We start from the raw sequence: 56,918 nt of genomic DNA on the forward strand, positions 1-56,918 counted from the left end.
AGCCTCACCCTCAGCGGCGTACCGGCGAATCCAGGTGTGCACACACTTGCGGGAGATCCCCATCGCCTCGGCGATCTGGGCCTGCTTCCACCCGTCTCGGTAGCGCTGCACGATCAGCCATCGACCGTGAAACGTCGTGCGGGCATTACGGTGGGACACGAGAACCTCCGGAGTAGGTATGGGCCTTCGACAAGCCACACCCCACCCGGGGGTTCTCCTCACATCAAGCCGACACGCCTGCTACCAACGTCATGGCCGGGTACATCTAGTCCTTGAGCATCAGCTCGAGAAAACGTTCCCGCTGCGCGATCTTCTGCGCCTGCTGGGCCGAGCCGGCCAGGTGCAGCAGCCCGATGCCGGCGGCGAAGGTCAGCTCGGCGCGCAGCTTGGCGTCGTCGGGGCTGAAGCCATAGTCGGTGTAGGCCTTTGCGACGGAGCGCAGCAGGCGCCGGTCGGCCGCGCGGATGCTGGCCGCGGCGGTCGGGTCGGTGCGGGCCCATTCGCGCATCGCGCGTTCGAGCGTCCAATGCCCCGGGCTGGTCAGCGCGGTCATCATTGCCGACAGGCGTTCTCGCGGGGGCAGCGCGTCGAGTTCGGCCAGCGACTGCCGGTCCTTTTCCAGGAAGGTGTTCCACGACTCGACCAGCGCGGCCCGGTAGCTGTCCATGTCGGCGAAGTGCCAGTAGAAGCTGCCCCGGGTGACGCCCGCCTGCTGGCAGAGGCGCTCGACCTTCAGCGCGCGCACCCCCTGTTCGGCGAGCAGCGTGTAGCCCGCTTGCAGCCAGTCCTCGACCGTCAGACGAGGGGGCGAGGGCTTGCGTGCGGCCACATCGTGCAAGGTTACGGGTGAACGCGGCCCAGCCGGGCGAGGTCACCCCGACGTTGCTCCACCGGCCCGGTGAATTCCTCCCGAACACGGGGCTAACCCGGGTATGCGGCTACGCCAGGGGTGTAATGTCCGGGTTTGCTAGCCGACAAATTCCTGTTAACTCCTGGCACGCTTGCTGTGATGCCGAAGGATCAGGGGGTGCCGTGACCGAGGTGTTCGACGTGGCGGCGACGATCGATAACGACGATGTCGTGGTGTCGTTCCAGGACGAATCCCTGCTGCTGGGCGGTGACCCTGCCGCCGTCGAGTCCTATCTGACGAAGCTGCGCGCGACCGCCGGCCACGCCATGCGCGTCGCCGGCATCGACAGCGCCTCGTTCGCGAACGCGGCGATCGCGGGGCTGGCTTCCTTGCTGGCTGAGTCCGGCAAGTACGTGCAGTTGCATCGCGACGCCGTGGACGCGTTGAGGGAAGGCAATCTCGTTCCCGTCAGCGACGGCTTCTTCCGGCTGACCACGGGCGCCGACACCGGCCTGGCCCAACTGCAATGGCGACCGGAACTGCTCGGCCCGGAGGTGATGCTGTCGGCGCAGATGATCGCGGTGCAGATGGCGTTGAGGTCCGCGGTGGCCGAGGTGGAAGACGCCGTCCGCCGCGTGGAGGACAAGGTCGAATCGGTGCTCGAAGTGGCCCGCGCGCAGCGCGCCGGTGACGTCCTGGGCACCAGCCTGACGATCTCGCGGATGGTCGACTCGCTGGACAGGTACGGGTCGCTGCCCGATGCGTACTGGGATTCGGTGGCCATGCTGGGGCCGGCGCTCAACGTCACGGTCGAGCAGCTGCGCAACCACGTGAGCCGCATCCTGGCGTCGTTCGATCACACCCTGGGTGTGCAGCAGCGCGCCTCGAAGCTGCGAAATGCCATCAGCGAGAACCGGCTTGGCGACACCTTGAGCCTGCTGGTGATCGCCGAGGAGGCGCTGCACAAATGGCAGCGGCTGAACCTCGCCCGCATCGAGTCCACCCAACCCGACCAGCTGCTGCGGGCTATCGACGAGGCGCGCGAGCTGGTCGACCACCATTTGCGCGAAGACCTCGACATCTACCGGAATGCGAAGGAGATCCTCGACCGGTTCGGCAAGACGGCGGCCGTCGACGGCTTCCGATTCTGGGCGGTGCGAGAGCTGGCCAAGCAGTGCGGTGCCCTGCGCGACGAGCTCGACCACTTCGCCAAGGCCCGCCAGCACCAGGTCGAGACGTGGGCGGACTTCCACATCCCGAGCGTGCTCGACGCCGCCTTGGCCACCCTCGAAGCCGTCGGAAGCGTGACGGGCCGTGCGCTTGTGGCCGCCGGGCGGGGGGTCGTCTGCTTGGGCGGGCAGCTGGCCGGGCCGTTCCGGGGCGGACACAGCGAAGATGTGAAGCACGGCAAGGACATTGAATGTCAGGCCGCCGACGCTCGAGTCGAGGAACGCCAATCGGCATGCTGACTCAGCGTTGAGTCGTAATTGACGATTCACACGCCCGGATGGAAGCCGTGGTCAGCCAACCGGCGCCTGGCAGCTGCCATTTCGTCTTCGCTGAAGAGCGACCGGAACTCTGGCTGCAATACGACGTTCTCGACGGTGAGGTCAAGGCGGTTCTTGCGCCAAAGGGCTGTGAAACCATCGGAGACGTTGCGGCTGGCGAGGAGATGGTGCGCCGTCGCAAGTGCCCCGTCGCGATACAGCATCTCCAGGTAGTAGTTCGCCGGATAACCCGCTTCTTGCTTGGCGCGGACATAGACGTTGACCATTGCCTTCGTGAAGGCGCGGAGAAGGCCTTCTGCTGCCACGGTGGGCTGGTCCGCGTCCCCCTCGGAGGTCGCTAGGTGTTCTCTCAAAGTTCCTGTGGGCGCGTGCGTCTCGACGGCAGGGACCTCACTGGACCCCTCCACCACATCCGCTTGCTCACCGAGTGCATTCGGGTGTATGGCCGGGCCCGGCCATACTGCGCAAATTGCATCCGCGATGCGCTTGGAACGGGCGATGATGTCGCCCTCGTTCCAAGACTGGACGTGGTTTTTGACCACCTCTTTGTTCAGCACGAGCAAGCTGAACTCGTCGAGCAGGCTTCGCTTGCCCAGACCGGGCCGCCCTCCCTCCGTAAGGCCTACTGCGTCGGAGTCGGCCCATGGGCGGTTGGAGAGCGAGGCGTTGAGAGATTTGGTGACCAGGGTGAGGTTGCCAATCGTGTTCACGGTTTTGTCGCGGGTCGCGGCCTCCTCCGGCGACATCGGAGGATTGGTATTCCAGTGGGTACGCCAACCGCGCGGCATTACGTGTTCCACTTCCAGCCCAGCGGGTAGCTGCACAGCTTCGTACATAGTGCTCTGGCTCCGCAGGTGCTCCTCCACAGCACCGAGCACCACCCGCAGGCGCCCCTGCCGAATGTTGCCGTAGAGCTTAGCCGTGGGCAGAACCGTAATCAGGTCCGCGTCGGTGGGCCACACCCGCGTTTCGGCTGTCTGTTCAGAGAGGTAATCACGGATCTTGTCGCCGGCCTCTTCTGCGCTGACCCGGTCGAGAGCCTTGAGGATCGCGACCATGAACTTATTGACATCCTTAGTGGTGGCGCGCAGCAAGGTACGACGAATGACCCAACTCTCAATCGCTTCAAGGCCAATGCGGACCTGGCTTTCAGGCACGGCGTGGTTCTCTGACAGCAGCCACAGGAATACCGGCGTGACAGCGGCGAGCTCCATCGTCTCGACGACGCGTGAATAAAAGCGGCCTTCGATGGTGCTCTCGTCTAGCTGAGCGAAATCCCGGTATGTGTTGGCGTCGTTGTGGAGTTCACCCAGCAGAGCGTGGGCGGTCGCGACGGACGTCATGGCGGGTGCCGCATACTCGGTGAAAACACGAAAAGCGTGCTCGGCCTTGACTTCGTCCTGTGACCGCATGGTCAGCCAGTACTGGAGGAAGATGTCCACCCGCGGCCGAACCTGGCGGCCCTGCTTGATCTCCTCCCGCCACCAAACGTTGTCGAAATCAGCCCAATACACGAGCGACCACTTTTCGACGTCGGCGCCAATGGTTTCACCCCTGCGGAAGACCCAGTTTTTGATCAGGTCCGCCTTCAGCAACGGCGTGCCGCGATCGTTCAGCGTCTCGAAAATGAGCTGGGCATCGTCATGGCCCGACAGGTCGATGGCCACCAGGGTCAGCCGGTCCTGCAATGTGGAGCTGAGCGCCTCGGCTCGCAGCTGCTCAGTCCCGGGCGGGGCCGACCCATCGTCATCCTGCTTTCCCGTCAGCCACCGCTCCACTTCTTGGAGGAAGAAGGTGTGAGCCTCAATGATGCGGTGCTCACCAACCCAGGTTCCTTCTCGGTCCATCGCGTGGGCGAAAGCCAGCCGGTCGGCTTGGGAGGGCCAGAGCTTGAACCGCTTGCGCGTGCCGGCGAATGCCTTTGACTTGTTTCGAATGAGGTCCTCCAAGGCCTCGGCGAGCAGCTCATAACCGCGCTCCTCGACCACCTGACGGGCTGCTTCCAGGAGTAATTGCAAGGTCGTCATTCGCTGTTGCCCGTCGATGACCTCGTGATGCGTCACGTCACCGGCGACGGGAGGCCTCGTCTCGTAAACCACGGCACCCAAGAAGTGCTGCTCAAACTTCGGTTCGGTATCCGCTTCCTTGGCCACGACGTAGCTTTGGGCCACGCGAACAACGTCGTCCCACAGGGGCGCCCACTGATCTTCCTCACTCCAGACGTAAGGGCGCTGGAAAGCAGGAATCTCGTAATGTTCCTTACCTTCGAACAACTCGCGTGGACTGCGCGGATGTGCTTCCATTTTTTTTCCTCCCCTGGCCCGGCCCCTGACACTCATTTCTGCGTCGAAAGCCGAGCACGCTGGGGTTGAATAGCACTTTTCGACCCGGAGGAAACCTCGCCTCTACGCCCGCGCCGGGCCCGTGGCCTGTCTCAACCATCCGGCGGGGCCACCCGTCCCGACCGTGGCGGGCGGCGGCGGAACGAGAACCTGTCTCGGATCTGAGCGCCGTCTGCGGGGAGATCACCGCCGGATTGTCCGATGTCCATCGGCGCCAGGCCGACGGCAACGACGTTTCTTGTAGTGGCGTAGCGGCTATCCGACGACGCGGAGGGGACCCGATGAGTTACTCGCAGTTGCCTGACCTGGAGTGTTGCGGCGGTGATGAAGACTGCCTGCTTCATCGGCTCCGAGCCATCCTGGAGAAGGCGGCCGGCATCTCTGGCCACTTCTCTCCCGGCGCGCAAATATTTCCCTCGGGGAAGATATTGGCTCCCGGCATCGGTGTCAGGTTTCCAAGCCAACAGATCATCGCGGTGGAGCGCGTCGGCATGTGGGTAGGGGGTGGAAATGTCTGCCTGGCGATGTGGCCCGGCGAGCTTCGACCCCAGTACGCGTGTCTCTACTCCGATCCGAACAAGGTCGAGGCCCTTATCGCACTCGCGGAAAATGTTGGCTGGGCTCTCCACCCCAATTTCCACCTGGCCTACCGGTTCGCCCGTGTACAACAACGCTGGTATCCCGCGAGAAAACTGCCTGGCCCCACATACCTGCGCCAATGGATCGACGATTTCCATGATGGACGGGCCGGAGCGCGATACCGCGACCACTTAGTGGATCCGGACTTCCGCCGGTGGCTCGTGGTGCGCGGCTACGCACAAGACGATGACCTGCCGAGCCTCGACGTCTGGATTCACGAGCAGTCGCCGAAACGCCAGTTCCACATCCGTCCGGGCGTTGAGGTTGCGAAGACTTGGCAATTCGAGGATGCAGTCGCGCTGGACCGCGAGGGCGCATTCATCGCGGAAGTGCGGGCCACGATCGACCAGATCTTCGGTGCGCTCGGGGAACCTCAGTTATCGACCATCCATTCTCAGTCAACCCGCGGCTCTGACACGGTCATGTTCGAATAGGTGGCACAAAGGCCACCGACCGGTTCATCACCGACAAGGCGCCGTTTCGGAAGTTGCTGCACACCGAACGTGGGTTCCGGCGTACCGCGTCGTCATTGACTGTGGGCGAGGCCGCCTCGATACTCCACCAGTACCGCCGTCGACCATCGACGGCTCGCGGCTGAAGTGCTTGGCGCGCAGAGGAGGTCGGCGTGATCGATCTGGGGCTATCGGGCAAGCGTGCGGTGGTGTCGGGTGCGGGCTACATCCCGGAGCGCGCGGGCCACGGCTGGTTCACGTCGTTGGCCCTTGCCGAGGCGGGCGCCTCGGTGGCCTGCATCGATATCGACGAGCAGCGCGCGGAGCAGATTGCCGGCGAGATCGTTGGGCGGGGAGGCACCGCCATCCCGATTGTCGCCGATATGACCGACCCCGTGCAGGTCGGTCGGGTGATCGATGACGCCGTCGCGGCGCTGGGCGGCGTCGACGTGTGCGTCGATATCATCGGTGGTGCGACCTGGTCGAAGGTCGAGGACTTCACCACCGAATTGTGGGACGCGGCAATCCACTACAACCTGACCCAGGTCTTCTATCTGTTTCAAGCCGCGGCACGGTACATGATCGGCCAGGGCAGCGGTGGATCGTTGGTGGCGATCGCGTCGGTCGACGGCATTGCGGCGGCGACCTACCACGCCGCCTACGGTGCCGCGAAGGCCGGTGTCATCTCGCTGGTCAAGACCTTCGCGGATGAGTTGGGCCGGTATGGCATTCGTGCCAACGCGGTCGCGCCGGGCAATGTGGGCTCCGGCAACGAGGATCAGCCGCCGAACGAGTACGCCGTCAACGGAATCAATCCGCTGGCGGCGCCGCGCGCGCACGACATCGCCAACGCCGCGTTGTTCCTGTCCTCCGAGCTGGCCGCCCGCATCACCGGTCAGACACTCGTTGTCGACGGCGGCGCCACCATTCGGCAGCTGTGGGGACTGGGCGAGTCGATGATCCCGCCCAATGCCGATGACGCGATGCCGGACTTCATGCGGCCCGGTGCGTCGGGTCCGTCGGGCGGCTAACGCTGGTGCACCAGAGGCAGGCCGGGCACCGAGCTTCTGCCCTTGAGCACATACGGCGTCATGATCGAGCCGATGTAGATGTCGCGCATGTCCTGCCCGCCCCAGGCGACGCTGGTCGGGCCTTCTACTAACGCGCCCTCAGGATCTTCGAGCACCACCGTCACCATGCCGTCCGGGCGGATCGCCACGATCCTGTTGGCCAAAACGAGTGTGACCCAGAGGTTTCCCTCGGCGTCGAACGCGCATCCGTCGGCCATCCCCCACCGGCGACCGACGTGGGGGTCGGCCAGGAACCGGCCGGCATCGGGGCCGTACTCGTCGGGGCGCCGGTCCCCCAGCGGTGGCCCGTATTGCTCTTGAGGGCCGAGTGTTTCGCCGTCGATAGGAAACCGCACGACGTCGGCGGCCAGCGTGCGGACCACATATAGAAAGCCCTCGTTGCGATCCAGCGCCATGCAGTTCGGGAAGCTCACCGCCTCGGCGACCACTCGCGCCGATTGGCGATCCGGTGAGACCCGAAAGATGAAGCCGTCGGCGGTGCCGCGCGCGATGGTGTCCAAAAGGTCGTCTGCCATCGTGCTCACCGAACACCACAGCGCCCCAACGGAATCCACCAGAACAAAGTTCAACCACCGCAACGGGCGTCCATCGAGTTGGCCGCTTAGTACCGCCGTGACCGCACCGGTCCGCTGGTCGAGATCCTGCAGCGCGCCCAGGCCGAAATTGGCGATCAGAAAGTGGCCGTCGCGGTCGAGCGCGATCCCGTTCGGCTCGCCGCCCGCCTGCCCGATGTGCCGAACGGTGCGCTCATCGATGAGTTCTGCGACAGCAGAGGCCTTGTCGGAGGCGAACGCTCGCCCATCACCAGCCAACAGGACGTGTTCGGGACGGTCCACGCCGCGCCCGACGGGGTGTAAGTCGGTGACGATGGGGGTCTCACCCATGCCGGGCATTATCCGCGAGCGGAATGACGAGTCCCAGTCGCGGGCCATTTTGACGACGGCCCAGGCGTTCGGTCGGAGCGTCTGCGAGTCGGAGCCGGACGCGCGCGCCGCAGACTAGCTCGTAGGGCCCTCGAGGCGTATGGGCGCGCCCCCGGGGCGAGAGCCATGCCTCGGATCTGATTCCCCTGATTTTCACGATCGGTGGCGGAATCGGGCTAACCTCGCGGTGATATGAGCATCGACGACGTACTCAACGAAGAGTTAGGCCGCTACGGCTACAAGCTCGAGACGTCTGCCCTGCAGGGCGGCGCCTATCAGGTCACTCGCCTCGACGGCTACGCCGGTTACACGGCGACGTTCGGCGACGTCCAGGAGTTGCGGACATTCCTCCAGCGACTCGCCGAGAGTGACAACCTCTGGTGCATTCATCTCGATCACGGCAACGTCGATGTGAATAGGGCGACGGGGGAAGTCACGCCTCGCGACGGGGGGCCGCTGTTCAACTTGCATGACTTGCATCCCGACGAATGGTCAGGCGCTTCGGATGAAGCCCCCGGGGCTATCAGCCAGGCCGCTCTGATGACCGCCCATCAAATCTGTATCAAGTCCAATTCTCGACCGCCCTACGGCGGACTGTGGTTCAAGCGGGCCTAGCGGCGACCGCAGTTCATCTTTCTTGCGGTTGATCCCATCGCCGGCGTGCGCGCCGTGGCGCTCGAAAGCTCACGCTCCGGGCAAAGGATCCGGTTCCTTGTCGTCGCCTTTCATTAATCAGATGTCGCATAAGACGAGTCAGCCGGCAGCGCCCTTTTGTCCAGACCAGCGCTGGCATTGAGCCTTTATCGCATAAATCCAACTCGTCCCGGGCAAACTGCTCCGTAACGGGAGTCAATTGGACGGACACTGTTCGCAGCGAAGAGAAGGAAGTGTGCTGTGACGTCACTCCTCGGCGGGACGTTTGGGCGGTACGAGATCCGGCGGCTGCTCGGCCAGGGCGGTATGGGTGAGGTGTACGAGGCATACGACACCAAGAAAGACAGAACTGTCGCGCTCAAGTTACTCACGGGCCGGTACGCCGAGGACGAAACGTATCGAGCGCGGTTCCTGCGGGAGTCGCACGCCGCGGCGGTTCTGCAGGAGCCGCATGTCATCCCGATCCACGATTGGGGAGAGATCGACGGCGTCCTGTACATCGACATGCGGCTGGTTCGGGGACAGACGTTGCACGACATGCTCGAGAAGGGCCCACTCGAACCGGAGCGAGCGACCGACATCGTCCGCCAGATCGGGGCGGCGCTGGACGCTGCCCACGGCGAGGGACTCATCCATCGCGACGTCAAGCCGCAGAACATTATCGTCACGCGCGACGATTTCGCGTACTTGGTCGACTTCGGGATCGCCGAAGCCAAGGGTGATACGCACCTGACGATGGCGGGGTACCAGGTCGGCACCTTCGATTACATGGCCCCGGAACGATTCGGCGACGAGGAAGTGACGGCGTCGGTGGACATCTATTCATTGGCGTGCGTCCTCTACGAGGCGCTAACTGGCGACAAGCCGTTCCCAGCGCACAGCGCCCAGCAGGTCATTGGGGCGCATATCTCGTCGCCACCTCCACGACCGAGTGCCGGAAATCGACGGGTCCTCGTGGCCTTCGACGAGGTCATCGCGCGCGGCATGGCAAAGCACCCCGATGACCGCTACGGCAGTGCCGGCGCCCTGGGGCGCGCCGCCAAGCGCGCGCTGTCCGGAGAGTCATCGGGGCCGCCCCTCGCCGACACCCTACTTGCGCCCCAATACGTCAACGGGCCTCCCAGCTATCCGCCGTTCAACGCCCAATACGCCTATCCTGCAACCGGTCCGACGCCGATCCCTGGCACCGGTCAAGGACGGTCACGACAGTTCATCGTGGGGGTCTCTATCGGGATCGCGCTGGCATTGGTGGGCGGCGTCGGTGTGGTGATCGGCCTCCTCGCTCACCACGACTCCAACAGCTCCGAGCCCTCGACGGCGCCGCTCGTCCCATATACCAATCCGGTACCCACCGCTCCTCCGACGGAGTCAGCATCGACGTCACCGTCGACTCAAGTTCGCACCACGACGACCTCTGCACCGCAAGATCCTGCGCAGGAGCTTCGGCAGATCGCGGCTGACGACCGGCCTTGGGTCAGCGCGCAACTGGCTGACCGCTGGGTGCCGCAACTCAGTTCCAAACGTCCTGGGGTCGTCGACAACGGCCAGGTGTGGGACAACGCGATGACGCTCCAAGAGCACCTTCAGTTGCGGCAGCGCTTTTCGAACGTGAGGCTGCTCTGGTCCGGTGATTGGTCGACGTTCTCATCACCGGACTTCTGGGTCACGGTTGCCGGCATCACGTTCACCGACTCCGCGGGTGCGTTGGCGTGGTGCAGGGCGCAGGGATTCGACCGGGACCACTGCGCCGCCAAAATCGTAAGCACGACGCATCCGGTGGAGGGCAGTACGGCCTATAACCGATGAGGGACGGAGACTCCCCGTCAGACGCCTACCTGGCGCTTAAAGATTGTCCTTTTCGGCAACACTCGGATCATGACGGGCTAGTCCCGTCGAGTCGCTGCACGCTCTTGGACTTGAGGCCTGGGCTGCGTGGGATTACGGGGGTGAGTTTTGGGCGCGGACGAAACATCGAAGCTGCCGGCGGAGGCGGACAGCGATGAAGTCGTTGTTTCCTACCACGACGAAGGTCTTTTGGTTGGCGGTAACCCTGCTGCTGTCGAGTCTTACCTCACGCGGCTGAAGGCTACAGCCGGCCAAGCCATGCAGGTCGCCGGGATAGATGCCGCCTCACTCACCAATGCGACAGGGCTAACCGCCGGAGCGACCTCGATCTTCCTTAACTCCGGAAAGTACGTTCAGCTGCACCCCGATAGCCTCAACGCGCTGAAGAACGGCGACTTAATCCCAGGGACCGACGGGTTCTACAGGATGATGACTCGCTCGGACGATGGGCGATTTCTTGAACAACTCCAGTGGCGACCGACCGCGCTGGGACCTGATGTGATGCTTTCAGCGCAGATGATCGCGGTGCAGTTAGCGTTGAAGTCAGCGATCGCCGAGGTACAAGAGGCCGTTCGACGCGTGGAGGACAAAGTGGAATCCCTCCTCGAACTGGCCAAAGCCGACCGCGCCGGCGATATCCTGGGCAATCACCTGACAATCTCTCGGATGGTTGAGTCGCTGGAAAGATACGGCTCGCTTCCCGACACATACTGGAACTCAGTTTCGGGCCTCGGGCCGGCACTTAACGTGACAGTCGAGCAATTACGCGATCACGTCAGGCGCACCGTCGCGTCTTTCGAACGCAAAATACCCGTGCAGGAACGGGCCGAGAAGCTACGAGATGCGATTAGCGACAACCGACTTGGCGAAACCTTGAGCCTTCTCGTGGTCGCAGAAGAATCGCTCTACAAATGGCAGCGCCTGAATCTCGCGCGCGTCGAGTCGACTGAACCCGAACATCTTCTACGAGCAATCGACGAGGCTCGCGAACTGGTTGCCCATCAACTTGGCGAGGACGCCGACATCTACCGGAGCGCGAAGGAAGTACTTGATCGTTTCGCGAAACCAGAAGCGATCGAGGGCTTTCGGTTCTTTTCGGTACGCCAGCTGGCAAAACAGCGCACAGCCCTCCGAGAGGAACTGGACCACTTTGCCAGGGCCCGCCGCCACCAAGTCGAATCGTGGGAGGAGTTCCACATTCCAACTTTCCTCGAAGCTGCCAGCGCCACGATAGATGCCGCCAAGACATCGACGGGCCGCGCACTGGCGGTTGCCGGCCAGGAGATTGCCCGTTTCGGTGCTCAACTAGCGGAGCCAACAGCGCCCAAGGAAGCTGAGGAAGAACGGATTCGTGCGGCCAAGAAGAAGGAATGACTCCGCGCGACCCATACGGCTGGCTCCTAGCAATATCCTTCGCGAAGTCGCAGATTCGCGCCCTCCACCACCTCGTCGAGCAGCTCCGTGCAGCGCGGCTATATTTGTGCAATTCGTTTTCACTCTCGGGTAGCGCGCTGATTTGCCTCAGTCGTCTGAGCCGTGTGCACCGTCTACCAGATTCCGATCGAAGTCGGGGTCAACGAGAAGCCGTAACCGGTAATAGGCGCTGTAAGTTTCGGCCCGCAGCTGGTACACCTCCAGGCGGACTTCTTCGCGAGCCGCTGATTCGAGGCCGCTTATCCGTCCCTTCGCACGGTTGAATTCGACGCGTTGCTGGGCACTAGCCTTCGAAGCGAAGCTAGTGACCGCTTCCAATACCTCTAGCCGCCGATTTTCCCAACGCGCGTTATCGTCAGCGTCTTTGGCGGTTTCCCCTGTAGGCGGTAGGTCAGGTACGGACCTAGGAGGGTGCCGGCGACTGCGACGATGCTTGCTAGAACCGCTTGCATCCGTCAATCCGATCACAGCCTCGGCACGGTGTGCCGGCTCATCGACCAGGGCTCGGCCGCCGAGCCTGGTCAGAGTGCCAATGATTGCGTTGGTCCGTGGTCCGGCTTTCAGGCAAGGTGTTAGCCAGATGTTGCCAAGCGTCTGCATCTCCTCCATCGGAAAGGACAGTGCCGGCATCGGCTGTAGAGGCGCCACGGTTGCCGATCCTGCCACCGACTCCTCCCCTCTAGCGCCGGGGCGACGCCGAGACGAACATCGCTTCTATGGGGCGGACATGGGCCAATACTGCCTTACCAGGCATTTTCGGCGGGTGGACGGCTGTCGAAAGCCGCGATCAACGATTTCGGGTACTCCGCCAGCTCAGGCAAGCTAAGCGAGGTTGCGGGCCTCCACCGCACTGAACGAACTACGGCCTTGGCGGCAACGCCGCCAACCACCCATCTGAAAGCAGCTCCAACAGCTGCCCGTCCGGATCCCGGATCATGGCCATCGCCTCCGTCACCGTCCCGCCAACGACCGCTCCCCCGAACTCCTCCACCTTCTTCAACACGCCAGCAAGATCGGACACCGAAAACGAGATGTGCGTCAGCCCAATCTGATCCATGACGCGTTCCGGCCCGGCGTGAACCTGACGCTTCGAGTAGTCCATGAGTTCGAGCACAAACCCGTCACGTACCAAGTAGGTCGCGTGCACCCCGAGCGGCTCGGGCAGCTGCACAAGCTTGGCGGTGGGGCCGTCGGGCGGATCAAGCTCCCACCAGAACTGAAACCCAAGCACGTTCTCGTAGAACCGCCGCGACCGCTCGCGGTCGGAGACACACAATCCGACGTGGTTGAAGGTCGTCCGGTGACTACTCATCGCGGCCTTTCTCGCCAGAACCGAAGCGCGTAATAATGCAAAGATAGTGTAGAAAGCCGAGCTCACGCCGCGGTGGAGGACTTCAGATGGCAACCCGACCTGACGTCGCCGAAAACGCGATCGTCGACTTCGACCATCACTCCGACGCGTTCAACCTCAACGAGCTGGCCATCAACGCCGAGCTCAGACACCAATGCCCCGTTGCCTGGAATGAGAACTACGGCGGCTTCTGGTACCTCAGCAGCTACGACGCGGTGAGCCGAACGGCCAGAGACGGCGACACGTTCGCCCACAAATACGAGCCCAACGCCGAAGACGGGGTCGACTACCAGGGCGAGATGGGCGTCCCGCGCCCCGAAGGCCAGCCGGCCCTCGGCATCGGCGAGGTCGACGGCCCCTACCACCTAGCCCTACGGCACGCGTTAGCCCCGTTCCTCTCCCCCGGCGCGGTCCAGAAGCTCAAGCCGTTCATGGAACAAAAAGCCCATGAGTTCCTCGACCAGAAAATCGAAGACGGACGCATGGACCTCGTCCTCGACTACGCCAGCCCGGTCCCCGCCATCCTCACCATGAAGCTGATGGGTCTGCCCCTCGACAACTGGCACCTCTACGCCAACCTCTTCCACTCCGTCATGGCCGTCCCGCAAGACAGCCCGGAGTACCTCGACGCCATCGCCAAAGTCCCGAAAATGATGGAAGAAGTCCTCGAGTACGCGGCCAGCAGACGAGCCAAACCGGAAGACGACCTGACCAGCTTCCTCATCCAGTTCGAATTCGACGGCCATCGCCTCACCGACGAGCAGCTGCTCAACATCCTGTGGAACCTCATCGGCGGCGGCGTCGACACCACCACCTCCCAAACCGCCCTCACGCTCCACCACCTGGGGACTCATCCAAGCTTGAGACGACAACTCATCGACCACCCCGAGCTCTACCGCACCGCCACCGACGAATTCCTGCGCTACTTCTCGGTCAACCAAACCCTCAGCCGCACAGTCACTCACGACGTCGAACTCAACGGGCAACGCCTGAGAAAGAACGATAAAATCGTCATCAGCTGGCTCTCCGCCAACCACGACGAAAAAGAATTCCAGAACCCCGACGAGATCATCTTGGACCGCGCACCCAACCGTCACGTCGCCTTCGGGCTCGGGCCGCACCGCTGCATCGGCTCGCACCTCGCGCGCCTGATGGCCGAGATCATGGTCAGGGCCGTCCTCGACCGCATCCCCGACTACCAGGTCGACGTCCAAAACGTCCACCAATACCTGGGCAACCCGAGCATGACCGGGCTGGGCAAGCTGCCGGTCACCTTCACCCCCGGAGCGAAGCGAGGCTAGATGCCAGACAGCGCTCGCAAATCCGCCAACACAATCACGCAAATGCTGGGTCCGTTCGCCCGCACCGGCGGCTTCTACGCCCGCTCGTGGGGCACCTACCTGGATCGTCAGCCTGACGAGCTGCCGGTGGCCCGACCCACCCTCGCGCTCGCGGCGCAGGCATTCCGCGACGAAATCCTGCTCGCCGGCTTCAGCCTGCTGCGCCGAGCCCCCGACGCAAAAACACTCGAACGCATCGACAACGAAGTGCTTGCCGCACAAGAGTTTTACGGCGACAAAGGCTGGCTCGACAATCCCGAGGGGTTCTTCGCCACACCCCCGCCGCCCACCGACGTGACGGTCAAGCGTGTGAGCAGCATGGGACGCAACTACGAGCGGCTGTCCTTCGACAGCGACTACGCACCCCACGACGGCGAACCCGGCCGGGACCGATGGCGCAGCTACACCCGCAACAACCGCGAATACGCCCTGATGTTCCGGCACCGCCGGCCGCGGCCCTGGCTGGTCTGCATCCACGGCGCGGAGATGGGACGAGCCGCGCTCGACCCCATGCTGTTCCATGCCTGGCACCTGTACCGGCAGCTCGACCTCAACGTCGTGCTGCCGGTACTCCCCATGCACGGTCCCCGGGCAAGCGGCCCAAAATTCCCCAGCGAGGACGTGCTCGACGACGTCCACGGCGCCGCCCAATCGGTGTGGGACATAAGGCGCCTCATCACCTGGATCCGCGCGCAGCAGCCCGACGCCAAGATCGGGGTCAACGGCATCTCCCTCGGAGGTCTGATCTCGTCGCTGGTCGCCAGCCTCGACGACGGCCTCACCTGCGCGATCCTGGGCGTGCCGGCCGTCGACCTGGTGAACCTGGTCGGCCGCCACGCCGGCCTCAGCGGCCACGTCGCCCTGCGCCACACGATGAGCTCGGCCAAACCCCTCGGCCGGATGATCTCGCCGCTGGCGCTGACCCCAAAAGTGCCGAAAGAGGGCCGCTTCATCTACGCCGGCCTCGCCGACCGGCTGGTGCACCCGCGCGACCAGGTGACCCGACTCTGGGAGCACTGGGGCAAGCCCGAAATCCATTGGTACCCAGGCGGTCACACCGGATTCTTCCGCTCGCGGCCGGTGCAGCGCTTCATCGACGACGCGCTCGTGCAGTCGGGGCTGGCGGACCAGAGGTGACCGCATCCTACCTGCGATGGATAGCGGCGAACGCGGCCAAGCCGTTGGTCCATGCCTATCGGCGCACCGGTGCCGACGTGCCCTTCGGCGATCCGGTTCCTTCGCACGGGACAGAAATGGAGGGCTGGTTCTGGCGCCTCACCGATGCCGCCTCGGGTCGCGTCGTCGTCGCGCTGTGCAGCGTGAACCGGAATCCAGACGGGGACTGGGCGACCGTCGCGGTCGCATTGCATCCCGGCGGCGTGGTGCGCTCCGCGGCCGTGGACGGGGCCCACGCCGAATCGTCCACGTTCTCGGTGCACGCCGGGGCCGCTCCCGACTGCCGCCTGGCGGCGAGCCTCGATCGGCTCCAGATCGACGTTGACGGCATCCACCTCGACCTGCATTTCGCCGATCCGTTCAACTGGCCCAATGCCTTTGGCGGAGGCGGCGTCTTCTCTTCGGTCCCGTTTCTCAACCAGTACTGGCATCCCTACCGGCTCGGCGGAAAAGTCACCGGCACGGTCGAATTCGACGACGACATGTGGTCGTTTGACGGCGCCGCGTTGTACGCGGAACGCAATTGGGGCGCGGGCTTCCCTGAGCGCTGGTGGTGGGGTCAGGCACACGATTTCGGCGACGCCGACGTGTCGGTGGCGTTCTCGGGGGGCCTTCTTCAGCTCGGCCCGATCCGCAGGGACGTCACCGGGGTCGTCATGCGACTCGGCACCCGCGTCATCCGGGTAAGCCCGCCGGCGACCGTGCGATCGGACGTCGGCGACGGACACTGGACCGTGTCAGCACGCACACGCCGCTACCACATCGAGCTGGACGGAGACGGCACCCGCGCGGATCCGCACGTCCTACCGGTGCCGCTGCCCGCGCAGCGGCGCAACATCGACACCGACTTCGAGCACCTGGCCGGCCGATTGCATTGCAGTCTGCGGGAGTACGGCCGGGTGATCTTCGACGGCACCTGTGAGCTGGCCGGCCTGGAGATCGGCAGCAGGCCCGCGTAGCTCGACTCGTGGTGTGGCTCCGTGCCACCTGCCACCGCCCGGTAGAGTCACGAACTCGTGCAGATCGCAGTGACTGGTGGCACCGGATATCTCGGTGCGCACGTCGTCCGTGGCCTACTCGATGCCGGCCATCAGGTGCGGCTTCTGGCCGAGCCCGGCTGGGACAATCCCGAACTGCTGCGGGCGCTTTCCGAACTCGGCTCGATAACCGTGGTATCCGGCGATGTTCGCAAGTCCGACACCGTGGCGACGCTCCTGGACCAAAGTGATGCCCTGCTGCACGCTGCCAGCGTGGTCGGGACCGACAACCGGCGCGAGAAGCTGATGTGGGAGATCAACGCGTTCGCGACCGAGTCGATCCTGCGTCAGGCACACGACCGCGGGCTGGACCCGATCGTCACGATCAACAGCTACAGCTCCCTCTTCTCGCCGACGGTCCCGGTGATCGGGCCGGACGCTCCCACCGCGGCGGGGAGGTCGTCCTACGCCAAGACGAAGGGCTACGCCGACCGTGCTGCCCGGCGGCTACAAGACGAGGGTGCGCCCGTTGTCATCACCTATCCGTCCAGCGTGGTCGGTCCGGCCTTCATGACTGCCCCCGGCATCACCGAACAGGGCTGGGCGACGATCATCCGCGCGGGCGCAGCGCCGCGACTGCGGCACGCCGGAATGATGATGATCGACGTGCGTGACGTCGCCGATGTGCATGTCGCATCGATGCGGCCAGGCCACGGCCCCAAACGTTACGTCTGCGGCGGCGCAATGCTGAGCTTCGATGAGATGATCTGCGCGCTCGAGGCCGGCTCCGGACGTCATATCAGGCGGATACCCTTGACCGGCGGAATGTTTCGGGCCCTGGGCAGGATCGCGGACGCCGTCGGGGATCTACTGCCACTCGGGGCCGGATTCAGTTTCGAAGCGGCACAACTGCTCACCGCGGCGGTACCCACCGATGACTCCCGCACCCTGGCCGAGCTCGGGGTGACCTGGCACTCGCCTCGCGAGGCGATCATCGCGACATTCGCGCACCGCAGCGGAGAAGAAACCTAACGGGCACTCGGGGTGACGCCGGGAGTCGCCGCCAACAACCGGTCGAAGGCGGCCGCGAAGCCGTCGACGATCGTCTCATGCTCGGGCACAAGGGTTTTGTCGCAGGCGATGCCCACGGTCACCTCGCCGTTGTAGGTAAAGATGCCGAAGCTCATGGGCTGGTTGCCCGAAACCGGTGCCCAGCCCACGATGCCCTCCACCTTGCTGCCGGCCAGGTACACCGGCATCGGCGGGCCGGGCACGTTCGTGAGCGTGCCGATCGTGCGGTTGGTGAACAGGTCCACCGACGCTTCATAGATCTGCCGGTTGAACCCGGCGATGGTTTCCTGCAGGCGGAACGCCAAGGCCGCCTCGTGGCCGTGCTTGATCCGGTTCATCCGCCGTTTGGCTACGGCAAGCACTCGCAGGGCATCGGGCTGATCGGTCGGCAGTTCGAGTTGCACCAGTGCGAACTCGTTACCGAGGTTGTCGGGCAGCGTCACGTCGACCGGCTTGAGGTTGACCGGGACCATGAACGTCACCGCTGAGCAGCGGGCGTGTTGGGCGTCGAGGTAGTCGTGCAACGCTCCGGCGACAGTCGTCACCAGCACGTCGTTGACCGTGCACCGGTTCGCCTTGGCGACGGCCTTGACCTTGGCCAGCGGGATCGGCTCCGACCATGCCACCGCCTTGTCGAGGCCTGCAATACCCGTCCACAGGGTCGCGTCGTTACGGGTGCCGACCAGCAGCTTGCGGATCGTGTCGAGGTCACCGGGCGCCGACGAGAACACGTCGACCAGCGCGCCGCTGCCCGGCATCGCCGCCCGCATGGTGGAGCGGACGGACTCGGCGACGTCGGACATTGTCGCCCGCGCCGAAGCGGCGAGCGTGTGGCCGGCACCCACCGGGTTCTCCAGTGCCAGGCGACCAAAGTCGTTGGCACGAGAGAGAATTCGAGGCAGTCCGGCGGTTGCCCTCACGACGCCTGCCGTCATGCCCGCCGCCCGTCCGGCCGGGTCGTCCAGCACCTCGTCGAAGGCCGACCTCGCGCGCCGCGCCGTGCCCGCCGCCCGTACCGCCGCGGTCCGCAACCGGTCCTTCATCGGGCGTCCCGGCGGGTGGGGCTGCGCCGCTTGCTGCACGACGTCGGGAGCGCGGATGTGACCTCCCTCGGGCGACGCGTCGAACAGTCTCATCGCCATCTCGACCATGCGCATGCCGTCGGCGAGGGCGTGGTGTGTCCGCATGATCATTGCGCTACCCTCCCGGTAGCGGTTCACCCAAATGCTCTGCCAGAGCGGCTTTTTGCGATCGAGCATTTCGGTGTGGTGGCTGGCCACCAGTGCCTGCAAATCGCGGCGGTCGTCGGGGTCCTTCAGGTCCACGATCGTGACGTGTTCCCCGAAGTCGAAGTTCTCGTCGACCTCCCACCACCACGAGCCGTCGGGGTCCTTGACCGCCAGGCTGCGGAACACGGGGTAGCGGTTGGTGAGCCGCTCCTCCATGAGTTGGCGCACGCGCGCCCAGTCGAGCGGATCGGCCGTCCAGACCACCGTGTCGACGACCATGAGGTTGTTGGGGCGGTCCATCTCCAGCCACAGGGCGTCCTGGATGCCGAGCCGGCGTCGCTCTGCCACTTTGCACCTCCACGAACGGTCGACTCGTTGGGCTCAGATAACTTCCGATGGAACCGGAATCGGATTAATCGGGTTGCCCTGCTGGATGGACGAACAGTTCTGCGGCGGAGGCACTTCGGCGAAGCGCTGCTTGATCCAGGCGATCGAGTTCGGCAGCCACAGCGTGAGACTCCAGATGTGGCTGAGCGCGTCGTATTGCTCGTAGTGGACCGGCGTGCCCGCCGCGCAGTAGTGACGGGCGAGCGTGCGCACGTCGCCGGCGATCATCACGCCGTCGCCGGCGCCGATGCCCGCCTTGTTGCCCGGCGTGCCCTCGAGCTCACCGCCGGCGCCCTGGCCGATGAACAGCGGGATCGTCGGCGTACCGCCGGTGCCCATGATCAGCTGGTTGGCACACCTGACATACTCCGGGATGCTCTCGGGTGTCGGGTACTGGGGTTTGGCCAAGTCCTTCCATGTCAGACGCGCGTATCTCAGGCCGAGAACCTCGACGATCGACGCATTCTGCATGTTGTTGTAGATCTGCACGCCGTGCTGGCTGAGATACCGCCTGAAATCGATCCCGAACGCGCGCGCGATGCCGACGAGCGCCATGGGCATTACACCGGCCCACATCAAGCTGCCCTCGACGTAGTGCAGGTTGTGCGCCGGGTGGACGAGCACGCCGCCGATCGCCGCGCCGATGAGGCGCTTGTTGACGTCGGGCGCATACTCCTTCGCGTATTCGGCGGCCCACTCGGTGGCGATCGCACCGCCGGAGTATCCGAGCATCGCAACCTTTGCGTCGCTGTCGATCGCCGACGAGTTGAACGCGGCCTGGATCGAGTAGAGCGTGTTCCTTCCGTACTCGGGACCCGCGGCGAAGTCCGCCTGCTGGCCCTCGGTGTCGGGGACGATGACGGTGTACCCCTCGGCGAGGAACGGACCGAAGACCCCCAGCTCGACGTTGGGGACGACTCCGCCAAGCGTGGGTCGGCCGCCCGAGATCGCGTACGACGGCTCGTCGTCCTGTTTGAGCGAGTCGTACGCGGACTGATAGGAGATCACCTTCGTTTTGTCTCGCAGCTCCAGCGGCCGGATGACCGAGGTGACGTTGACGGTCGGGTTCCGGGTCTGGCTGGTCGACCGGTAGAGCAGCTGCGTGGTCTCGAGCAGCGTTGGCAGGCCCAATATGTGGTAGGGAACGCTGCGAGTCTTCAGCACCGTTCCCGGCAAGATGTCCGGCAGCGGCTTTTTTCCCGTGTACGAGTAGAACGGATCGTTCTTCGGATGCGGCGGGGCGATGGCCGCGCGGGCAGGTGGTCGTGATGCGGGCATGGCTTCCTCTCAAGCGTGGCGCTGCGCCTTGGCCTTCGATCGGCTCGGTGCGGTCGCCGGCCGCGTTCCGTTCAACCGCACCGGGGCAGGCTTTTTCTTGCGCGGCGGGATGGTCCTGGGCACCGGATCGAATGCGGCGGGATCGGCCAGGTACGCGCGGAAGATGTTGGCCATCGTCGCCGCCTGGTAGCCGTCGACGAACCGGTGATCCAGGCCGATCGACAGCGGCAGCACCGGACGCACGACGGGTTGACCGCCCAGCGCCAACACCTTGTCCTTCACCGCCCCGATCATGATCCCGAGCGGCACGTGGCAGAACGTCGGCCATGGGGCGGCGGCCGTGTCGAGGCCGTAGGTGCCCACATTGCTCACGAGTATCGAGCCGTAAGGGCGCGCCTCCAGCCCAAGGAACGGAATGGGCAATTGCAGGCTTTCGGTAATGAAGCCCATCGCGTCCATCACCGGACGAAGCAGTAGCGGCGGCAGTCCCTTGACCATCGCCTTGCTCTGCTTGAACTGCGGATCTTCGTCGTGGCGAATGCGTGCGGCGTGATCGGTGAGTTCCTTGGCGATCACCCACGGTGGTTTCTCATCGATGCGACGCACCACGGTGCCCGAGAGATCGGTGTCGGCGGCTTCGGCTCCGGTTATGAGGTCGGTCCGCAGCGATACCACGAAGAAGCAGTCGACGGTCGGGGACGGCAGGAAGCCGCCGAACACGACTCGGCCGTTGAGACCCGGCAGCGCCTCGATGACCTTCCCCGCAGCCCTGCCGACGAGGTCCATGGGAGTGACGTGCTGACCCGTTGCTTCGCGGACCTGGCGCAGGTACTCGAGCAGCCGCGCCGCTTCGATATCCATCGTCGCCCAAATGATCGGGTCTTTGCGCGGCCGCCAGGTGGCCATGGCAATCTTGCGCCAGACGGAGAACGGGATGACGGATGGAGTGGTCCACATGATCGGAACTTCCTCTTCGAAGCAGGTACCCGAGTCTCCGCCCACAGCCGCGATACGGGCAGAGGACAAGGTCCCCTTCTCGCTGCGCCTGAGGTGATCAGGACGCGGTGGCGTACTGCAGCACCGGTTCCGACGAATCGACGTGGCTGCCGCTGATGATCCTGAGCCGACTCGGGCGCACCTCGTAGCGCACACCGTCGACCGGGTTGGTGACATCGAACCCGTCCCCGACGCGCTCCGCGTTGGACAGCTCTATGTGCGCGCCGTCGCGGATGCGTTCCCCCCGGTAGTAGTAACTGCCGCTGAGGTTTTCACACACCACGGCCAGCGACTTGGCGGTGCGCACCACGGCGGCCGGCGGATTCCCCGGGTCGCAGCGGGCCGTCTCGCCGACGAACCCCAACCCGTCGGCACCCCGCACCGGAGCCGACAGCGTCGGCGTCTTCGGCGGCGGCGGGCTCGAGCGCGCGGGCGATGGCGCCGGAGCCGCCCGCGGCGGCGGCGAACCGCCGCTTACCAACGCCGACACCAGCGCCACGATCAACCCAACGATCACCAGGACGACCGCCGCCCCGATCCCCACCAGCGGCGCGCGGCCACCCAGCAAGGGTCGGCGGGGCGCCGGCGAAGGGGGCGGCTCGACAGGCGGATACGGGCTGTAGCCGGTGTCGTCCGGGTTCGGATAGACCGTCTCAAACGGCCGGGTGCCAAGGGGCCCAGCGCCGGCGCCGACCGCGACCGGCTCGTACGCCGCGTTCACGGCCTCGCTCGCCGCCCGGGCAAGCTCACCGGCGGACGCGAACCGCGCCGTTCGCTGTTTGGCCATGCCGCGCGCGACGACGTCGTCGAAGGCCCGGCCCACCCCGCGGCGCATGATGCTGGGCCGCGGAGCCGGCGACAACATGTGCGCGCTCTTCAGCTCGGCCGGGTCGGTGGCCTCGAACGGCGGTTGCCCGGTGAGGCATTCGTAGAGTAGGCAGGCCAGCGAGTACACGTCGGTCTGCGGCCCCACCCGACCGGTGGTGAACCGCTCGGGGGCCATGTACACCCGCGACCCGTCGGCGTGCCCGATGCCGAAGTCGACGACATACGCGAAGTGATCGGGAGTCAGCAACACGTGTTCCGGCCGGAGACCCAGGTGCACCAGCCCGGCGGCGTGCGCGGCGTCCAGCGCCCGCGCCACCTGCGCAACGATCGACGCGGCCCGCGACGGTTCCAGCGGCCCCCGCTCGCGCAGCAGGTCCTTGAGGCTGCCGCCCTCGACCAGGTGCATGTCGACGAAGGAAACCCCGTTGATCGAACCGAAGTCGTGCACCGGGATGACGTGGGACTCCTGCAACCGCGACGCGATCCCGCACTCCCGCCGAAAGTGTTGCTGGAAGCCGGGTTCCGCGGCCATCTCGGCAGGCAACAGCTTGACCGCGACCATCCGGTCCCTAACCGTGTCGCGCGCCCGGTAGACCTCGCCCGTTGCGCCTGCGCCGATCAGCGATCGCAGCTCGTAGGGCCCGAACCGGGTGCCAAGCCGCGAAGTCAATGCGCAGTCCTTTCGCTAGGTCATAGAGGTCCAGCCGTGCGGATTCCCGAATTGGGCGCCGACCTAACGTGCGGCGGCTCACGCGTGCGGCGGCACTGGGCACCAGAATAGGCCGCAGTTGAAATTGGGCGGTCCGGCCGGCGGGCTACCGATCCCATATCGACGTCAACCGCCGTGTCCGCCTTTGGGCTTCTTGCCCGGGCGACCGGGTGGCGGCGCCGGCGCCGGTTCCGGGGTGCTGCTCGGTGTGGTGGTGGCGGTGGTCGTCGGGGGCGGCGTCGGCGTGGTGGTGGTTGGTGTGGTCGGCGTCGGCGGTGGCGCCGAGAACGGCGGATCGATGGCCAACAGGAGGAGCGCCAACACGAAGGCGGCAACGATCGCCGCGATCCACCATTTGCGCCGGGGAGTGTCGGGCTCCGGTGGCGCGCCCGCGGGCGTGTAGGTCAGCACGGCAGGTGGTGGCGCCTCCATCACGCAGGTGCCGGTGGGCATGGCCGCTGGGGCCCTGCCGGTCAGCGCGGCCCGCATCGCGCCGGCCTGGTCGAACCGCCACGCCGGGTCGCGCGCCATCGCGCGTTCGATCACGCCCGCGAGCGGCGGCGGCACACCCGGGCACAGGGCGGCCAGCGGCGGCGGTGAAGTGTGCAGGATGGCGTGTGCCAGCGCGCCCAGGTCCTCCTGCGGGAACGGCCGGCGCCCGGTCAGCGCCTCATAACCCACCACGCCCACGGCATACAGGTCGTCGAGCACCGTGGCCGGCTTGGACGTCAGCCGCTCGGGACTCAGATACGCCATGCTGCCGACGACTTCGCCGGCCCTGGTGTAGGCGGCGCCGGACGTCTTTGCGATGCCGAAATCGGCGAGCTTGGGTTCGCCCGCGGCGGTGAACAAGATGTTGCCCGGCTTGACGTCGCGGTGCAGGATGCCGGCGCTGTGCGCCTCGGCAAGGGCGTCCAGGACACCGTCGAGCACGACGTGCACGAACGCCGGTGGCAGCGGACCGCGAGCGATGTGATCGGCCAGCGACACTCCCGGTAACCGCTCCATGACGATGAACGGCAACCCGTGATGCTCGCCGACGTCGTGGACCACCACCACGTGCCGACCGGTCAGGCGCGCGGCCGCGCGCGCCTCCGCGTCGAACCGTGGGCGGCTGTCCGGCCGGTCGGCCACCCCGGGATAAAGCAGCTTGATGGCGACGGGCCGGTTCAGCTTTCGGTCCCACCCCTCGCGCACCTCGGCCATCGCGCCGCGGCCCAGGACACCGCGCAGTTCGTACCGGCCGTCGCCAAGGGGCCCGCCCGGCGCCAGAGGCACTCCGTTACTGCCCTGGCCGCGGTAAGACTGGGTTCCTTGGAGGTCCGTGTCGATCTCCTGTCGGAAAGCTGACTGCCTGCTGGGTCCGGGATAACCACACCATCGGGAATCGAAACCCGGTACTCAACCGGGGGTCAAACAGCGGCGGTCTGCGCCGGTTTCTGGACCGCTCCCACGTACTCGCCGACGAAACCGTTCCCCAACCACCACCTGGGCTCGGTGTGCTTGAAGATCTCTTCGCCGAGGGCTCGATCGCGCACCGACCTCTTGACCGGGAACGGATTCATGCCGGTCTTGTACTCGAGGCCGACCAAAGCGGGCGCGGTCGGCCGGCCTCGCCTGGGCAGCAGCTCGAAACCGGCGTCCCGGAGCACCGTGTTCAACTCGGCCGGGCGGGGGAACCGGCGAAAGTCGTGATTCGGCTTGTGCAGGCCGAACACGAACAGCGGCCCGATGGTGACGAAACACAGCCATGTGCACAGGTTGCGGTCGGGGGTGACATAGAACATCCGGCCGCCCGGCTTCAGCGCGCTGAACACGCTGTCGAACAAATGACGGTGCTCGGTGCAATGGTCGAGGACCCCGTGCAGGTAAATGAGGTCGAATTGATTGGCCCCCAATACATCCGCGTTTCGCGCGTCGCCGACGATGAAGCTCACTCCGGTGTTGCCGGCGAAACGCTCGCGGGCCGCACCGATCGACTTGTAGTCGACGTCGACGCCGACGATGTCCCACTCGCCCAACTTCGGATAGCGTTCCAGCAATCCCGCGATCGCCCCGCCGCTGCCGCAGCCGACCACCGCCATTCTCGGGCGTCGACCATTTGTCGGCGGAAGGTAGTCACGCAGGAATTCCCATGCGGCGTAGTCGATTTCGCCGACGAGCTCAGCGGTGAAGCGCCACTGCTCGCTGACCTCGGCGTTGGCGAAGTAACGGACCCCGCGCTCGATCGTGCCGTTGCTGATCCGCATCAGCACGCGATCGATGATCGAATAGTGGTATTCCCGCTCGCCCGCCGCGTCGTTGGCCCGTTCCCGATCGAGAAACTCGAAGTAGCGCCGCTCTTCGGGTTCGATTGGCGGCTCCCACGATTGAGCCCCGCCGAGCACCCGCTCCCGAATCCACGAGTCGATCACGCGGCCGTAGACGCTGGTGTCGAACAACATCAGCTGATGGCCCCCACCGGGCATCAGAAAAAAGTCTTTGGTCCCGCCGATCCGCTCGAAGCAAGCCCGGCAGTGCTCGGCCCCGACGATTTCATCGTGCTCGCCGCAGGCGATCAGGACCGGTTTCGTGTTGGCAGCCGCCGGTTTTGGCGGCACATAGTTGAACACCGAGTGGTAGCTCTTCAACCCGTACGACCAGACGTACAGCGGGTCCTTCTTCTTCGCGTCCAGCAGTCCGGGGTCTTCCTGGTAGGCGGCCTTGAAGTCGATGAACCGCCGCAGCGGGACGCGTAGCCGATCTCCCACCTTCTCCGCCGCGTATTTCGCCGGCCGCGAACGGAACAGCCGGATCGGCAGACTCATCGGCGCCTCGTGGTTCAACAAAATGTTCATGCACACACCGGCCGTCACGGCCGGGCACGCGTCGAGGGCGTGGAATGCGACTTCCCCGCCTTGGCTGGCGCCGTGCACGACGACCGGCAGGGACGTGCGCCGTGCGGCGTATTCGGTTACCGCCCTGGTGTCTTCGAGGAATTCTTCGAAGCGGAACACACCCGGCTTGCCTTCGGAGCGGCCATGTCCGGTCAGGTCGAAGGAATAGACCGCCGCGCGGTAATGGCGGCGCATGTGCTCGGCGAACGCGTCGTAACTCTCGCTGTTGCCGGCGGTGCCGTGCACCAGCACCAAGACATAATCGGCATTCTCGTTGTCGTAGCGGCGCACGAAGATCCGCTTGGCGCCGGATCCGGTCACGGCGTCTTCGACCATCGGCGGCACTGCCTGAACGGTGGTGTTCGGAGTCATCAGCCTTTCGAATCCAATCCTTCGGTGAATCGGGCGGCAATCATCTCGGCGAACGCGTCGAAGTCGGCGCGGAACGCTGGAGTGTCGGCGACGAACGGGCGCTGCATGGACATGCCCAGTAGCACGATTTCGCAGAGGCGCACCGCCTCGTCGACCAAGTGCTGCGGCGCCTCGTCACCGGCGATGGTGCGCAGCAGCTCGGCCAGCTGCCGTCGCTGGGTATCGCGATAGTCGACATACGCGGTCCGCAAGAAGTCGTTGTGGTTGGCAGCCGCCGCGAACTCGACCATGAACGTGACGGCGTCCAGGTCGTCGATGAACAGCGTGTACAGCAGACCGGCCGCCTCGGCCAGGCCATCACGCACGGACGCGCCCTGCGACAGCCGGGCCGCCGCCGTGGCGAACATCTTCTTGGCCATGTCGTCGATGGCCGCCTGGAAGAGCTTTTCCTTCGTCTCGAAGTGGTAATGCAGCAGCGTCTGCGAAACGCCGGCCTGTGCCGAGATCAGCTTCATCGAAGACTTCTCGTAGCCGTACGCGCAGAAGCACCGCACCGTCGTCTGCAGGATGCGCTGCCGGGTGTCGCCGGCGCCAACCGCCGGACCGGGAGCCTTCGGCACTGTTTCGGTCAACTTCGACTCGTCTCGTCGCTTCTCCGCATAAGGTACTGCCTGATCGATCAGTCAGGCAAGCGTGGCGCGCTACGCTCTGAATTGATGCGACCGGAAATCACGTTGACCTTCGACAACGGCCCGACCCCTGGCGTGACGGATCGGGTGCTCGATGCCCTCGCTCAGCGTCAGATGTCCGCCATCTTCTTCGTCGTCGGCGAGAGACTTCGCTCGCCGGCGGGACACCGGTTGATCGAGCGCGCCGTCAGTGAGGGCCACCGGATCGGCAATCACTCCTTCACCCACGGCGCGCCCCTCGGCGAGCTCTCTGTGGCGGAGACGATTCACGAAATCGGCAGCACCCAAGAGATTTTGGACGCTTTCAACGATGTCGATCGTTACTTCAGACCATGGGGAACGGAGGGCGAACTCGACCGGCGCTGCCTGAATCGGACGGCGGTCGACTACCTCATCGCGGAGAAGTACACCTGCGTCCTGTGGAACAGCGTCCCGCGGGATTGGGCCGACCCCCGCGGATGGGTTGACCGAGCGCTCGCCGATACCCGGAACCAACCGCACACCGTGGTCGTCCTGCACGACCTGCCCACCGGCGCGATGGAGCGACTCCCGAAGTTCCTCGATGAGCTCGACGACTCCGGCCTGGAGGTCACCACCGACCTCCCCGACGACTGTGTGCCGATCGTCCGCGGCCGGATGCGGACACCCGTCGATCACCTCACTCCGGCGATAAGGTGAACCGGAGGGAGGCCCCAATGAGCGACATGACGGCGCGGTTCTCCGAGATCGTCGGCGAGCACAACTTGCTGACCGGCGACGCCATCCCCGAGGACTACTGGCACGACGAGGTGTTGACGAAGCCGCCGCAGCGGCCGGCGTACGTCGCCAAACCCGCTTCGGCGGAGGCGGTTTCGCAGCTGTTGAAGGCCGCCTCGGACAACGGCGTTCCGGTGACCGCCCGGGGATCGGGCACCGGCCTCTCGGGCGCGGCGATCCCCCGGACCGACGGGCTGCTGATCTCATTCGAGCGCATGAACGCCGTGCTCGAGGTCGACACCACCAACCAGGTCGCCGTCGTCCAACCCGGCGTGACACTCACCGAACTGGACGCCGCGACCGCGGACAGCGGCCTGCGCTACATGGTTCACCCGGGCGAGCTGTCGTCCAGCGTCGGCGGCAACGTCGGCACCAACGCCGGCGGCATGAACGCGGTCAAGTACGGGATCGCCCGTAACAACGTCGTCGGACTGCAGGCGGCGCTGCCGACCGGCGAGCTCATCCGCACCGGCGGCAAGATCGCCAAGGTCTCCACCGGCTACGACCTGACCCAGCTCATCGTCGGCTCCGAAGGCACCCTGGCCCTGGCCACCGAGGTGACCGTCAAGCTGCACCCGCGGCTGGACCACAACGCCGCCGTGCTCGCTCCGTTCGCCGACTTCGACCAGATCATGGCGGCGGTGCCCAAGGTGGTGGGCAGCGGCCTCGCGCCTTACATCCTGGAGTACATCGACAACGTGACGATGGCCGCGCTCGTCCACACCCAGAACCTGGAGCTCGGTGTCCCCGACAGCGTCCGCGACAGCTGCGACGCCTATCTGGTTGTGGCGCTTGAGAACCGGACCGCAGACCGGCTGGACGAGGACGTCGAGACGGTTGGCGAGCTGCTGGCCGAGCTGGGCGCCGTGGATGCCTATGTGCTGGAAGGCGGTTCGGCGCGCAAGCTCATCGAGGCGCGAGAGAAGGCGTTCTGGACTTTGAAGGCGGTTGGCGCCGACGACCTGATCGACACCGTGGTGCCGCGCGGCGCGATGCCGAAGTTTCTGTCCGCCGCGCGCGGTATGGCGGCGGCCGCCGGCGGCGCGGCGGCGGGTTGCGGGCACGCCGGCGACGGCAACGTGCACCTGGCGATCTTCTGCAAAGATCCGGGCACGCGCAAGAAGCTCATGACCGACATCTTTGCGCTGGCAATGGAATTGGGCGGCGCAATCTCCGGCGAGCACGGCCTGGGCCGCGCCAAGACCCCGTACTTCCTGGAGCTGGAAGACCCGGTCAAGGTCGACCTGATGCGCCGCATCAAGCAAAGCTTCGACCCCGCGGGCATTCTCAACCCCGATGTGGTCTTCGCGGCGGCGGAAACCTAGCGACTCATGTCGTCCTCGCTCGTCGTTGAGCGTGAGCTGATGGTACGCCGCCGGTGCCGCGAGCACGTACGTCTTGGTTGTCGCTGGGAGGCGGGCACTTCGGGTGCCGCTCCTTCCGGAGGCTGCTGTGGCGCCTGTGACTTCGGCCACGAGCTCACATGCCGAAGTGGGTGCTACGCACCGCCGCAACGGCCTCGGGCGGCCCGCTCACCGCGACCACCGCCGCGCCTTGCCGGCCAAAGAGGTACAGCAGCAGCTCACCCGGTTGACCGCTGAGCAGTGCCGCCGGTGAACCCGGTCGCAGCGTCGCCCGCGAGCCGGCCCACTCCACGTCGAGCCCGCACCCGACAAGCCTCCGGCTCAGATAACGCCCGCCGCGGCATACGTTGCGCCATAACGCCGCGTCCATGTCGGACGCCAGAAAACGCGGCCCCAGTCCAAGGGCCCTGCGGACGTCCTCGTGGTGCACGAAGAACTCGTTGAGATTCGCCAGCGCGCGCACCCATCCGATGCGGAAGAGCCCGGCGGGCGGGCCAGAACGGATCCGGGCGACGAGCCACCCGAAATCATGCCGGGCCATCGCGACCCTGCGCCGCTCGGCGAACCGCTGGAAGGGGCCGGGCAGCACGAGACAAGGTCCTGCAAGGACATCCCGTTCCCGCAACACCAAATGGGCGGCGAGATCGCGAGCGGTCCAGCCGTCGATCAGCGTCGGAGCGGAGGGGCCGACCTCGGCGAGAAGATCACACAGCGCGGACCGCTCCCCGGCGTCTAGCGTCGGCCCAGGCACAACCGCAGGTTACTGCAATCACCATGCGCGCCAGACCAATAAACGTGAACGGGAGCACACAACGAACGGTTGTGCCCTCACAACAGCACGACCTCTACTCCCGCACGACTGATCCGGGCACTATGAAGCCATGAGACGTGGGCGCAACGGAGCGCCCGCGCTCACCTCTGACTGACAACATCATCGCGTCGATGCCGCGGCCAGCAGCCCTGCAGCCCCAAGCACCGCGAAGGAGCACAACACCATGACCACAGCAGCACGTCCCGCCAAGACCCGCAGCGAGGGTCAGTGGGCGCTGGGTGACCGCGAACCGCTGAACGACACCGAGAAGATCAAGAACGACGACGCGCCGCTGAACGTGCGCAACCGTATCGTCAACGTCTACGCCAACGAGGGCTTCGACAGCATCGACCACTCCGATCTGCGCGGGCGCTTCCGCTGGATGGGCCTGTATACGCAACGCGAACAGGGCTACGACGGCAGCTGGACTGGTGACGACAACACCGACAAGATCGAAGCCAAGTACTTCATGATGCGCGTCCGCACCGACGGCAAGGCGCTGACGGCGCACTCGATGCGCACGCTGGGGCAGATCTCGACCGAGTTCGCCCGCGACACCGCCGACATCAGCGACCGGGAAAACCTACAACTGCATTGGATCCGCATCGAGGACGTCCCCGAAATCTGGCGTCGGCTCGACTCCGTCGGCCTGCAGACGACCGAGGCGTGCGGCGACTGCCCGCGTGGCATCCACGGTTCGCCGCTGGCCGGCGACTCCCTCGACGAGGTGCTCGACCCGTCCCCCGCGATTGACGAGATCGTTCGGCGCTCCATGGGCAACCCCGAGTACGCGAACCTGCCGCGGAAGTACAAGACCGCGGTGTCGGGCCTGCAGGACGTCTCCCACGAGACCCACGACGTCGCGTTCGTCGGCGTCAACCACCCCGAACACGGGCCCGGCCTGGATCTCTGGGTGGGCGGCGGCCTGTCAACCAACCCGATGCTGGCCCAGCGGGTCGGGGTATGGATCCCCCTGGACGAGGTGCCCGACGTCTGGGAAGCCGTCACCCAGGTGTTCCGCGACTACGGCTACCGGCGGATGCGCGCCAAGGCGCGGCTGAAGTTCCTTATCAAGGACTGGGGCGTCCAAAAATTCCGCGAGGTCCTCGAAACCGAGTACCTGAATCGCCGGCTGATCGACGGCCCGGCCCCCGCGCCGGTCAAGCAGACCATTGACCACGTCGGCGTGCAGAGGATCAAGAACGGGCTCAACGCCATTGGTGTCGCGCCGATCGCCGGACGCGTCTCGGGCACCACGCTGTCGGCGGTGGCCGACCTGATGGAAAAGGTGGGCTCCGACCGGGCCCGGCTGACCCCGTTCCAGAAGCTGGTCATCCTCGACGTGCCCGACGAGAAGGTCGACGAGACGGTCGCCGCGCTGGACGCCCTCGGCCTGCCGTCGCGCCCCTCCTCGTGGCGCAAGAACACCATGGCCTGCACCGGCATCGAATTCTGCAAGCTGTCCTTCGCCGAAACCCGGGTGCGCACACAGACTTTGGTGCCCGAGCTGGAACAGCGCCTGGCCGACGTCAACTCGGAGCTCGACGTGCCGATCAGCGTCCACCTCAACGGCTGCCCCAACTCGTGCGCGCGAATTCAGGTCGCCGACATCGGCTTCAAGGGCCAGTGGATCGACGACGGCGAGGGCAATTCCGTCGAGGGCTTCCAGGTTCACCTGGGCGGCCGCCTGGGCGAGGCCAGCGGGTTCGGCCGAAAGCTGCGCCAGCACAAGGTGACCAGCGACGAGCTCGGCGACTACATCGACCGGGTGACCCGCAAGTTCCTCGAAGGCCGCGACGGCGGTGAGACCTTCGCGTCCTGGGCGCTGCGCGCCGACGAGGCCGACCTGCGATAGGAGTTGGGACCCCGCCATGGTGGCGATGAACTTCACCAAGGAGCAGCTGCGCGAGCTGGCCGAGCGCGGCGCGTCCGAGATGGAGGGCGCCGACGCGGTCGACATCCTGCGCTGGACCGACGAGCACTTCGGCGGCGTCGACGGCCCCCGCGGCTGGGCCAACTGCGAGTACGTGGTGGCCGCCAATATGCAAGACGCGGTGATGGTTTCGCTCGCCTCCGACGTGCGCCCGGGCGTGCCGGTGCTGTTCCTGGACACCGGCTACCACTTCGCCGAAACCATCGGCACCCGCGACGCCGTGGAGTCCGTCTACGACATCCACCTGCTCAACGTCGAACCCGAACACACCGTGGCCGAGCAGGACGAGCTGCTGGGCAAGGACCTGTTCGCCCGCGACCCCAACGAATGCTGCCGCCTGCGCAAGGTCCTCCCCCTGCGCCGCGCGCTGCGCGGTTACGCGGCGTGGGTCAGCGGCTTGCGCCGGGTGGAGGCCGCCACCCGTGCCAACGCCCCGCTGATCAGCTTCGACGAGTCGTTCGAGCTGATCAAGGTCAACCCCATCGCGGCCTGGACCGACGACGACGTCCAGGACTACATCGAACGCAACAATGTCCTTGTCAACCCGCTTGTCGGGGAGGGCTACCCGTCCATCGGCTGCGCCCCCTGCACCGCCAAGCCGGCCGCGGGTGACGATCCTCGCAGCGGGCGCTGGCGGGGACGAAACAAGATCGAATGTGGGTTGCACGCATCATGAGCACGCTCGTACTCACCGCCCACGGCAGCCGGGACCCACGGTCGGGCGCCAACGCGCAGGCCGTCGCCGACCGGCTGGCCGGCATGCGCCCCGGCCTCGACGTCCGGCTGGCGTTCCTGGAACTCAACGCGCCGAACTTCGCCGACGTCCTGGCCGGTTTGCCGGACAACCGCCGCGCGGTGGTCGCCCCGTTTCTGTTGGCCAGCGCGTACCACGCGCGCCTGGACATCCCCAAGCAGATCGCGAAAGCCGGGGCCCATGGGATCCGGCAGGCCGACGTGCTCGGCGAGGACGAGCGGCTGGTGTCGGTGCTGCGCGAACGCCTGGCCGGGGTCGGGGTTTCACCGCACGACGACGACCTCGGGGTGATGGTCGTCGCGATCGGCTCGTCCAACGCCGCAGCCAACGCACGCACGTCAAAGGTGGCGTCCCGGTTGGCCGTCGGCACCCGGTGGGCCGCAACCACGACGGCCTTCGCCACCCGGCCCGAGGCATCGGTCGACCGCGCCGCCGGCCACCTGCGCCGCCGCGGCGCGCGCCGTCTCGTCATCGCGCCGTGGTTCCTGGCGCCGGGACTGCTCACCGACGGCGTCTCAACGTACGCGCGGGACAACGACATTCCGATGGCCGCGCCGTTGGGCGCCCACCGGCTGGTGGCCGAGACCGTGCTCGACCGCTACGACGAGGCGCTGGAGTCCGACGCCGCGGCCTAACGGCTATTGATGTGGCTCAACAGATCTCGAACCGCCCCGGCCGGCGGCGTTCGCCCGCCCACCCAGATCGCGCGAAACTTGCGTCGTAGATCCAACTTCGGAATGGTGACCGCGCGCAGCCGCCCGACCGCCAGGTCGTCGGCCACCGCCAGCCGGCTCATGGCCGCCGGCCCCGCGCCGGCGAGCACGGCCGCCCGCATCGCCGCCGCCGACGTCAGCTCCAATACGGGTGGCGCCTGTTCCATGTCATCGCCCAGCACCCGACGCAGCGCCACGGTCAGCGAATCGCGGATGCCCGAATGGGGTTCGCGCGCAACCAGTGGCGTCTCCGCGAGTTCACGAGCGGTCACGCCCCGCGCCCGTCGCGTCCACTTGTGACCCGGCGGAACCACGATCACCAGTTCGTCCTGCCCCACTATGCAGGTGCCTAATCCCTTTGGTGTCCCGGGGTTTTCGACAAACCCGAGATCCACGCTGCCGTCGCGGACCGCGGCGATGGCGTGCTCGCTGTTGGTGGCGGTCAAACTCACCTGCGGGGCAGCGCCGCCGCGCCGCGCCGCCTCGGTCTGCAGGGACAGCAGCCAATGCGGCATCAGCTGTTCGGAGATCGTCTGGCTGGCCGCGACCCGGATCCGCTCGCGGCCCTCCTTGCGCAGCGATCCCATGCCCGCGTCGAGGTCGGTGGCGACCGCGAGCAACCGCCTCGCCCAGTCCGCCACGATCAGGCCCGCCGGCGTCAGCTGCGACCCCCGCGTCGTGCGCACCGCCAGCGTCACGCCGATCTGGGCCTCCATCGACGCGAGCCGCCGCGAGATGGCCTGCTGCGTCAGCCCGAGTTCGCGCGCGGCGCGGCCCAGGCTGCCGGTCTCGGCGATCGCCAAGAACACCTCGAACGAGGCGAGCTCGGGCATTCGGGGGCTGAGCGGCATGGCTGATCACATCACAATCAATTCGTGTGACACAACGATAGCTTGTGACTCCACAACTGCGGGACATCTACTCGGACCTGGTCGCGGCAAGAACCATTGAGTGCATGGCCTACGTGATCGCCGAGCCCTGCGTCGACATCAAAGACAAGGCTTGCATCGAGGAATGTCCCGTCGACTGCATTTACGAGGGTGCGCGGATGCTCTACATCCACCCCGACGAATGCGTCGACTGCGGCGCCTGTGAGCCGGTGTGCCCGGTCGAGTCCATCTACTACGAGGACGACCTGCCCGGCGAATACGGCGAGTACACCCAGATCAACGCCGACTTCTTCACCGAACTCGGCTCACCCGGCGGCGCGGCGAAGGTCGGGCTGACCGAGAACGATCCCGCTGCGGTCAAGAACCTCGAGAGCCGGGCCGAAACCACGTAATAAAGCGCGTTTCCGGCGCGCTCAAATCGGCGTCCAATGGAATTGGCGGCTTTAGCCGCCACCAGTCGGGGCATTCCAATATCCCGACCAATTCCATAAGGAGACACCGATGTCGTTTGTGATTGCGCAACCCGAGGCGTTGCTTTACGCGGCGGGCAAGCTCGAGGCCCTTGGCTCGGCATTGGCGGCCGAAAGTGCGGCCGCGGCGCCGGCCACGACCGCGATAGCACCCGCGGCCGCCGACGAGATATCGGCATTGCAGGCGGCGCTGTTCACCGCCTATGGCCAGCTCTACCAGTCGATCAACGCCCAGGCCGAGACGGTCCACCAACAATTCGTGAAAACCATGGCCACCAGCGCCGGCTCGTATCAAACCACCGAGGTCACTAACGCCGCGGCGACCGCGTCACCCTTCTCGGCCGCCCCGACCGTCCCCGGTGCGCCAAGCCCGGCCGCCGCGGCCGACCCGCCGCCGGGCAGCGGCCTGCTCAACATCGGCGATGTCGGGATCGGCAACTTCGGCTCGGCCACGTCTGACCTGCTGGGGATGGCAGGTGGGGGCCTGCTCGTCAGGCCCGACGCGGTAGGCCCGGTCGCGGCGGCCCCGTCCGCGGCGACCGCCCTGGCGTCGTCCAACGCGGGGGGTGCGACGGCGCCGACCGGTTTCGGCGCGACCCCGATGCTCGGTGGTGTCGGGCAGGCGGCCGCGGTCGGCCGGCTGTCGGTGCCGCCCAGCTGGGCCGCGGTCGCCGGCGCCCCGGCGGCAACCCCCACCGCGACACTGACCGGCGCGGGGTGGACCGCCGCGGCGCCCCACGGCCCATCGGTGACCACCCTGCCGGCCGGGGTGCCGTCGGTGGCCACGGCCACAAAGGCCGGTGGCCTGGGCGCGCCGCGCTACGGCGTCAAGCCCACCGTGATGGGGCGCCCGGCCGTCTAGAGAACCCCAGATTTTAGTCGAAAGGAGAGCAGGACAATGGATTTCGGAGCGCTACCCCCAGAAGTCAACTCGGCGCGCATGTACGCCGGTGCGGGCGCCGGACCGATGATGGCCGCCGCGGCAGCCTGGAACACTCTGGCCGCCGAATTGAGTACCACCGCGGCCGGCTACGAGTCGGTGATCTCCGAGCTGACCGGCGACCAGTGGATGGGTCCGGCGTCGGCGTCGGCGGCCACCGCGGTCCAGCCCTTTGTGAACTGGCTGAATACCACCGCCGCAGCCGCCGCGCACGCCGCCGCCCAGGCCACGGCGTCGGCGGCCGCCTATGAGGCGGCGTTCGCGATGACGGTTCCGCCCCCGGTGATCGCGGCCAACAGAGCCCAGCTGGCGGCGCTGGTCGCCACCAACGTGCTTGGCCAGAACACCCCGGCGATCATGGCCACCGAGGCGCAGTACTCGGCGATGTGGGCCCAAGACGCCGCCGCCATGTACGGCTATGCGGCCGCGTCGGCGGCCGCCGGCAAGCTGAGCCCGCTGACCCCGCCGACACCGACGACCAGCCCGGGCGGAATCGCCCGCCAGGCCGCCGTGGTGTCCGGGGCCGGTGCCGCCACCAACACGCAGGCCGGGCTCATGCAGACGGTCAACACGTTCCAGAACACCGTGGCGGGGTTCGCCGCCCCGAGTCTCGCGGCCGACCCTCCCGCCGCCACACCCTTCTTCCAACTCCCCATCGTGCAAAACACCATCAACGGCGCGATCAACACCACGGCCTGGTGGACCATGAACACCATCCCGAACTCGGTGTTGCTGTCCCACACCATGAACGGCGCCCCGTCGGTCATGCTCGGCAGCGCCGGCCCCTTCGTCGGACCCATGCTGGCGGGGTCGGTGACGCCGGCCGGCTCCGCCGGCATCGGCGGGACGCCCGTTCTGGCGGGCTTGGGCAGGGCTTCCACGGTCGGCGGGCTGTCGGTCCCGGCCACTTGGTCGGCGTCCGCCCCGGCGATGAGCTCCAGCGCGCCGGCGTTGGCAGGCTCGGGCTGGGCGGTGGCGCCCGACGAGGGGGTTACCGCGGTGCCGGCCGGCATGCCGGCGATGGCCACGGCCGGAAAGGGTTTCGGCTTCAATACGCCGCGGTACGGGGTCAAGCCCACAGTGATGCCCAAGACCGTGTTCGCATGAGTCGCGGCGCGCCTCGTTAAGGTGAGCGGATGCGGACAGCTCGAATCATCCATGTCATCCGGCAGATAGGGTCGCTCGTGGTCACCGCGGTGACCGCGGTGTCCACGCTCAACGCCTACCGGCCGTTGGCGCGCAGCGGCTACCTATCGCTGTTCTCGTGGATGTTCGGGCTGGTCGTCACCGAGCTGCCGCTGCAGACCTTGGTCAGCCAGCTCGGCGGCCTGGCGTTGACGGCTCGCCGCCTGACGCGGCCGGTGCGAATCGCCGCGTGGGCGGTGGCGGCCGTGTCGGCGATGGGCTTGCTCAATTTCAGCCGGGCCGGCCACAAGGCCAACGTGCCGCTGAGCCAAGCGCTGGACGACGGCCTAGGCGCCTCTCGCCGCACCGAGTCGGGGGAGCTCTGGCGCCGGCCCGCCGGCGGCGGAACCGCCAAGACGCCGGGGCTGCTGCGGATGATGCGCATTCATCGCGATTACGCCCACGACTCGAACATCAGCTACGGCGAATTCGGCAGCGCCAACCACCTCGACATCTGGCGCCGTCCCGACCTCGACCCAATCGGCAAGGCGCCGGTGCTCTTTCAGATCCCGGGGGGCGCCTGGACGACGGGAAACAAACGCGGACAAGCCCATCCACTGATGAGCCACCTCGCAGAGCTGGGCTGGATCTGTGTGGCGATCAACTACCGGCACAGTCCGCGCAACACCTGGCCCGACCACATCATCGACGTCAAGCGCGCCCTGGCGTGGGCCAAGGCGCACATCGCCGAGTACGGCGGCGACCCCGAATTCATTGCCATCACCGGCGGTTCGGCCGGTGGCCACCTCTCGTCGCTGGCCGCGCTCACCCCCAATGATCCGCAGTTCCAGCCCGGCTTCGAGGACGCCGACACCAGAGTGCAGGCGGCCGTGCCGTTCTACGGGGTCTACGACTTCACCCGGTTCAACGACGCGATGCACCCGATGATGCCGGCCCTCCTCGTCAAATCGGTTGTCAAGCAACGGCCTTCGACGAACATGCAGCCGTTCATCACCGCGTCACCGGTCAACCACGTTTCCGCCGACGCTCCCCCGTTCTTCGTCTTGCACGGCCGCAACGACTCGCTGGTCCCAGTCGAGCAGGCGCGTGGATTCGTCGAGCGGCTGCGGCAGGTGAGCAACCAACCGGTCGTGTACGCCGAGTTGCCGTTCACTCAGCACGCTTTCGACATCTTCGGTTCGGCGCGCGCGGCGCACACCGCGGTTGCCGTCGAGCAGTTCCTGGCCGAGATCTACGCGACGCGGCGTCAGGCCAACGTGGCCTAACCGCCGAGCATTTGGGCCACGACGCCGGCGATGATGGCCTCAGGGTCCTGCTCGATGCCGACGCTGCGCAGGTCGCCACCGATCGCGAGCGCCGCGACGCCGTGCACCAGCGACCACAGCGGCGCGGCGAGTTCGCGCGGGTCGCGACCAGCGACGATGCCCGCCTCCTGGCACGTCAGGATCGCGTCGAGCAGATCGCCGAACGCCTGCTCGCCCGCGACGGCGAGATCGGGATGGTCGGCCTTTGAGAGCTCGGCGCCGAACATCACCCGGTAGTGATCCGGGTGCGCGACGGCCCAGCGCACATACGCGCGGCCGAGTTCGACGACCCGGTCCTTCGGATCCGTCGCGGCGTCGGCGGCCGCGCCGAGTTCGGCGTGGAGGTCGCGAAAGCCCTGTTCGGCCACGGTCGCAAGGAGCGCGGCCTTGTCGGCGAAATGCCGGTACGGGGCGGCGGCGCTGACGCCGGCGCGCCGCGCCGCCTCGGTCAGCGTGAACCCCTTCGGCCCCTTCTCGGCCACCAGCGACAGAGCGGCGCTGCTGAGGGCGCGCTTGAGATCGCCATGGTGGTAGCTGTCCCGACGCGCCTTTCGCTCACGTGCCATGTTGACGACATTAACATCGAGGACTATGTTAAAGCCATTCACATCTTTGGAGGGGGATGGAATGGACCAGCAACTCATGACCCCCCGCGCCGGCGACCGCGACCGGGAAAGGGCGGCAGAACGCCTCGGGCAAGCATTCGCGCAGGGCTACCTGCAACTGGACGAGTACGAGCAACGGGTGCAGGCCGTGTTCGGCACGCACACCACCGAGGAGCTCACCCAGCTTCTCGCCGACCTGCCGCTCGAGCGGATCCGGCGCGCGGACCCTCGCCGCCGCGCCGCCCGCATCGAGGCCGCCCGCCGCGGCGTGCGCCTGCACCTCGCCGCCTACCTCGCGATGACCGTCATCGTGCTCGCCGTGTGGGCGGCCGTCGCCGCGACCACCGACGCCACGTACTTCTGGCCGATATGGCCCATCCTCGGCGCCGGGATCGGACTCGTCAGCCACGCCCTGGGCATTCGCCCCGCCGGGAGATATGGAAAGCCTTGTGCCGCAGGCTATGTCTTAGGACGCACGCCCGCCGCCACGGCTTTGCCGCCGCGGTTTACTGCACCGTGATGTCGGCCGTGTAGGTGCACGCCGGTTTGGAATCCTTATCGACGAAGCTGGTGTAGGACGTGCCGATCGTCGTGGTCCCCGGCCTCAACGCGGTGAACTTCCACACCTCGGTGCCCGGCGCCCCCAACGCATCGGAACTCGGCGGTACGAACTCGTGACTGCTTTGCTTCAGGATCCCCGGATCGCCGACCTTCATTTCCGGCGCCCACCGGTACGGGGTGGTGTAGTTCGACCCCAACTTCACGATCAGCGTGGTGCCGACCGCCAGGGTCATGCTCTGCTTGATGGCGTCTTGGGTGAGCACGTCTTTCATCGGCACCTGGAGAACCTGGGTCGACGGCGGGTTCCTGGAGGCGAAGTGGCAGCCCACCAACATCGGCGAAACGAGCATCGCGATGGTCACCAAGAGCCTGATCTTCCCGACAGTCATCGAGCCCATTATGGCCTGACGCGCTGTCGGCGTGCGGCGGCCCGGCACCCCAGCCCCGGACGCAAATCGAGGCGCGCAGCCGGCACCGGGTGCTGCTGCGACGGCTGCGATTGCTGCTGCGAGTGCGACGACTGCTGTTGCGACTGCACTTGAGGGTGGGGGCCCCGAACCCTCAGGCATTTCACGACTCTCGAAATTGATATCACGGGCGCTATCGAATTTGAGGGTCACGTAATGCCCCGCAGACGGGGCTGAAGTGACATCTGTGACAAAGCCCTCCCCCCAAGCCCCGATCGGCGCCAAGCGCGCATGTCCGGCAGGATGGGCTGGTGTTTGGCCTCGTCCTGATCGTTGCGCTCGTCTCCACCGTCATCGTCGGGACGGTCCTCGGCCGGCGCTACCGCGTCGGTCCCCCGGTGCTGCTGATCGTGCTCGGCACGCTGCTGGGCCTGATCCCCAGTTTCGCCCACGTGCACGTCAACGGCGAGGTCGTGCTGCTGCTGTTCCTGCCGGCGATCCTCTACTGGGAGGGCCTGAACACCAGCTTCCGGGAGATCCGGGCGAACGCGCGCATCATCGTGTTCCTCAGCGTCGCGTTGGTGATCGCGACGGCGGTCGCGGTGTCGTGGACCGCGCGGGCACTGGGCATGGACTCCCACGCGGCGGCCGTGTTGGGCGCCGTGCTGTCCCCGACCGACGCCGCCGCCGTGGCCGGCCTGGCCAAGAGGTTGCCACGGCGATCGGTCACCGTGCTCAAGGCTGAGAGTCTCATCAACGACGGCACGGCCTTGGTCCTGTTCGCCGTCACGGTCCACGTCGCGATCGGTGGAGCCCAAATCACCCCGATCGACCTGGTTGGCCGTTTCATCGGTTCCTACCTCGGCGGCATCGCCGCCGGACTCCTGGTCGGCGGAGCGGTCACGCTGCTGCGCAAGAGACTTGACGCGCCCCAAGAGGAAGGGGCGCTGAGCCTACTGACGCCGTTTGCGGCGTTCTTGTTGGCGCAGAGCATGGACTGCAGCGGGGTGGTCGCGGTCATGGTCGCGGCACTAATGCTCGCCTACGCCGGACCGGTGGTAATTCGCGCGCGATCCCGCCTGCAGGCCTACGCGTTCTGGGACAGCGCGACCTTCCTGCTCAACGGCTCATTGTGGGTCTTCGTCGGCGTCCAGATACCCGGAGCACTGCGCGGCATAGCCGGCGTGGACGGCGGGATTCGTCACGCGTTGTTCATCGCGCTCGCGGTGACCGCGGTGGTGATTCTGTCGCGCATCTTCTGGGGCGAGATCACCGTCCTGCTGATCCGGCTGATCGATCGTCGCGAGGCGCAGCGAGAACGCCGGGTCAGCTGGCGTCAGCGTTTCGTCACCGCCTGGGCGGGATTCCGCGGGGCCGTGTCGCTTGCGGCGGCGCTGGCCGTCCCGACGACCACGCTCAGCGGCGCGCCATTCCCCGACCGCAGCCTGCTCATCTTCGTCGTGGTCGTCGTCATCCTCGTGACGGTCCTCGTCCAGGGCACGACGCTGCCGGCCGTGGTGCGCTGGGCGAAGATGCCCGAAGACGCGGCCCACGCCGAGGAATTGCAATTGGCTCGCACCCGTGGCGCTCGAGCCGCCCTCGACGCACTGCCGACGGTTGCCGACGAGGTCGGCATCAGCGACGACCTACGCCGGCGGCTGCAGAAGGAATACGAAGAGAAGGCCGCGCTGGCCCTCGCCACCGAAAACGACTCGACGAACAGCCACCTCGTCAAGAAGAAGGATCTCGTTCGTCGGGTGCGGCTGGGCATGCTCGAGCGCAAGCGCCGCGAGATCACCGCGCTGCGCAACGAGAACCTCATCGACGACATCGTCCTGCGCGAGCTGCAGAACGAGATGGACCTCGAGGAAGTCCAACTGCTCGACGCAGCCGAGAACGAATAGGGCCCGTCGGTCTTCGACCGTACAGTCGGCTCCATGTTGCAGACGGTGGCGATCCGCGGCTACCGCTCGCTGCGTGAGGTGATCCTGCCGCTGGGTGGGCTGTCGCTGGTCACCGGCGCCAACGGCGCCGGCAAGTCCTCGCTGTACCGCGCGTTGCGGTTGCTGGCCGATTGCGGCCGCGGCGAGGTGATCGCCTCGCTTGCCCGCGAGGGCGGGTTGCAGTCGGCGCTGTGGGCCGGACCCGAGGAGCTGGAGGACGCCCGCCGGACGGGGAAGGTCGAGGGCACCGTGCGCACCCGGCCGGTATCCCTCGAATTGGGCTTCGCCTCAGACGATTTCGGATATCTTGTCGACCTCGGCATGCCGCAGATGGCTGGGCCCAACTCGGCCTTTAACCGCGATCCCGAGATCAAGCGGGAAGCGTTGTTCGCCGGGCCGGTGCTGCGGCCCAGCGCGACGTTGGTGCGCCGGACCCGAGATTTCGCGGAGGTGAGCGCGGACTCGGGCCGCGGGTTCGACGAGTTGTCCCGCTCGTTGCCCACCTACCGCAGCGTGCTGGCCGAGTACGCCCACCCGCACGCGCTGCCCGAGCTCGCGGCCGTGCGCGAGCGGCTGCGCGGGTGGCGGTTCTACGACGGCTTCCGCGTCGACGCGGGGGCACCGGCCCGGCACCCGCAGGTGGGAACGCGCACCCCGGTGCTGTCCGATGACGGCAGCGATTTGGCCGCCGCGATCCAGACGATCATCGAGGCGGGTTTCGACGACCTCAGCCGCGCCGTAGCCGACGCCTTAGACGGCGCCACGGTTTCGGTCGCCGCTCATGACGGGCTCTTCGACCTGCAGCTGCGGCAGCGCGGCATGCTGCGGCCGCTCCGCTCGGCGGAATTGTCCGATGGCACACTGCGATTCCTGCTGTGGGCCGCCGCATTGTCGAGCCCGCAGCCGCCGTCGCTGATGGTGCTCAACGAACCGGAGACCTCGCTGCATCCCGACCTGGTGCGGCCGCTCGCGGGCCTGATCCGCACTGCCGCCGCGCGGACGCAGGTCGTGGTGGTCACCCATTCCCGTGCGCTGCTGCAAGCCACCGGCGACGACACAGTCGAGATCGAGCTGTACAAGGAATGGGGCGAGACGCGCGTGGCCGGTCAGGGGCTGCTGACCACGCCGCCGTGGGACTGGGGCAAGCGCTAGATTCGCGCTCAGCGTCCCCCGCTTTGAGTGTGCGCTCATGGCGGCGTTTCTCGGCGTGTCACCGCCCTGGGCGCACACTCGGTCGCCGACCGGATCAACAAAGCCGAAGGCCCCAAGGCCGACTGAACATGGCCGGTCCGGCGGAATTCATAGACTGTTCAGGCCAGCGCCAAGTCCACATTGTTGAATGCACACGCACACCGCGTGTCCTCACGTTATGCGCGTTGTACAGGTCGCCAATTTCTATGGCCCTCGCTCCGGCGGCCTTCGTACCGCGGTGGACCGGCTGGGGGCCGAATATTGTGCCGGCGGGCACGAGGTCTTCCTGATCGTTCCCGGTCAGCGTGCCGAGCGCAGCCGGCTGCACACCGGCGTGGTGCGAATCACGCTGCCCGCCCGGTTGATTCCCCTCACCGGCGGCTACCGCGCGGTGCTGCCGGGACCGGTCAAGGCGCTGCTGGAGGCGTTACGGCCGGACGCGCTCGAGGTCTCCGACCGCCTCACATTGCGGTCACTGGGCCGGTGGGGCCGCGACCATGGCGCCACGACGGTCATGATCTCCCACGAGCGGCTGGATCGGCTTGTGGGACAGATTCTTCCGCGCCGCGCCGCGGTGAGGTTCGCCGATCTGGCCAACGCGCGGACCGCGGCCGATTACGACACGGTGGTGTGCACCACCGGTTTCGCGCGTGAGGAATTCGACCGCATCGGCGCGATGAACACCGTGACCGTCCCGCTGGGCGTGGATCTGAGAACGTTCCACCCGCGGAAGCACTCGTACCTGGTGCGGCGGCGCTGGGCCACCCCGACACAGCTGCTGGTGGTCCACTGCGGCCGGCTGTCGGTGGAAAAGCGGGTCGACCGCAGCATCGACGCGATCGGCGAGCTGCGCCACGCCGGCGTCGATGCCCGGCTCGTCATCGTGGGTGAGGGCCCGCTGCGGGCCAGGCTGGAGCGACAGGCCGCCCGGCTGCCGGTGGACTTCACCGGCTTCGTCTCCGATCGGCACACGGTGGCCGGGCTGCTGGCCTCGGCCGACGTGACGCTGGCACCCGGGCCGCACGAGACCTTCGGGCTCGCCGCTCTGGAGTCGCTGGCCTGCGGGACACCGGCCGTGGTCTCGCGCACCTCGGCGTTGACCGAGATCATCACCTCGGACAGCGGCGCTTCGGCGGACAACCACCCGGCCGCCATCGCGCGGGCGGTCAGCGCCGTCACCAGCCGTCCCGAGCACCACCGTCGCGTCTCCGCCCGACGTCGCGCCGAGGACTTCACCTGGCACCGGGCGGCGGCGGGCATGCTGGCCACGTTGGGGGCGCCCGCCTTGGACGTGGACCCTGGGGACGCCGAGCACACTGCTTAGTCGCTTTCGGGCCGCTCGGGCTTCCAGCCGACATACGTCAAGTACAGCCCGGCGGACGCGAGGCAGGCGAACAAGACCCAGATCGCTACGGACATACCCGAGGTGTAGATCGCGTCACCGGCCGCGTCGTAGGCCCGGGGCACCGTCAACAACAGCAGCCCGCGAATCACAAAGAACCAGCCCACGCCCGACACAATGACGGCCGCGAGGCTGCGCCAATACTGGTGAAACGCGATGATGAAAATTCCGCCCATCAACAGGAGCGCCCCATAAAGCCAGGGCCACATGGGATTTGCCTTGAACTCGGTGAACAGCTCACGCATGTATGAGCCGCGCACCGCCACCGTGATGGGCACGATCGTGAGGTACGGGCCGAGCACACGGGCGAACATGCGGGTGCGGGTCTGCGATTGCTCGGGAGTGCTCATTGGCCGTTGAACTCCTTAAAAGTCGGAGGCCGCCCACGATCCGGGTGGGTACGGCGGAACCGTGGCGGTGAAGGCGCCGTCGGTACCGCCGTCGCGATAGCCAACGCGACCGCCATACAACCGGTCACACCTTGCCGCGCCACGATGCCTCGCTTACCCATGAGACTTTCCGGCAATCGGGTACGCATCCGCGCCGACGACGATGTCCAGCGCGCTGAGAATGCCAGGGTGCGCCGCACAGACGGCAGGAATCGCATTGAGCACACGGGCAGCGGTGGCGGCTGAACCAGGCAAGTCTCCGCCGTTGAGTGCGAAATCAACCTGTACCGGGGGATTACCATCGATCATGATTCGGCTCAGCCGGCGAGTAGCGCTGCCGGCCGCAATCGCCGGCTGCCAGTCTTCGACCGGTTCGTCCGGCATCGACCAGATCGACGAGAACTGCACGCGCGGCTCGCCGTCGACGATGCCCTCGAATCGCATGCGCACACTGGCGACCGTGCCGGGCGAGATCTCCCCCGCGTCTAAGCTGTAGTGGCGTTCCGCAGGTGCGACGTCCCGCCGCTCCCTGATGTCGTCGATGGTCCAGCCGAGGCCCTGCGCCAGGAGGCGTAACGCCGGGGCGATGTGGCCGATCATCGCTCCGGGACGGTACATCTCGGCATCTTCTTCCGGTGTGCGCCCGAAGCCGAACATCGCGAAGAACCCCGGAACTCGATACGCACCGCAGGGAATGCGTTCCTGAATGGACACTTTCATCGGCGACGCGCTCATGCTCGCCGCGTGCACGGCAAGGATGTCGCTGGTGAAACCGGGTGCAATGCCCGTCGCGAATAAGGAGCTGTTGCCATCCCGGCACGCCGCTTCGAGCTTCCTGCGCGCAACATCATCGAGCGAGGCGGGATGGAACAGCGCCAAAAACGACGGTGTGACAACGTTCTTCCCACTTGCCAGAATTTTGCACAGTTGGTCAACGACGTCGTTGGCGTCGCGACCGGCGACCGCGGCGAAGTAGGTGACGCAGTCGGCATCAGGGACAAGGAAATCGTCCAAGCTGTCGAGAGCCTCGACACCGGCCGGAGACTCTCCGACAAGATCGCCGGAATCCCGACCCACCTTGTCGCGGCTGTGAACGAGGTGCCCGACCAATTGGAACCGTGGCGATCGAAGAATCTGTCGCAAGGCGATGGAACCGGTGTAGCCGGTACCCACGTGTGCTACCCGAAGTCTCTCGCCCACTGCGACTCCCGTTGGCTCAGTCGTACGTCAGGAGATTACGCCGCCGTTTGCTGATGAGGAACGTGTTCGAGCGGCCGCTAGGCTCGGTGCAAACGATCAGGGAGGCTAATCGGTGAAATCCCGAGACCAGGTGTTGATCACCGTCACGGAGTTGGCTGACCTCATCGAGGCCGGCGATCCGGTGAGCATCCTCGACGTCCGGTGGCGGCTCGATGAGCCGGACGGGCGGCCGGCGTACCTGGCCGGGCACATACCGGCCTCGGTGTATGCGTCCCTCGAGGACGAACTCAGCGATCACGCGATCGCCGGACGCGGTCGTCACCCGCTGCCGTCGGGAAGCGATCTGCAGCTCGCGGCCCGCCGCTGGGGAATCCGGGAGGACGTGCCGGTCGTGGTCTATGACGACTGGAACCGTGCCGGTTCGGCGCGCGCCTGGTGGGTGTTGACGGCGGCCGGCCTGCCCAACGTCCGCATCCTCGACGGCGGCCTGGCCGCCTGGCGAGCGGCCGGACGCGGCCTGGAAACGGGGCAGGTGACACCGCAGCCCGGCAATGTGACTGTGCCGCATGATGATCTGTACGCCGGAAGCCGACCCACCCTGACGGCCGAGCAAGCCGGCGACGGCGACGTGACGCTGCTCGACGCGCGGGCGCCCGAACGCTTCCGCGGCGAGGTCGAACCGCTCGATCCCGCCGCCGGGCACATCCCCGGCGCCACGAACCTGCCCAGCACCGCCGTCCTGGCCGCCGACGGCACGTTCGTCGGCGAACAGGTGCTCAATCAAGTCCTGGCCGAACGCGGCGTCGATCACGGCGGCCCGCTCGCCGCCTACTGCGGCTCGGGCGTGACCGCCAGCGTCACGGTCGCCGCGCTCGCGGCGCTGGGTCGCGAGGCGGCGCTGTTTCCGGGGTCCTGGTCCGAGTGGTGTTCGGACCCGGCCCGCGCGGTCGCCCGCGGCCCCGAGTAGCGATCACACACCGCGCCAGAGCCGCAGGAAGGCGGCGGTCACCCGGGCGGCGTTGTTCGCCGCGATCCGCTTGTAGCAGAAGAATTGAAACGGAAAGCCCGGCAGGTGAAGCGGATCGCCCGGGCCATCCGTAATGCCCCGGATGCCCAGGAAGGGGACACCGTGCGCATCGGCGACGGCCTGCGCCGCCGCTGTCTCCATGTCCGTCGCATCGAAGGCCGGGTCCGACGTCGCGACGATGTTCAGGTTGCTGATCAGCGCGCTTCTGACCCAGCGGCCCGCCGCCTGCCGGAAGTTACCGGTATACCGCAGCGACCGATCGGGCGCGCGGCGAGGCTGGCAACCGAAAACGTCGCCGCCGTTCGGGATGCACGGGAATGCCACGCCGTTGTTGTTGTCCCAACTGCAGCCGTCGCCGCCGACGACGACTCGCGGCCGGCGCCGCAGGTCGATCCTGCGGACGACGCTTTCCAATGCGACGGAGAGCTTCTCGGCCGCGGCCAGCATGGCGGGATCAACCGGGCGAAACGTCGTGCCGTTATCCAGTGTCCAGCGCGCCGGTACGGCCACGTCCGCGATGCGGGTGCGTGCCGCCCCGCCCGCAACCCCCGAAAACACCACCGCCCCAATGCCAACGGCGGATCCGCGCGTGAAGCAATCCAAGGCGGCCTCGGTGGTGTCGGCGGCGTTCACCAAGCCGATGCCGGTCATCGCCACGATCACCTTCTTACCGGCGATCACGCCGAGATAGAAGTGCCGCCGGTCGGCCACGACCACCGGATCGGGGTCAAGCGTAGTGTGCGACAGCACCGCGTCGGCTTCGGCCGGTAAGGCGGACAGCACCAACGTGCGCCGTTCACCGCGATCCGCACCGCCACCCATCGACCCAGTAAACGCCCCACAACCACGGGCGGGGAGGACTTGGGCACGGCTTTGCGAATTCCGGCCCTTCGCGAGCGGGCCAGCGGCTAGTCTCAGCGGCGTTGCGGGCAACCCGGGGGCGCGCGACAGAGGAGCACGCTCATGCTCGAAGTGATCGACAGAACGCCGCGCCGTGAATCCCACGAGCCGCCGGTGCTATTCGTCCACGGCGCGTGGCATGGCGCCTGGTGTTGGGACGAGTATTTCCTGGACTTCTTCGCGGACAAGGGCCATCGTACGTTGGCGCTGAGCCTTCGCGGTCACGGAAAGAGCCCGGCTCCCAAGTCGATGCGGTTCTGTTCGATCGCGGACTTCGTCGCCGACGTCGCCGCGGTCGCCGACGGCCTTTCCGAACGACCGGTGGTAGTCGGACACTCCATGGGCGGCTTCGTCGTCCAGAAATACTTGGAGTCACACGACGCTGCGGCCGCCGTGCTGCTCGCGTCGGTACCCCCGAACGGAATTCGCGGATTCTTGGCCCGCAGGTTCAGGCGACACCCGTGGTACACCGCCAGCGGCCTGGCCCGGACCAGGTCATTGCGCGGTGTCGGCGGCACACCGGAATTGGCCCGCGAAACGTTCTTCTCGCAGTCGCACTCCGAAGCCGACGTGGCGCGCTATGCCGCCGAACTCTGCGAGGAGTACGCCCTGAAGATCGCGATCGACATGTTGTGGCTCGACCTGGCCAGACCCCACCTCGTCAGCACCCCGATGTTGGTGTTGGGGGCCGAAGACGATGTGTGCTTCACCCCACGGGAAGTCCGTGCGACCGCGGCCGCCTACCACACCGAAGCGGAAATCTTCCCTAAGATGAGCCACGACATGATGCTCGACCCTGGGTGGCGCGCCGTCGCCGAAAGAATCCACGCGTGGCTCCAAACGTGTGTGCCCACACGGTGACTGCGTAATGGCCGGCCGGCTTGACGGCAAGGTCGCGATCATCACCGGGGCGAGCACCGGCCTGGGGCCCGTGCTGGGCTCGCTGTTCGTCCGGGAGGGCGCCAAGGTGCTGTTGGCCGCCCGACGCGAAGAGCTGGTTCGCGAGGCCGCCCACGCGGCCGGTCCAGGAGCCATCGCGATGCGCGCGGATGTCACCGACGAACATGACGTCGCGGCCATGGTGGCGCGAGCCGTCGCCGAATTCGGCCAGGTCGACATCCTGTGCAACAACGCCGCCTCGCCCGGCCGGGACCGCTGGATCTGGGAGCAGACCCTGGACAACTGGAACGCCACGATCGCCATCGACGTCACCGCGGCGATGCTGTGCACCCGGGAAGTGCTCAACCAGTCGATGATGGCGCGCCGTCGCGGTGTCATCCTCAACTTCTCCTCCACGGCAGGCTATTCCGGCATCGTCCGCAAGAGCCACTACGTCACCGCCAAGGCGTCCCTTCGGGCGTTCACCAAGACCGTCGCGCTCGAGGTCGGCCCCTACGGCATCCGGTGCAATTGCATCGTGCCCGGCGCCATCGACACCGAGCTGTGGCGGCAATGGGTGCAACGCACGGCCGACGAGCGCGGAGTCGACTTCGCCACCCAGCGCGATAAAGCCGTCAAAGGCGTTGCCTTACAGGATATCTCCACACCCGAAGATGTCGCCAATTTGGCGTTGTTCCTGGCCAGCGACGAAAGCCGAACCATCACCGGCCAATCGATCCCCGTCGACGCCGGAGGGTACATGCAGGGATGAGCGCCCCACGACTCTCGGTGGCCACACCGGTGGTGACGATGTTTCCGAAGACCAGCGGCGAGTGGGAGAAACACGCTTCCATCGAGGACCTGGCGCGGATCGCCGAAGCCGCGGATCGGCTCGGCTACCACCACCTGACCTGCAGCGAACACATCGCGCTGCCCGCGGCCGAGACCCACCGCCGCGGCGCCCGCTATTGGGATCCGCTGGCCACCTTCGGCTACCTGGCCGCACGCACCCAACGAATTCGGTTCGCCACCAATGTCCTGGTGCTCGGATATCACCATCCGCTCGAGATCGCCAAGCGCTACGGCACGCTGGACAAGGTCAGCGGCGGCCGGCTCATCCTCGGCGTCGGCGTCGGCAGCCTCAAAGACGAATTCGAGCTCATCGGCGCACCCTTCGACGACCGCGGACCGCGGGGCGATGACGCCGTCAAAGCGCTGCGCGCCTCGCTGTCCGTGCCGGAACCCGCCTACCGGGGCCCCTTCTACTCGTTCGACGGCATGGTCGTCGATCCGTGCGCGGTGCAGGAGCGTGTCCCGATCTGGATCGGGGGCCGCACGCTGCGGTCGCTGCGCCGCGCCGCGACCCTGGCCGACGGCTGGGCACCCTTCAACGTGGACCTACCGCAGGCGCGAGAGTGGTTGAGCCGCTTCGACCTTGGATCCGGGTTCGAGGTCGTCCTGCCACCACCGGCGGCGCTGGACCCGATCAATGAGCCGGAGCGGACCCGTGACGCCGTCGGCGAGGCCGCCGCGCACGGCGCCACCATCGTGCCCGCCGTCTTCCGCCACACATCGCTGCAGCATTACCTGGACAGTCTGCAGGCGCTCGCCGAGCTGTACTCCCCCGGCGGCGACGCGTGATCCGGGTCAGGGCAGGCATCTTCAGCCTCACCGCCGCCGCGCCGGCCGACGACGACGGCAGCTACCTGCGTTGGCACCTGCTGGATCACATGCCGGAGCAGTATCAGTTACCGGGCATCGTGCACGGGCTGCGCTGGATCGCCGACGGCGACTATGCCCAGCACCGCATTGCGGCCCACGGCCCGCTGGGCGAGATCGGCAACGCGGTGCACTATCTGGTGAGCGACCCCGTCGAGGAGACCTTCGACGACTTCGTAGCGCTGGGCCGCGCTCTGCGCGAGAACGGTAGGTTTCCCGTCGTCCGGTCGTCTTTGCAGGTGGCCGGCCTGCGCTTGCTGCAGTGGCAATCCGCGCCGCACGCCCTCGTCTCCGCCGAGGTGGTGCCGTTCCGGCCGCACCGCGGCATCGTGCTGATTGTCGAAGAACCCGTTGACGGACGCCGCCCGGACGAGTGGCTGCAGTGGTTGCATGCCGAACACCACGCGGCGCTGCTCGCGGTGCCGGGAACGGCCGGCGCCTGGACATTCGGCTCCAGCGCCGGCTGGAGCCACCTACCGCGGGGCTGGCGAACGGACCACCAATACATCACCGTCGTCTACCTCGACGGCGACCCGCTGGCCACGACCGCCGCCCTGGCCCCGGTCATCGAAGAGCGCTGGCGATCGCACGCGGTGCGGCCCGTATTCGCCGGACCGCTGCGCAGCATGATCAGTTGGGAAGCCTGGCGGTAAACCCGGCGGTTGACTGGTCGCCAGAGAAATGAGACGTTCCCGAAACGAATGGGACCTATAGTCCTTGCTGGCGAGGAGGTGAGATGACGAATCGGTATGCCCTCGCGGCCGCCGGGATCGTGCTGGCGGCCGGTCTTTCCAGCTGTTCCGGCAAGAGTGGCCAGCCGGCGTCCACCTCGAGTTCGAGTCCGGTTGCCGTGACCACAACCGTGATGATCGACGGGAACAAACACACCATGACAGCGCGGGTCGAATGCGGCAGTTCGGCGGCGCAACCGAACGCGTCGCCCCCGGAATCGGGTGACTTGACCACCCGCATCAGCGTGCACGACGATACGGCGTCGGTATCGCTGGCAGTGTCGGACGAGAACCCGCCCACGGTCGACGGATTCGCAATTTCCCTCACGCTGGCCAACGGTCAGTACCTGCTCCCCTATCAAGCCACCAATTCGGCAACCCAGGTCCAAGCGACCAAGCAGGGCAAGAGTTACACCGTGACCGGGACTGGTCAGGCGTCAACCCCTGGCCAAAGCGGCACGCGCGCGGTGACTTTCGGGGTGCACGTCACCTGCCCGTGAGTCAGCGCAGAATGGTACCGCCGTCGATGTTGATGACTTGGCCGTTGATCCAGGCGCCCTCCTCGGAGCATAGAAACGCGACCAGTGCCGCGATGTCCTCGGGATCCCCGACGCGTGTTCCGCGGATGCGTTTCAGCGCGCCGGCTTGAAGTTCCGGCCATTGCGGCGCGGAGCGGATGGCGTCGGTCGCGGTGAATCCCGGCGCGACGGCGTTGCACCGGATTCCTTCCTTTCCCCACCGGGACGCGACATGCCTTGTAAGCGCGCCGATTCCGGCCTTTGCGGTGGCGTAGGCCGGTCGCGCAGGCTCACCCTGGAAGGCCGCCGCCGAGGACATGTTGACGATGACCCCGCCTCCGCGGCTCAGTATTTTCGGGATGGCGTACTTCATGGCGGCGAGGTAACCCCTGAGGTTCACCGCCATCACGCGATCCCAGGTGTCGAAGTCGATGTCCACCACATCGGTGTCGACACGTATGGTGCCCATGTCCGCACCGACGTTGAACATCAGATCGACTCCGCCGTACGTGGTGTCGGCCGCATCGATGAGAGCGGCAACCGATCCAGGATCTGACAGATCAAAGGCGACGTGCGCCGCTGTGCCGCCCGCAGCCACGATGCGCGCGGCCGTCTGCTGCGCGGCGTCGGCGGCGATGTCACCGACGACCACCCGGCAGCCTTCCTCGCCGAGCCGAGCTGCCGTCGCTGCACCGATGCCCGTGGCACCGCCGACCACGACCGCCACCTTGTCGGCCAGACCGCGCAGGCCCATGACCGCCTCCCTAAGGGGTGTTGACTGGACCTCTACAGTTCTAGAGGGTTGCGGCCGAGAAGGAAACCTCGAGGGAAGGCCCGTGGTTGTCTACCGCGACCGCCTCTGCGATGCTGGCAGCTTGGACATCTTCGCGGAGTGGCAAACCGGCGGCACTGAACTGCGTTGGCGGTCAACGGCCGCCGCCAACGATGCGCGCGAAGTCGCGGTCTTCAGTCGCCGCTGCGGCACCCCCGGCGCCCCCGCCTTGGTGCTCGTGCACGGCTTCCCGACGTCGAGCATCGACTACTACCCCCTCACGGGTGATCTGGGTTCCGAGTTCGACATCTACCTGCTGGACTTCCCGGGTTACGGGCTGTCCGACAAACCGGCCGAGCCGTACGTCTATTCGCTCTACGACGACGCGCGTCTGCTCGTCTACGCGATCACCCAGGTGTGGAATCTGACCGAATACCGCATGCTCACCCACGACCGCGGCAGCAGCGTCGGCATGATCGCGCTGGAGATGCTGGCTGCCCTCGATCCGCCGGTCGTGCCCGTCGACCTGATCGTGACGAACGCCAACATCTACTTGCCGCTGTCCAACCTCACCTCGTTCCAGACCGCGCTGCTCGACCCCGCGACCGCTCGGCCCACCGCGGCGGCAACTACGCCGGAGATGCTGGCCGCGGGCCTGGGCGCCAGCACGTTCATGCCGCGGCGAACGCTCGACGACCCGGAGATCGCCGCGTTGGCGAAGTGCTTCGCCCACAACGATGGAATCCGCGTGCTCCCCGACACCATTCAATACCTTCACGAGCGTGCCGCGGACGAAACGGGTTGGCTGGAAGCGCTTTCCAAGAGACCCGTCAACACCACTGTGGTGTGGGGGCTGCACGACAGCGTCGCGCCGCTACGCGTCCCCAACCATGTGTGGCAGACGTATCTGAAGACCAAGCCCGGCCGCAACCGCTACTGGGTGGTGCCCGGCGCCGACCACTATCTGCAATGCGACGCCCCCGGGCAGCTAGCCGAGATCGTTCGTCTCACCGCCCAGGGCGGGGACATTCCGCTGCAGACGCTCGGCAACCAGCCCGACGGCGCGGTGCTGGTGGACCAAAGCGCCTAGTCTCGTCGCGCGTGAAGCTACAGCTAGCTTCACACTCGGCACACTCGCCGCACACTCGAGCCGAGCGCGCCTCAGCCGGTGACGACGGGCAGGCGCGCCCACCCGCGCACGCTCGCGGTGTGCGCGCGCTGGGCGTTGGCGTAGTCGACTTCCCAGTCGGGCCAGCGCTTGAGCACCTCTTCGAGGGCCACGCGACCTTCCATCCGGGCCAGCGCGGAGCCCAGGCAGAAGTGCAGCCCCTGCCCGAAACTCAGGTGGGCGCCGCCGCGGTGGATGTCGTAGCGGTCCGGATCGGTGAAGTGCCGATCATCCCGGTTGGCAGAACCGTTGAGCAGCAACATGTATGAGCCCTCGGGCACCACCCGGCCGTACAGCTCGGCGTCCTGGGCCACGTACCGGGCCTGCACCGGCGAGGGCGGCTCGTAGCGGAGCGTCTCCTCGACCGCGCCGGGGATCAGGGACGGGTCGGCGACCAATTCGCGGCGCTGATCCGGGTGATCAGACAGCAGCTGCCCCATGAAGCCGATCAGCCGGGCCGTGGTCTCGTTGCCGGCGCCGGCGATCATGGCCGTGTAGGCCAGCACCTCGGTCCGCGACAAGGGCCGTCGGGTGCCGTCGCGTTCCTCGATCTCGGCCCGCAGGAGGTCGGTCATCAAGTCATCGGACGGGTGATCGGCCCGCCATTCGATGTACTCGGCGAACACCACGATGCTTTCCTCGAACAGCTTCGCATTGACCGCAGCGGGGTCGCGCTCCTCGGACAACTCGATGTAAGCCCCGCCGCGATCGCGGATCTTGGCCTGATCCTGCTCGGGAATGCCCAACAGGTAACCGATGGTCCGCATCGGCATCATCGCCCCGAGGTCGGCGATGAAATCGAAGCTGCCCGCCCCGATCAGCGGGTCCAGCTCCCGAACACAGAAGGCGCGCACCAGGTCCTCCACGGCCAGCATGCGGCGTGGCGTGAAGACCCGGGACAGCAGGCGGCGGTGCAGGTCGTGCAGCGGCGGGTCCTCGAACAGCAGAATGCCCGGCGGCACTTCGATATTGGCGAACAAGATGTCGGCCGTGGTGCCGCGGCCGGACCGGTAGATCTGCCAGTTCGGCAGTTCGCGCGCCACGTCGTCGTACCGGCTCAGCGCGAAGAAGTTGTATTTGTCGTTGTAGTACAGCGGCGCTTCCTCACGCATGCGCTTCCACACCGGGTACGGGTTGTCGTCGATGTCGGAGTCGAACGGGTCGTAGTACAAGTCGATCGTGCTGGCGCCCGCCTCGTCCATGGTCAGTCAGTCCCTTCGCTCAATCGTTTCGGTGTAGGAAGCCGTGCAGGATCGCCTGGGTGAGTTCTTCGACGATCACCTCTCGAGATGGCGGCTTGGCGCCGAAGTAGGTGGAGCGCAACGCGGCCATGCCGGCGATCATCGCCACCGTCGAGTGCGCGGGCAGGTCGGGATGATCCGACCGCAGACCCCGCAGGTGCATGCCCTCCGCGCTGATCTCACCGAGCGCCGTGATCGCCTGCCTGATCTCGGCGATGCCGGCGTCTGCCTTCTCCTCCTCGCTCAGCGCCTCGGACGCCATCAGCGTCAGCAGCAGACCCTGGTGTTCGACGAACACGTCGTAGAGCTGTCCGACGAAGTGCCGGGCCAGCTCTTGCTCGTCGGTCTCCTCGGGGACCACCGATTGCCAGGTCTGGCCGAACTCGTCGACGAAGTCGGTGAACGGCTGAACGAGCGCCTCGCGGAACAGCGCCGCCTTCGAACCGAAGTGCCGAAACAACAGATGCTCGGTAACGCCTGCGGCCTGGGCGATTTCACGCGTCGTCGTGCTGCGGTAGTCCTGTCGGGCGAAGCGGGCCCGGGCGCTGTCGAGCAGCAGCTTGCGCGGAGCGCCACGCGGGCGACGGTTCGCCGGGGCCGGCGCTTCCGCCGCGCCGAGCTTCGTCCTGGGTGGCCGCTGGGGCACAGTCTCGCTCCTCGCCCGATTGTTGACTGTCTTTAGGATAGTGTGCACTATCTAATGAGTCGAGCGTTGGAAGGGTTGCAACCGTGGGCGCCGTCATCATGCTGGGCACGTTGTTCGGGCTGATCGTCCTGATATTCGGGCTGGTGCTGCGCTTTGACCCGCAGGCACGCCGGACTCAAGGCCACGACCGGTGAGCTCCCAGATGACGCCCGTGATGCAGGCGGCCAGTGACTTCGCGCTGATCGGGGGTATCGGGTTCACCGCCCTCGGCGTGTACCTCAGCGTTCGGCGGCGCCGCATACACCCGCTCCTGCTCCTGTGCGTATCGGCGATGTCGTTTTCCTGGATCGAGGCGCCCTACGACTGGGCGATGTACGCGCAGTTCCCGCCGGCCATCCCCCGCATGCCTTCGTGGTGGCCGCTGAACGTGACGTGGGGTGGACTGCCGTTGTTCGTTCCGGTCGGCTACATCTCCTACTTCGTGCTGCCGGCCGTGACGGGTACGGCGCTCGGGCGATGGTTGAGCGGGCGGTTCGGATGGCGCAGGCCCCCAACGTTGTTGGTGGTGGGTCTTATCGTCGGCTTCTGCTGGGCGCTGTTCTTCAACGGGTTCCTGGGCGCCAAGCTCGGCGTGTTCTACTACGGCCGGGTCATCCCCGGGCTGGCGATCCGCGAGGGCACCGTGCATCAGTACCCGCTGTACGACTCCCTCGCGATGGCGATCCAGATGATGGTCTTCACCTACCTGCTGGGCCGCACCGACCCGCAAGGACGAAACGTCATCGAGATGTGGGCCGAGAACAGGGCGAAGAGCCGCCTCGGCTCGTCGCTGCTGTCCGTCGTCGCCGTGGTCGTCGCCGGAAACGCCCTCTATGGCGCGGTTTTCGCGCCGCACCTCGTCACGAAGCTGGGCGGCTGGGTGACCGCAGGGCCGACGGAGCAGTTGTTCCCGGGCGTGCCGAACCAACCCAAGTAGGGAGGCCCGGCGTTTAAAGAGCCTCCGGCAGCACGACCTCGCCCACGCGCTTCAGATACGGCCAGGCGATGTCCGGTGGCAGTCCGCCGCACAGCGGTGACAGGTTGAGCACCTCGCCGGCGCGGACCTGCGAGATCGCCTCGGGCACAGAGATGATCACGTGCGATTTCCCGGTCGCACGCAGCTCGTCCACGGTGTTGACGTGGCTGAATCCAGCCGTGGTCTCGTCCCCGGGGTTCCACGCGGCATAGGTGCGCACGTCGTGCAGCAGGTGCTCGCCGATCTCTTTCCACGCCTGCTCCACGTCGTCCGCGACGAAGACGACCGAGGGCGTGTCGCGGTCGGGAAAGAAGGTGGGCCCGGGCTGATGGCCGTGCTCGCGGCAGGCCTCTTCGTACGCCTCCTGCATGCCCGGCGCGTTGGCGTTGCCCAGCATGCCCAGGCCGTATCTGCCGGCCCGACGGGCCGCAGCCAGAGTTCCGCCGCCCCACATCAGTCCGGGGCCGCCGGGAGTCACGGGGCGCGGTGTCACGGAGATCCGCCGT

54 protein-coding genes (2 of these 54 cut by a window edge) are annotated in these 56,918 nt (G+C 66.6%); 31 read left to right on the forward strand and 23 right to left on the reverse strand.

All coding sequences use genetic code 11. The features are described from left to right. Positions 1–159: the 5' end (the start) of an IS481 family transposase gene (locus A5678_RS16620; protein ID WP_156746945.1), read on the reverse strand. Its footprint begins 792 nt before the window's first position; 159 of the gene's 951 nt are visible here — the first part of the coding sequence; it begins with the start codon at positions 157–159; the stop codon falls past the left edge of the window. A 106-nt stretch (positions 160–265) separates the two neighbouring features. Further along, positions 266–829: a TetR/AcrR family transcriptional regulator gene (locus A5678_RS16625; RefSeq protein WP_068044231.1), complete on the reverse strand. Its 564-nt coding sequence runs from the start codon at positions 827–829 to the stop codon at positions 266–268. A 212-nt stretch (positions 830–1,041) separates the two neighbouring features. On the opposite strand from A5678_RS16625, the gene A5678_RS16630 reads away from it, so the two are divergent. Next, on the forward strand, positions 1,042–2,319 hold the full coding sequence (locus A5678_RS16630) for a hypothetical protein (RefSeq protein WP_368664899.1): 1,278 nt from the start codon (positions 1,042–1,044) through the stop codon (positions 2,317–2,319). 26 nt (positions 2,320–2,345) lie between these two features. On the opposite strand, the gene A5678_RS16635 is transcribed toward A5678_RS16630, so the two are convergent. After that, positions 2,346–4,661: a DUF262 domain-containing protein gene (locus A5678_RS16635; protein ID WP_197502164.1), complete on the reverse strand. Its 2,316-nt coding sequence runs from the start codon at positions 4,659–4,661 to the stop codon at positions 2,346–2,348. A 320-nt stretch (positions 4,662–4,981) separates the two neighbouring features. Between A5678_RS16635 and A5678_RS16640 the strand changes: the two genes are divergently transcribed. Both A5678_RS16640 and A5678_RS16645 read left to right on the forward strand, forming a co-directional pair. After that, positions 4,982–5,773 carry a hypothetical protein gene (locus tag A5678_RS16640; RefSeq protein WP_068044234.1) on the forward strand — a complete coding sequence of 264 codons (792 nt, stop codon included), beginning with the start codon at positions 4,982–4,984 and terminating at the stop codon, positions 5,771–5,773. Positions 5,774–5,964: 191 nt separating this feature from the next. Continuing rightward, complete coding sequence (locus tag A5678_RS16645; RefSeq protein WP_068044236.1) at positions 5,965–6,822, forward strand: SDR family NAD(P)-dependent oxidoreductase; 858 nt, start codon at positions 5,965–5,967, stop codon at positions 6,820–6,822. Here the strand turns inward: A5678_RS16645 and A5678_RS16650 are convergent. Next, complete coding sequence (locus A5678_RS16650) at positions 6,819–7,766, reverse strand: SMP-30/gluconolactonase/LRE family protein (protein ID WP_197502165.1); 948 nt, start codon at positions 7,764–7,766, stop codon at positions 6,819–6,821. The two genes, A5678_RS16645 and A5678_RS16650, sit on opposite strands and share 4 nt — an antisense overlap. 231 nt (positions 7,767–7,997) lie before the next feature. Between A5678_RS16650 and A5678_RS16655 the strand changes: the two genes are divergently transcribed. The 3 genes from A5678_RS16655 to A5678_RS16665 all read left to right on the forward strand — a co-directional run bounded on the left by A5678_RS16655 (position 7,998) and on the right by A5678_RS16665 (position 11,678). After that, a complete protein-coding gene (locus A5678_RS16655) occupies positions 7,998–8,420 on the forward strand; it encodes a hypothetical protein (RefSeq protein WP_068044240.1) in 423 nt (140 codons plus the stop codon). A gap of 279 nt (positions 8,421–8,699) precedes the next feature. After that, positions 8,700–10,265 carry a serine/threonine-protein kinase gene (locus tag A5678_RS16660; protein WP_068044242.1) on the forward strand — a complete coding sequence of 522 codons (1,566 nt, stop codon included), beginning with the start codon at positions 8,700–8,702 and terminating at the stop codon, positions 10,263–10,265. Between the two features lie 147 nt (positions 10,266–10,412). Next, on the forward strand, positions 10,413–11,678 hold the full coding sequence (locus A5678_RS16665; protein ID WP_068044244.1) for a hypothetical protein: 1,266 nt from the start codon (positions 10,413–10,415) through the stop codon (positions 11,676–11,678). A gap of 919 nt (positions 11,679–12,597) precedes the next feature. Here A5678_RS16665 and A5678_RS16670 read toward each other — a convergent pair. Further along, positions 12,598–13,050, reverse strand: a complete 453-nt coding sequence (locus A5678_RS16670) for a VOC family protein (protein ID WP_068044246.1) — start codon at positions 13,048–13,050, stop codon at positions 12,598–12,600. A gap of 86 nt (positions 13,051–13,136) precedes the next feature. Here A5678_RS16670 and A5678_RS16675 point away from each other — a divergent pair, with 86 nt between their 5' ends. The 4 genes from A5678_RS16675 to A5678_RS16690 are packed head-to-tail and all read left to right on the forward strand — an operon-like array spanning position 13,137 to position 17,614. Continuing rightward, the gene (locus A5678_RS16675; protein WP_068044248.1) at positions 13,137–14,390 is read left to right on the forward strand and encodes a cytochrome P450; all 1,254 of its coding nucleotides are present in this window, start codon (positions 13,137–13,139) and stop codon (positions 14,388–14,390) included. Further along, a complete protein-coding gene (locus A5678_RS16680) occupies positions 14,391–15,566 on the forward strand; it encodes a S9 family peptidase (protein WP_068044250.1) in 1,176 nt (391 codons plus the stop codon). Beyond that, positions 15,563–16,564, forward strand: coding sequence for a tocopherol cyclase family protein (locus A5678_RS16685; RefSeq protein WP_068044252.1), 1,002 nt, complete (start codon positions 15,563–15,565; stop codon positions 16,562–16,564). Before A5678_RS16680 ends, A5678_RS16685 begins: the two co-directional genes overlap by 4 nt. A 57-nt stretch (positions 16,565–16,621) precedes the next feature. Then, the gene (locus tag A5678_RS16690; RefSeq protein WP_068044253.1) at positions 16,622–17,614 is read left to right on the forward strand and encodes an NAD-dependent epimerase/dehydratase family protein; all 993 of its coding nucleotides are present in this window, start codon (positions 16,622–16,624) and stop codon (positions 17,612–17,614) included. Here the strand turns inward: A5678_RS16690 and A5678_RS16695 are convergent. The 7 genes from A5678_RS16695 to A5678_RS16725 all read right to left on the reverse strand — a co-directional run bounded on the left by A5678_RS16695 (position 17,611) and on the right by A5678_RS16725 (position 26,960). Continuing rightward, positions 17,611–19,230: a WS/DGAT domain-containing protein gene (locus A5678_RS16695; RefSeq protein WP_068044255.1), complete on the reverse strand. Its 1,620-nt coding sequence runs from the start codon at positions 19,228–19,230 to the stop codon at positions 17,611–17,613. The genes A5678_RS16690 and A5678_RS16695 overlap by 4 nt on opposite strands. 33 nt (positions 19,231–19,263) lie before the next feature. Continuing rightward, entirely contained in the window at positions 19,264–20,547 is a 1,284-nt protein-coding gene (locus A5678_RS16700; protein ID WP_068044257.1) for a lipase family protein, read from the reverse strand. Positions 20,548–20,556: 9 nt separating this feature from the next. Beyond that, entirely contained in the window at positions 20,557–21,504 is a 948-nt protein-coding gene (locus A5678_RS16705) for a 2-oxo acid dehydrogenase subunit E2 (protein ID WP_082945585.1), read from the reverse strand. Between the two features lie 97 nt (positions 21,505–21,601). Next, positions 21,602–23,041 (reverse strand): serine/threonine-protein kinase, encoded by a 1,440-nt coding sequence (locus A5678_RS16710; protein ID WP_068044261.1) that lies wholly within the window; start codon positions 23,039–23,041, stop codon positions 21,602–21,604. Between the two features lie 165 nt (positions 23,042–23,206). Continuing rightward, positions 23,207–24,358, reverse strand: coding sequence for a serine/threonine-protein kinase (locus A5678_RS16715; protein ID WP_231983690.1), 1,152 nt, complete (start codon positions 24,356–24,358; stop codon positions 23,207–23,209). Between the two features lie 134 nt (positions 24,359–24,492). After that, a complete protein-coding gene (locus A5678_RS16720) occupies positions 24,493–26,328 on the reverse strand; it encodes an alpha/beta fold hydrolase (RefSeq protein WP_068044262.1) in 1,836 nt (611 codons plus the stop codon). Further along, complete coding sequence (locus A5678_RS16725; protein ID WP_068044263.1) at positions 26,328–26,960, reverse strand: TetR/AcrR family transcriptional regulator; 633 nt, start codon at positions 26,958–26,960, stop codon at positions 26,328–26,330. Before A5678_RS16725 ends, A5678_RS16720 begins: the two co-directional genes overlap by 1 nt. A gap of 84 nt (positions 26,961–27,044) precedes the next feature. Between A5678_RS16725 and A5678_RS16730 the strand changes: the two genes are divergently transcribed. Beyond that, positions 27,045–27,695 (forward strand): polysaccharide deacetylase family protein, encoded by a 651-nt coding sequence (locus A5678_RS16730; RefSeq protein WP_068044379.1) that lies wholly within the window; start codon positions 27,045–27,047, stop codon positions 27,693–27,695. Between the two features lie 17 nt (positions 27,696–27,712). Then, the gene (locus A5678_RS16735; RefSeq protein WP_068044265.1) at positions 27,713–29,098 is read left to right on the forward strand and encodes an FAD-binding oxidoreductase; all 1,386 of its coding nucleotides are present in this window, start codon (positions 27,713–27,715) and stop codon (positions 29,096–29,098) included. A gap of 154 nt (positions 29,099–29,252) precedes the next feature. On the opposite strand, the gene A5678_RS16740 is transcribed toward A5678_RS16735, so the two are convergent. Further along, positions 29,253–29,888, reverse strand: a complete 636-nt coding sequence (locus A5678_RS16740) for a TIGR03085 family metal-binding protein (RefSeq protein ID WP_068044267.1) — start codon at positions 29,886–29,888, stop codon at positions 29,253–29,255. Positions 29,889–30,132: 244 nt separating this feature from the next. On the opposite strand from A5678_RS16740, the gene A5678_RS16745 reads away from it, so the two are divergent. From A5678_RS16745 to A5678_RS16755, 3 genes are read left to right on the forward strand one after another with little or no spacing between them, the layout of a single operon-like run. Then, on the forward strand, positions 30,133–31,803 hold the full coding sequence (locus A5678_RS16745; protein ID WP_068044269.1) for a nitrite/sulfite reductase: 1,671 nt from the start codon (positions 30,133–30,135) through the stop codon (positions 31,801–31,803). Between the two features lie 16 nt (positions 31,804–31,819). Then, complete coding sequence (locus A5678_RS16750; protein ID WP_068044272.1) at positions 31,820–32,557, forward strand: phosphoadenylyl-sulfate reductase; 738 nt, start codon at positions 31,820–31,822, stop codon at positions 32,555–32,557. After that, positions 32,554–33,270 carry a sirohydrochlorin chelatase gene (locus A5678_RS16755; RefSeq protein WP_068044274.1) on the forward strand — a complete coding sequence of 239 codons (717 nt, stop codon included), beginning with the start codon at positions 32,554–32,556 and terminating at the stop codon, positions 33,268–33,270. The genes A5678_RS16750 and A5678_RS16755 overlap by 4 nt, the downstream gene beginning before the upstream one ends. Here A5678_RS16755 and A5678_RS16760 read toward each other — a convergent pair. Beyond that, positions 33,267–34,199, reverse strand: a complete 933-nt coding sequence (locus A5678_RS16760; RefSeq protein ID WP_068044276.1) for a LysR family transcriptional regulator — start codon at positions 34,197–34,199, stop codon at positions 33,267–33,269. The genes A5678_RS16755 and A5678_RS16760 overlap by 4 nt on opposite strands. A gap of 104 nt (positions 34,200–34,303) precedes the next feature. Here A5678_RS16760 and fdxA point away from each other — a divergent pair, with 104 nt between their 5' ends. From fdxA to A5678_RS16780, 4 genes are all read left to right on the forward strand, one after another. After that, positions 34,304–34,630, forward strand: a complete 327-nt coding sequence (gene fdxA, locus A5678_RS16765; protein WP_068044382.1) for a ferredoxin — start codon at positions 34,304–34,306, stop codon at positions 34,628–34,630. Positions 34,631–34,739: 109 nt separating this feature from the next. Beyond that, positions 34,740–35,570 carry a PE domain-containing protein gene (locus A5678_RS16770; protein WP_068044278.1) on the forward strand — a complete coding sequence of 277 codons (831 nt, stop codon included), beginning with the start codon at positions 34,740–34,742 and terminating at the stop codon, positions 35,568–35,570. 36 nt (positions 35,571–35,606) lie between these two features. Then, positions 35,607–36,755, forward strand: a complete 1,149-nt coding sequence (locus A5678_RS16775) for a PPE family protein (protein ID WP_082945586.1) — start codon at positions 35,607–35,609, stop codon at positions 36,753–36,755. A gap of 29 nt (positions 36,756–36,784) precedes the next feature. Next, on the forward strand, positions 36,785–38,059 hold the full coding sequence (locus A5678_RS16780) for an alpha/beta hydrolase (RefSeq protein WP_068044282.1): 1,275 nt from the start codon (positions 36,785–36,787) through the stop codon (positions 38,057–38,059). On the opposite strand, the gene A5678_RS16785 is transcribed toward A5678_RS16780, so the two are convergent. Beyond that, entirely contained in the window at positions 38,056–38,664 is a 609-nt protein-coding gene (locus A5678_RS16785) for a TetR/AcrR family transcriptional regulator (RefSeq protein WP_068044285.1), read from the reverse strand. The two genes, A5678_RS16780 and A5678_RS16785, sit on opposite strands and share 4 nt — an antisense overlap. Positions 38,665–38,725: 61 nt before the next feature. Here A5678_RS16785 and A5678_RS16790 point away from each other — a divergent pair, with 61 nt between their 5' ends. Next, a complete protein-coding gene (locus A5678_RS16790; protein WP_068044286.1) occupies positions 38,726–39,223 on the forward strand; it encodes a DUF1707 domain-containing protein in 498 nt (165 codons plus the stop codon). On the opposite strand, the gene A5678_RS16795 is transcribed toward A5678_RS16790, so the two are convergent. Then, positions 39,210–39,662, reverse strand: a complete 453-nt coding sequence (locus A5678_RS16795; protein ID WP_082945587.1) for a protease inhibitor I42 family protein — start codon at positions 39,660–39,662, stop codon at positions 39,210–39,212. The two genes, A5678_RS16790 and A5678_RS16795, sit on opposite strands and share 14 nt — an antisense overlap. A 320-nt stretch (positions 39,663–39,982) precedes the next feature. On the opposite strand from A5678_RS16795, the gene A5678_RS16800 reads away from it, so the two are divergent. The 3 genes from A5678_RS16800 (at position 39,983) to A5678_RS16810 (ending at position 44,129) form a co-directional block, all read left to right on the forward strand. Then, positions 39,983–41,575 (forward strand): Na+/H+ antiporter, encoded by a 1,593-nt coding sequence (locus A5678_RS16800; protein ID WP_068044287.1) that lies wholly within the window; start codon positions 39,983–39,985, stop codon positions 41,573–41,575. Positions 41,576–41,608: 33 nt separating this feature from the next. After that, positions 41,609–42,766, forward strand: coding sequence for an AAA family ATPase (locus A5678_RS16805; protein WP_068044288.1), 1,158 nt, complete (start codon positions 41,609–41,611; stop codon positions 42,764–42,766). A gap of 217 nt (positions 42,767–42,983) precedes the next feature. After that, complete coding sequence (locus A5678_RS16810; protein ID WP_068044289.1) at positions 42,984–44,129, forward strand: glycosyltransferase; 1,146 nt, start codon at positions 42,984–42,986, stop codon at positions 44,127–44,129. On the opposite strand, the gene A5678_RS16815 is transcribed toward A5678_RS16810, so the two are convergent. Further along, positions 44,126–44,557 carry a hypothetical protein gene (locus tag A5678_RS16815; RefSeq protein WP_068044290.1) on the reverse strand — a complete coding sequence of 144 codons (432 nt, stop codon included), beginning with the start codon at positions 44,555–44,557 and terminating at the stop codon, positions 44,126–44,128. The two genes, A5678_RS16810 and A5678_RS16815, sit on opposite strands and share 4 nt — an antisense overlap. Positions 44,558–44,710: 153 nt before the next feature. Continuing rightward, complete coding sequence (locus A5678_RS16820; protein ID WP_068044291.1) at positions 44,711–45,769, reverse strand: hypothetical protein; 1,059 nt, start codon at positions 45,767–45,769, stop codon at positions 44,711–44,713. Between the two features lie 139 nt (positions 45,770–45,908). Between A5678_RS16820 and A5678_RS16825 the strand changes: the two genes are divergently transcribed. Then, positions 45,909–46,763, forward strand: coding sequence for a sulfurtransferase (locus tag A5678_RS16825; RefSeq protein ID WP_068044294.1), 855 nt, complete (start codon positions 45,909–45,911; stop codon positions 46,761–46,763). 3 nt (positions 46,764–46,766) lie between these two features. On the opposite strand, the gene A5678_RS26600 is transcribed toward A5678_RS16825, so the two are convergent. Beyond that, positions 46,767–47,645 carry a hypothetical protein gene (locus tag A5678_RS26600; protein ID WP_082945588.1) on the reverse strand — a complete coding sequence of 293 codons (879 nt, stop codon included), beginning with the start codon at positions 47,643–47,645 and terminating at the stop codon, positions 46,767–46,769. 141 nt (positions 47,646–47,786) lie between these two features. Between A5678_RS26600 and A5678_RS16835 the strand changes: the two genes are divergently transcribed. The 5 genes from A5678_RS16835 to A5678_RS16855 all read left to right on the forward strand — a co-directional run bounded on the left by A5678_RS16835 (position 47,787) and on the right by A5678_RS16855 (position 51,552). Beyond that, the gene (locus tag A5678_RS16835; RefSeq protein ID WP_068044296.1) at positions 47,787–48,584 is read left to right on the forward strand and encodes an alpha/beta hydrolase; all 798 of its coding nucleotides are present in this window, start codon (positions 47,787–47,789) and stop codon (positions 48,582–48,584) included. 7 nt (positions 48,585–48,591) lie between these two features. Then, on the forward strand, positions 48,592–49,374 hold the full coding sequence (locus A5678_RS16840; RefSeq protein ID WP_068044297.1) for an SDR family NAD(P)-dependent oxidoreductase: 783 nt from the start codon (positions 48,592–48,594) through the stop codon (positions 49,372–49,374). After that, a complete protein-coding gene (locus tag A5678_RS16845; protein WP_068044299.1) occupies positions 49,371–50,243 on the forward strand; it encodes a TIGR03619 family F420-dependent LLM class oxidoreductase in 873 nt (290 codons plus the stop codon). The genes A5678_RS16840 and A5678_RS16845 overlap by 4 nt, the downstream gene beginning before the upstream one ends. Beyond that, complete coding sequence (locus A5678_RS16850) at positions 50,243–50,974, forward strand: hypothetical protein (protein WP_068044389.1); 732 nt, start codon at positions 50,243–50,245, stop codon at positions 50,972–50,974. Before A5678_RS16845 ends, A5678_RS16850 begins: the two co-directional genes overlap by 1 nt. Before the next feature lie 83 nt (positions 50,975–51,057). Continuing rightward, complete coding sequence (locus tag A5678_RS16855) at positions 51,058–51,552, forward strand: lipoprotein LpqH (RefSeq protein WP_068044301.1); 495 nt, start codon at positions 51,058–51,060, stop codon at positions 51,550–51,552. 1 nt (position 51,553) lies between these two features. Here A5678_RS16855 and A5678_RS16860 read toward each other — a convergent pair whose 3' ends face one another. Beyond that, positions 51,554–52,324: an SDR family NAD(P)-dependent oxidoreductase gene (locus tag A5678_RS16860; RefSeq protein WP_068044303.1), complete on the reverse strand. Its 771-nt coding sequence runs from the start codon at positions 52,322–52,324 to the stop codon at positions 51,554–51,556. 121 nt (positions 52,325–52,445) lie between these two features. On the opposite strand from A5678_RS16860, the gene A5678_RS16865 reads away from it, so the two are divergent. Next, positions 52,446–53,432 carry an alpha/beta fold hydrolase gene (locus A5678_RS16865; protein ID WP_068044390.1) on the forward strand — a complete coding sequence of 329 codons (987 nt, stop codon included), beginning with the start codon at positions 52,446–52,448 and terminating at the stop codon, positions 53,430–53,432. Positions 53,433–53,503: 71 nt separating this feature from the next. Here A5678_RS16865 and A5678_RS16870 read toward each other — a convergent pair whose 3' ends face one another. After that, on the reverse strand, positions 53,504–54,712 hold the full coding sequence (locus A5678_RS16870; RefSeq protein ID WP_068044305.1) for a cytochrome P450: 1,209 nt from the start codon (positions 54,710–54,712) through the stop codon (positions 53,504–53,506). Positions 54,713–54,731: 19 nt separating this feature from the next. Continuing rightward, a complete protein-coding gene (locus A5678_RS16875) occupies positions 54,732–55,397 on the reverse strand; it encodes a TetR/AcrR family transcriptional regulator (RefSeq protein WP_068044307.1) in 666 nt (221 codons plus the stop codon). Positions 55,398–55,587: 190 nt separating this feature from the next. Here A5678_RS16875 and A5678_RS16880 point away from each other — a divergent pair, with 190 nt between their 5' ends. Beyond that, positions 55,588–56,373 carry a spirocyclase AveC family protein gene (locus A5678_RS16880; protein WP_068044309.1) on the forward strand — a complete coding sequence of 262 codons (786 nt, stop codon included), beginning with the start codon at positions 55,588–55,590 and terminating at the stop codon, positions 56,371–56,373. Between the two features lie 13 nt (positions 56,374–56,386). Here the strand turns inward: A5678_RS16880 and A5678_RS16885 are convergent, their stop codons facing one another. Continuing rightward, a protein-coding gene (locus A5678_RS16885) for an LLM class flavin-dependent oxidoreductase (RefSeq protein ID WP_068044310.1) crosses the window boundary here: on the reverse strand, positions 56,387–56,918 show its 3' portion. 440 nt of this gene lie beyond the right edge of the window; only the last 532 of its 972 coding nucleotides appear in the window; its start codon lies off the right edge, out of view; its stop codon occupies positions 56,387–56,389.

This window comes from Mycobacterium sp. E2733 (assembly GCF_001667585.1).
Taxonomy (GTDB): Bacteria; Actinomycetota; Actinomycetes; order Mycobacteriales; family Mycobacteriaceae; genus Mycobacterium.

What these genes read in the sequence shown, in the direction of transcription:
- A5678_RS16635 (WP_197502164.1), bottom strand. Translation starts at nt 4,661, where the DNA reads ATGGAAGCACATCCGCGCAGTCCACGCGAGTTGTTCGAAGGTAAGGAA.
- A5678_RS16640 (WP_068044234.1), top strand. Translation starts at nt 4,982, where the DNA reads ATGAGTTACTCGCAGTTGCCTGACCTGGAGTGTTGCGGCGGTGATGAA.
- A5678_RS16650 (WP_197502165.1), bottom strand. Translation starts at nt 7,766, where the DNA reads ATGGGTGAGACCCCCATCGTCACCGACTTACACCCCGTCGGGCGCGGC.
- A5678_RS16655 (WP_068044240.1), top strand. Translation starts at nt 7,998, where the DNA reads ATGAGCATCGACGACGTACTCAACGAAGAGTTAGGCCGCTACGGCTAC.
- A5678_RS16670 (WP_068044246.1), bottom strand. Translation starts at nt 13,050, where the DNA reads ATGAGTAGTCACCGGACGACCTTCAACCACGTCGGATTGTGTGTCTCC.
- A5678_RS16675 (WP_068044248.1), top strand. Translation starts at nt 13,137, where the DNA reads ATGGCAACCCGACCTGACGTCGCCGAAAACGCGATCGTCGACTTCGAC.
- A5678_RS16680 (WP_068044250.1), top strand. Translation starts at nt 14,391, where the DNA reads ATGCCAGACAGCGCTCGCAAATCCGCCAACACAATCACGCAAATGCTG.
- A5678_RS16700 (WP_068044257.1), bottom strand. Translation starts at nt 20,547, where the DNA reads ATGCCCGCATCACGACCACCTGCCCGCGCGGCCATCGCCCCGCCGCAT.
- A5678_RS16705 (WP_082945585.1), bottom strand. Translation starts at nt 21,504, where the DNA reads ATGTGGACCACTCCATCCGTCATCCCGTTCTCCGTCTGGCGCAAGATT.
- A5678_RS16720 (WP_068044262.1), bottom strand. Translation starts at nt 26,328, where the DNA reads ATGACTCCGAACACCACCGTTCAGGCAGTGCCGCCGATGGTCGAAGAC.
- A5678_RS16730 (WP_068044379.1), top strand. Translation starts at nt 27,045, where the DNA reads ATGCGACCGGAAATCACGTTGACCTTCGACAACGGCCCGACCCCTGGC.
- A5678_RS16735 (WP_068044265.1), top strand. Translation starts at nt 27,713, where the DNA reads ATGAGCGACATGACGGCGCGGTTCTCCGAGATCGTCGGCGAGCACAAC.
- A5678_RS16745 (WP_068044269.1), top strand. Translation starts at nt 30,133, where the DNA reads ATGACCACAGCAGCACGTCCCGCCAAGACCCGCAGCGAGGGTCAGTGG.
- A5678_RS16750 (WP_068044272.1), top strand. Translation starts at nt 31,820, where the DNA reads ATGGTGGCGATGAACTTCACCAAGGAGCAGCTGCGCGAGCTGGCCGAG.
- A5678_RS16755 (WP_068044274.1), top strand. Translation starts at nt 32,554, where the DNA reads ATGAGCACGCTCGTACTCACCGCCCACGGCAGCCGGGACCCACGGTCG.
- A5678_RS16760 (WP_068044276.1), bottom strand. Translation starts at nt 34,199, where the DNA reads ATGCCGCTCAGCCCCCGAATGCCCGAGCTCGCCTCGTTCGAGGTGTTC.
- fdxA (WP_068044382.1), top strand. Translation starts at nt 34,304, where the DNA reads ATGGCCTACGTGATCGCCGAGCCCTGCGTCGACATCAAAGACAAGGCT.
- A5678_RS16770 (WP_068044278.1), top strand. Translation starts at nt 34,740, where the DNA reads ATGTCGTTTGTGATTGCGCAACCCGAGGCGTTGCTTTACGCGGCGGGC.
- A5678_RS16775 (WP_082945586.1), top strand. Translation starts at nt 35,607, where the DNA reads ATGGATTTCGGAGCGCTACCCCCAGAAGTCAACTCGGCGCGCATGTAC.
- A5678_RS16780 (WP_068044282.1), top strand. Translation starts at nt 36,785, where the DNA reads ATGCGGACAGCTCGAATCATCCATGTCATCCGGCAGATAGGGTCGCTC.
- A5678_RS16785 (WP_068044285.1), bottom strand. Translation starts at nt 38,664, where the DNA reads ATGGCACGTGAGCGAAAGGCGCGTCGGGACAGCTACCACCATGGCGAT.
- A5678_RS16790 (WP_068044286.1), top strand. Translation starts at nt 38,726, where the DNA reads ATGGACCAGCAACTCATGACCCCCCGCGCCGGCGACCGCGACCGGGAA.
- A5678_RS16795 (WP_082945587.1), bottom strand. Translation starts at nt 39,662, where the DNA reads ATGGGCTCGATGACTGTCGGGAAGATCAGGCTCTTGGTGACCATCGCG.
- A5678_RS16805 (WP_068044288.1), top strand. Translation starts at nt 41,609, where the DNA reads ATGTTGCAGACGGTGGCGATCCGCGGCTACCGCTCGCTGCGTGAGGTG.
- A5678_RS16810 (WP_068044289.1), top strand. Translation starts at nt 42,984, where the DNA reads ATGCGCGTTGTACAGGTCGCCAATTTCTATGGCCCTCGCTCCGGCGGC.
- A5678_RS16815 (WP_068044290.1), bottom strand. Translation starts at nt 44,557, where the DNA reads ATGAGCACTCCCGAGCAATCGCAGACCCGCACCCGCATGTTCGCCCGT.
- A5678_RS26600 (WP_082945588.1), bottom strand. Translation starts at nt 47,645, where the DNA reads ATGGGTGGCGGTGCGGATCGCGGTGAACGGCGCACGTTGGTGCTGTCC.
- A5678_RS16835 (WP_068044296.1), top strand. Translation starts at nt 47,787, where the DNA reads ATGCTCGAAGTGATCGACAGAACGCCGCGCCGTGAATCCCACGAGCCG.
- A5678_RS16840 (WP_068044297.1), top strand. Translation starts at nt 48,592, where the DNA reads ATGGCCGGCCGGCTTGACGGCAAGGTCGCGATCATCACCGGGGCGAGC.
- A5678_RS16845 (WP_068044299.1), top strand. Translation starts at nt 49,371, where the DNA reads ATGAGCGCCCCACGACTCTCGGTGGCCACACCGGTGGTGACGATGTTT.
- A5678_RS16855 (WP_068044301.1), top strand. Translation starts at nt 51,058, where the DNA reads ATGACGAATCGGTATGCCCTCGCGGCCGCCGGGATCGTGCTGGCGGCC.
- A5678_RS16860 (WP_068044303.1), bottom strand. Translation starts at nt 52,324, where the DNA reads ATGGGCCTGCGCGGTCTGGCCGACAAGGTGGCGGTCGTGGTCGGCGGT.
- A5678_RS16870 (WP_068044305.1), bottom strand. Translation starts at nt 54,712, where the DNA reads ATGGACGAGGCGGGCGCCAGCACGATCGACTTGTACTACGACCCGTTC.